Here is a 57,671-nt window from a genome sequence, read left to right as displayed (position 1 = left end):
CGACGGGCGACAGGCGACGAGCGACGACGAATCAGCGACGTGACCCGACGGGGTCCGCCGGGTACGGACAGCCCACGGCTGTCGTCCGAAGGGAACGGGACTCTGTAGTGGATGAGTTGAGAAAGTCCATCACCGAACTGGTGCGGCCGTACGTCCGAGCTGCCGACACGCGCACCCTGGACGATCCCGACGCGGAGCTGGCCGCGCTCGGCGTCGACTCCCTCGCCGTCGTCGAGCTGATCGTCCTGATCGAGAAGAAGTTCTCGGTCACGTTCGCGTCCGACATGCTCGACTGGTCCACTTTTCGTACCGTCACGTCCATCGCGGACACGGTCGTAGCCCTGCGCGGGCCCACCGGCACCGACGGGCCCGATCCGAGCGACCCCGATCGTCCCCACTCCCCGAATGGGTTCGCCTAGACATGCGCACAGTTCCGGCCACGGATCACGACCTCGCCCACAGCTACCTCGGCCACCCGTTCGGGCCGCCCTGGGAGTACGGCGGCACCATCGTGTCGACTCTCCTCCGCCAGGTCGCCACGCTCGGCGACGCCGCCTTCCTGACGACCGCCACGGCGGACGGCGAGACGACGACGCTCTCCTACCGCGACGCGGATCGCCTGAGCCGGCGGGTGGGCGCCTGGCTGCGCCGGGAGATGCGGGTGGGAGCGGGCGACGTCGTGGCGCTCGCGCCGGTCAACGACGCGCGGTCGGTCATCGGCATCCTCGGGTCCCTCCGCGCGGGCTGCGCGGTGCTGCTGCTCAGCCCCGCCGATCCGGTCGCCCGCCTGCGCCCGCAGGTCGAGTCCGCCGGGGCGAAGGTGGTCCTGCACCCCCCGGCGGTCTCCCTCGACCCGTCGCTGGCTCCGGTGGTCATTCCGGACCCCGACACCCTCGCGGATCCGGCGGGGGGCGAGTCGGACCCGCCGGTGGGACCGGGCACCGACGCGTTCCTCATCGGCACCTCCGGGTCGACGGCCGCCTCCAAGCTCGTGGTGCAGTCGCACTACAACGTCGTGGCGAACGCCGCCGCGCTGCGCACCCATCACGGGATCAGGCCGGGCGAGCGGATCCTGGGGTGCCTTCCGATCCACCATGTGAACGGACTCCACTTCACCGTGCTGGGTCCGCTCGCGGCGGGTGCCCACGTGCTGCTCGCGCACGCGTTCGACCCGTTCGGCTATCCCCGGCTGCTCGAACGGTTCCGGCCACGGATCGCGAGTGTGGTGCCGAGCCTTCTCGAAGCCCTCACCCACACGTGGCGGGCACCGCGGTTGCCGGGAGACTTCGGGTACTTCGTCTCGGCCGCCGCACCGTTGACCGCCCAGACCGCGCAGGAGGTGTCGCGGCGTCTCGGAGCGCGGGTCCTGCAGGGCTACGGGCTGACGGAGACCACGAACTTCTCCACCACGGTGCCCACGGACGTCTCGGCGGACACCTACCGCCGGCTGGTCCTGGAGGCGGACATCCCGTCCATCGGGGCGGCGATGCCCGGCAACGAGGTGGCCGTGCTGCTGGAGGACGGCAGGGTGGCCGAGCCGGGTCAGGTCGGTGAGCTCTGCATGCGCGGCCACAACGTGATGAGCCGGTACGCGGGTAACGAGGCCGCCACCGCTGAGGCCTTCCGGCAGGGCTGGTTCCATTCGCAGGACATGGGCTTCGCGGTGCGCGACCCGGACGACGACCGGCCCTACTTCGTCATCACGGGACGCGGCAAGAACATCGCCAAGGTACGTGGCGAGACGGTCTCCCTCGAGGAGATGGAGCGGGCGCTGCGGGCGCTGCCGGGCGTTCGCGACGCGGCGTGCGTCTGCCTGCCGCACCGGTTCCTGGGTGACGAGATCGTGGCAGCGGTGGTGTTCGCCCCCGGCGAGCGGCCGGATGTCGGTACCGCGCTGTGCGCCTCGTTCGCCACCACCGTCGTGCCGCGACGGGTCCTGTCGCTCGACGCCATTCCCCGGACCGCCACGGGGAAGATCCTCCGGCCGAGGCTGGCCGAACAGGTCGCGGCACACCTCGACGCACCGCTGCCGTAACGGTGTCGGACAGGACCGTCGCCTCGGCGCCCGCCGCTGCCGTAACGGCGTCGGGGGGCACCGTCGCCTCGGCGCCCGCCGCGGTGGCACCGCAGAGCTCGTGGGACCGGTGCCGCCATCGCCGCGGCGACGAGCGATGGATCGACGACGCCTGGCGGCGAGCGCATGTCCTGGTCATCGACGTGGCCGGGGGCGGCGACGTCCTGGTCCGGGACTCCGACCGGCCCGACGCCGACGGCGCGTCCGCCACGCTGCCGCTGATGGGCTCCGCCGAGGCGCCGCCGGGAGAACGGCTGTTCCTCGGCGCCTTCGGCGGCGCACCCGTCTTCGCCGTCGTCGCGCCCCTGCCCTCCGTCCCGGATACGGGCACGGGAAGCCTGCGCGAGATCGGGCACCGGCTCTCCGAGACGGAGGCGGCGCTGCTCACCGTGGCGACCGCCCTGGGAAACTGGCACGCCGCCGGCCCGTACTCCCCCGCCACCGGGGTGGCGACAAGGCCCGTCATGGGCGGCTGGGCCCGGGCCGACGACAGCGGCGCCCTGCTCCGGCCGCGGATCGACCCCGCGGTTCTCGTGCTGGTACACGACGGCGGGTCCGGGCCCGACGGGCGCTGCCTGTTGGCGCACCGGGCGCCGGGCACGATGGTGGCGGGGACCCGGCAGTTCTCCTGCGTCGCCGGATTCGTCGAGCCCGGGGAGTCGCCGGAGCAGGCGGCGGCCCGGGAGGTCGCCGAGGAGATCGGTGTCACGCTCACCGGCCTGCGGTACGCGGGCAGCCAGGCGTGGCCGTTTCCCGGCTGCCTGATGCTGGGCTTCCGCGCCCTGGCGGATCCCCGGGAGCCGATCCGGACCGACCCGACCGAGATCGCCGCCGCCGGCTGGTTCACCCGTCGGCAGATCGCCGAGGCCCTCGCCGGCGCCTCGGTGCAGACCGTCGCCGGCGGACTCCTCGCCCTGCCCCCACGGGCGTCGCTGGCCTGGTCACTGCTCGCCGACTGGGCGCGCGGCCCGGCTGGCTGGTCGGCTGGTCGTTCGGCACCGACCTGGCGACGCCCGGCGGCGGACGAAGGGCCGGCGTGACGGCGGGCTGCCGGACCGACGCCATCGGTCACCCCCGTGCCACCAGCCTCGGGGCCGCTCCGGCGAGGTGGCGCGTGGGTTACGATATTGCCGCAAGGCGCAGATGGGGACGAGTACCGCCGTACGCAGCCAAGAGCGACTCGGGGATGGTGGAAGCCCGGGGGTGTTGCACGGCGGGAAGATCACCCCGGAGCCGTCGGAGGAAAGGCCGCGAGGCCGAGTAGAACCGACCGCACCCGAAAAGAGAGGGCCGTACGCGGCCAAGGAGGGTGGTACCGCGGGGCCGCAGGCCTCGTCCCTCCGCCGGAGCTTCACCCCATGCATCCGTCGGAGGAGCCATGTACCGCAGCGTACCGACTCAGGTCGATTTGCCCGATCTCGAACACGAGGTCCTGCACTTCTGGCACGCCAACAGCGTCTTCGCGCGCAGCCTCGAACAGTCCGGCAGTCGCCCGGAGTGGGTGTTCTACGAGGGGCCGCCCACCGCCAACGGCATGCCGGGTGCCCACCACATCGAGGCACGGGTCTTCAAGGACGTCTTCCCGCGCTACAAGACCATGAAGGGCTTCCACGTCGCCCGCAAGGCTGGCTGGGACTGCCACGGCCTGCCCGTCGAGCTCGCCGTCGAGAAGGAACTGGGCTTCTCCGGCAAGCAGGACATCGAGAAGTTCGGCGTCGCGGAGTTCAACGCCCGCTGCCGAGAGTCGGTGACCCGGCACACCGACGCGTTCGCCCGCCTCACCGAGCGCATGGGCTACTGGGTGGACATGGACGACGCCTACCGGACGATGGACCCGGAGTACATCGAGTCCGTCTGGTGGTCGCTGAAGCAGATCTTCGACAAGGGCCTGCTGGTCGAGGACTTCCGGGTCGCGCCGTGGTGCCCCCGGGACGAGACCGGCCTCTCCGACCACGAGCTGGCCCAGGGGTACGAGACGGTCGTCGACCCGTCGGTGTACGTCCGCTTCCCGCTCGCCTCGGGGCCGCTGGCCGGGCGGGCGTCGCTGCTGGTCTGGACCACCACGCCCTGGACCCTGGTGTCGAACGTCGCGGTGGCCGTGCACCCCGACGTGACGTACGTGGTGGCGACCGACGGCAACGAGCAGTTGGTGGTCGCCGAGCCTCTGATGGCCCAGGTGCTCGGCGACGGCTGGGACCTCACCGGGGAGTCGTTCAAGGGCCAGGAGCTCGAGCGGTGGGGCTACCGCGCGCCGTTCGACCTGGTCGAGATCCCCGACGCGCACATCGTGATCCTCGCGTCGTACGTGACGACTGACAGCGGCTCGGGTCTGGTCCACCAGGCACCGGCCTTCGGCGCGGACGACCTCGTGAACTGCCGGTCGTACGGTCTGCCGATGGTGAACCCGGTGCAGCCCAACGGCCGGTTCGAGCCGGCGCTCCCCCTCGTCGGCGGCCTCTTCTTCAAGGAGGCGGACCGCCCGCTCATCGACGACCTGACCGCCCGGGGGCTGCTCTTCCGCCACGTCCCGTACGAGCACAGCTACCCGCACTGCTGGCGCTGCCACACCGCGCTGATCTACTACGCCCAGCCCTCCTGGTACGTCCGGACGACTGCGGTACGCGAGGCCCTGCTGCGCGAGAACGACCGCACCACCTGGCACCCCGCCACCGTGAAGTACGGCCGGTACGGCGACTGGCTCAACAACAACGTCGACTGGGCGCTGTCGCGGCGGCGCTACTGGGGCACCCCGCTGCCGATCTGGCGTTGCGAGAACGAGCACCTGACCTGCGTCGGCTCGCTGTCCGAGCTCAGTGAGCTGACCGGATCCGACGTGACCGGGCTCGACCCGCACCGGCCGTTCATCGACGACGTCACGTTCACCTGCCACTGCGGGACGACCGCCCGGCGGGTTCCCGAGGTGATCGACGCCTGGTACGACTCGGGTTCCATGCCGTTCGCGCAGTTCGGCTATCCGTACCAGAACGTCGAGCTCTTCGAGAAGCGGTACCCGGCACAGTTCATCTCCGAGGCCATCGATCAGACCCGTGGGTGGTTCTACACCCTGATGGCGATCGGCACGCTGGTGTTCGACCGGTCGCCGTACGAGAACGTGGTCTGCCTCGGCCACATCCTGGCCGAGGACGGCCGGAAGATGTCCAAGCACCTGGGCAACACCCTCGAACCGATCCCCCTGATGGACCAGCACGGCGCGGACGCGGTGCGCTGGTTCATGGCCGCCGTCGGTTCGCCCTGGTCGGCTCGACGGGTCGGGCACACCGCCCTCCAGGAGGTGGTCCGCAAGATCCTGCTGACCTACTGGAACACGGTGGCCTTCCAGGCGCTGTACGGGCGGACCGCCGGCTGGTCCCCGTCCGACGCCGACCCGGCCCCCGCGGACCGGCCGGTCCTGGACCGGTGGCTGCTCTCCGAGCTGAACACGCTGGTCCAGCAGGTGGACGCCGCGATGTCCACGTTCGACACCCACCAGGCGGGCCGGCTGCTGGCCGCGTTCATCGACGACCTCTCCAACTGGTACGTCCGGCGCAGCCGGCGGCGTTTCTGGCGGGGCGACCCGGCGGCGCTCGCCACCCTGCACGAGGTGCTCTCCACCGTCACGCTGCTCATGGCGCCGATCACGCCGTTCATCACCGAGCGGGTGTGGCAGGACATGGTCGTGCCGGTCGCCCCGGACGCGCCGCCGTCGGTGCACCTGGCCCCGTACCCGGTCGCGGACGAGTCCCTGATCGACCCGGCCCTGTCACGGCAGACGGCGATCGCGCGGCGGCTGGTCGAGCTGGGCCGAGCCGCCCGCGCCGACTCCGGGATGAAGGTCCGGCAGCCGCTGTCCCGGGCGCTGGCCTCGGCACAGGGCTTCGAGGAGCTGTCCGCGGAGCTGCTGGCGGAGATCACCGCCGAGCTGAACGTCGGGTCGGTCGCCGCCGTGGGCGGGGCCGGCGGGTCGCTGGTGGACACCACCGCGAAGGCCAACTTCCGCACCCTCGGCAGGCGGTTCGGGAAGACCGTGCAGCAGGTGGCCGCGGCGATCGCGGCGGCCGACGCCTCCGCGCTCAAGGATTCCCTGCGGGAGTCCGGATCCGCGACGGTCGTGGTGGGCGACGAGTCCGTCACCCTCGGCCCGGACGAGGTGGTCATCGTCGAGACGCCGCGCGAGGGCTGGGCGGTCGCCAGCGATGCCGGCGCCACCCTGGCGCTGGACCTGCACCTGACGCCCGAGCTACGGCGGGCCGGGGTGGCCCGCGACGCGATCCGGCAGATCCAGGAGGCACGCAAGGTCAGCGGCCTCGACGTGACCGACCGGATCTTGCTGCGGTACCGGGCGACCCGGGAGGAGACGGCCCTGGCCCTCGCCGAGCACCGCGACCTGGTCGCGGAGGAGGTGCTGGCCACCGACTGCGCCGACGGGGAACCGTCGTGGGCCGACCCCGAGCCGTTCACCGACGAGTCGCTCGGCCTGACGTTCTGGCTCCGCAAGGCCTGACGTTCCGGCGTCCCGGCCCACCACCTGGGTGGGCCGGGACGCGGCGGGCCGGGTCAACCGACGAAGAACTCGTGCACCGTACGGTGCCGGTAGGTCTGCCCGGGGTCCAGCCGGACCGACGGCACGTCCGGAAGGTTCGGGGCGTCCGGCCACGCGCCGGCCTCCAGGGCCAGCCCCGCGCGGGGCGCGAACAGCCCGTCGCCGCTGTACACGCCGAGCCCCGGCTGGTCGGTGACCACCCGCATCCGGCGACCGCTGCGCTCGTCGTGCAGCTCGGCGGCCCACCGTGGGTCGTCGAGGACGAAGAAGTTGTCCAACCGGGCAGCCCCGATGCGGCGCGGGGCGCGGAAGTCCAGACGGGTCCCGGCCAGCGGCAACAGCGGGCCGGCCAGCGGGAACAGCTCCTCGTCGAAGGGGACGACCCGCTCGGCGTTGAGCGCGAGCAGGTGGGTGTCCACCGTCCCCGCACCGGCCAGGTTCCAGAACGCGTGGTTGGTCAGACCGACGAGCGTCGGGGCGGTGGTCGACGCCCGGTACTCGAAGGTGAGCCGGCCCTCAGCGTGCAGGCGGTACGCCACCTCGGCGGTCAGCTCCCCCGGATATCCCTGGTCCCCGTCCGGGCTGACCAGCGTCAGGACCGCCGCCACCTGGTCCGGGCCCTCCTCGACGCGGGCCTGCCACACGCGGTGGTCGAAACCATTCGTACCGCCGTGCAGGTGGTGGCCGCCGGCGTTGCGGTCCAGCGAGTACCGGGTGCCGTCGAGGATGAAGGTCCCGTCCCGGACGCCACGGCAGTACCGCCCGACCGTGGACCCGACATAGGCGTTGAGCGCCCGGTCCTCGTACGCGGCCAGGTCCGGCAGCCGGCACACGATGTTGCTCCGGTCGCCGGCCCGGTCGGGCACCACCACCTCGACGAGGGTCGCGCCGTACGTCCAGACCGTCACGTCGATGTCGCCCGCCGAGAGCGTGATCTCGTCGACGGCGCGTCCGGCGTCGGGTCCGTCGGGGCCGGTCACGCCGACCTGCCGCCGTCGCACGCGCGTCGTGTGGGCCTCGGTCATCTTCAGACCTCCCGCAACGACGCGTACTCACGTAGCGCCGGGGCCACCCGCATGATCATCAGCTCCACGGTCTGCCAGTCGATCGGCGGCTTGACCGCCAGGAGGAAGTCCCGGACACCGAGGTCGACATACGGCTTGAGGTCCGCCACGCACTGCTCGGGCGTGCCGAAGCTCAGGTACTCGGCACGCACCTCGTCCGGCGCTCCGCGCAACAGCTCCGCCGATCGCGCGTCGACGCCGGACGCCCGCTCGACCAGCACCGCCCGGAACGTGATCGATCGACGGATGCCGGCCTCGTCGCGCCCCACATCCACGCAGTGCCCACGCAGGGCGGCGAGCTGACGACCGTAGTCCTCGGTGGTGGTCGCGAGGGTGTTCCAGATATCGGCATGCCGGGCCGCTGTCCGCAGCGTCCGCCGCACCCCGCTCCCGCCCACCACGAGGGGCACGTGGGCCTGCCGGGGCTTTGGCGCGAGCCGGGCCCGGTCCAGCCGGAAGTGCCGCCCCTCGAACGTCGTCTCGGGCTCCGTCCAGAGCCGCCGGAGGATCTCGCAGGTCTCCTCGAGCCGGTCCATCCGCTCCCCGGCGGCGGGGAACGGGATGCCGTACTGCTCGTAGGCCAGATCCGGTCCGCCCGCACCGAGGCCCACCTCGAGCCGCCCGTCGCAGACGTGGTCGATGGTGGCCATGGCGGCGGCGGTGACGGCGGGATGCCGCCACATCGCGCCGGTGACCAGCATGGCGCAGCGGATCCGCTCGGTCTGCGCGGCGAGGGCGGCCAGCAGCGTCATGCCCTCGAAGCAGGGCTGGTCGGGGCCGTACAGGTGCGGCCGCAGATGGTCGATCAGCGAGATCCAGTCGTAGCCCAGTTGCTCCGCCCGCCGCCAGAGATCACGGCAGATCTCGTAGCTGCCGTGTAACTGTCCGGAGTGGATCCCGAACCGGAGGGCGTCACCGTACAGCCTCGTCGGGGGCAGGGTGTGCGCGTGGCCGTCGTGGGCCGGGCTGACAGCGTCCATGGCGACGACCCTAGGGTCTCCACCGGCCCGACGCGCGCCCGCGTCGCCCACCTACGGAACCGGTCAACGACGGTGGAACGGTGGCCGGCCCAGCAGTTCGGCCAGGTCGGCGGCCAGCGGCGCGGCGAAGACGTGCTCGATCAGGGGGGACCAGGCCGGGGAACATCCCTCGGGCAGCGGCAGCACCAGGTGCGCCTGTTCCCGGATCTCCTCGTCGCCGGGCTCGGCCAACGCGGCCACCAGGTGACCGCGGCCGCGGGCCTGCGCGCACAGACGTACGGCGCGCCCGTGGCTGGGCCCCGGCGGCGCCAGCACGATCAGGGGGGCGTCGGCCTCGGTGGCGAACCGCTCGACGTGCCACCACTCCTCGAGATCCCGGCCCAGCGCCGGCACGCCGGCACCCTCGATGATCTTTGCCGCCGCGTACCGTGCCGTTCCCAGAGCCGGCCCCCCACCCAGCACCTGCACCGGAGCCGTCCGCAGGATCTGCTCCGCCAACCATCGGCACGGTTGCGCCTGCTGCCGCACCGTCCGCTCCACGAGGCCCGGCAGGGCGGCGAGCTCGCCGGACCCGAGCCCGCCGGGGGCCGATGAGGCGTCCGCACACCCCTCGGCCAGGAGCAGAAGGGTGAGAAGACTGGCCTGGTAGCTCCGGATCCCCGGGGACGGCGGGCGCTTCGGCAGCCCCGTGGTGACGCTGTGGTGTGCGCTGCGGCCTACGGGCGTGTCGGCGGATCCAACGATCGCGAGGGTACGGAAGCCGCCCGCCCGGGCCCGTTCCAGCCCGGCCGCCAGCGTGGCGCTGGTGCCCGAGGCCGAGACGCCCACCACCAGGGTCGCCGTGGCGGGCTCCGAGAGGTACAGGCCGACGCCGTAGTCGAGCAGCCGCTGCGTGCTGCGGAGCACACACGTGGTGTGCGGCAGCCGGGCGAAGGCGTACTCGGCCGCCTGGGCGGCGTACAGGGAGTCCCCGCTGCCCGACAGGACGACCCGGCGGGGGACCGGCTCGACGGAGCGCAGCCCGTCCAGCTGCGTGCCGAGCACGCCGGTCAGGGCGGCCAGGTCGGCGGCGAGGCCGTCGACCTCCGCACGCATCGCCGCCACCGTGTAGGAGCTCATGCGGTCTCCCGGGGCGGCAGCGAGTTCAGGATCTCCATGTACGACCGGACCTTCTGCTCGGACACATCCCCGGCCCAGCCGCCGACGGTGACGCAGCCACCGACGAAGACGCCGTCGGCGGCGCCGACCAGCCGAGCGGCGTTGTCGTGGTCCGTGTGACCGGCCAGGTAGATCGGAGCCGCCGGAGCCGCGCGCCGGACCTGCGAGATCAGCTCGAGGGTGCGGGATTCGTCCGGGTCGCCCAGGCAGACGGCGTCAGCGCCCGCGTTCATCGCCGAGCGGGCCACCTCGCCGGGCTGCTTGTCGCCGTTCGGCCAGCTGAAGTGCATGCTGGCGACATCGGCGATCACCTTGACGTCCCACGCGTCGATGGCCCGGCGGTACGCCATCACCGCGGCGGGATCGGGTCGCACCGTGCCCTGCCAACTCAACGTCTCACCGACGATGGCGCCCACCCGGACGAAACTCCCGCCGCAGACCTTCGCGGCGGCCAGCGACGCCCTGGTCGCGTTCCGCATGATCTGGACGCCGATCTGAAAGGCCGGGTCCGTCGCCGCCCGGACGGCCTCGGTGATCACCGCGACGGCGGCGAGCCGTGCGGGGTCGCAGTCGTCCTCGACACCGTAGACCCGGTCGGCGGTCTGCAGCAGGCAGCCGTGCGCTCCTCCCCGGTCGAGGGCACGCGCCGACTCGACCGCGCGGGCCAGCGTGTGGCGCAACGAGTTGGGCTCGTAGAACGGAGTGCCCGGCAGCGGGGCCAGATGCACGACCCCGTAACAGGTTCTGGTCGGCCCCGGCAGTCCCATGGCATCTCCCTCACAGCCCGGCCGGACCCTGTCGTCGGCCGTTCCACCAACGCGCTTCCCGTGCCCCCGCGAGGGTAGTCGGTGGCGGCCGGGGCCTGCAGGTGGCCGGTCGACCCGCGTGGGAGGCGGCACCACGAGATCCGGACCGGGCCGTCCGTTCCGGATAGGATCATGCCCATGACCGCAGAAACCGTTGACGTCCCGCTTTCGCCGACCGGTCTCCGGCTCACCGACCCACGGACCGGGCGGGCCCGCGCCGACCTGGCCGGCGCGGGCGAGTCAACGGTCACCGACACTGTCGAGGCGGCGCGGGAAGCCCAGCGGTCCTGGGCGGGGCTGCCGACGGGCGAGCGGAGTCGCCGTCTTCTGGCATTCGCCGACCGGATCGACGGCGCCCTGAGCGAGTACGTCGCCGCCGAACAGGCCGGCACCGGCAAGCCCGCCCACGAGGCCGAGGGCGAGATCCGCGACAGCGTCGACCTGTTGCGGTTCTACGCCGGCGCCGTGCGCGCCGCGCTGGCGCCCGCCGCCGGGCATCACCTCCCGAACCGGGAGAGCTGGGTCCGGTGGGAGCCGCTGGGCGTCGTCGGCGCGATCGTGCCGTGGAACTATCCGATCCTGATGGCCGCCTGGCGCATCGGGCCCGCGCTCGCCGCAGGGAACGCGGTGCTCCTCAAGCCGGCCGAGAGCACTCCCGACAGCGCGCTGCTGCTGGCCAGGGACGCCAGGGACTCACTCGGTCCGGGAGTGCTCAACGCACTGCCCGGCGACCGGGCGACGGGCCGGCTGCTGGTGGAGAGTCCCATCGACGCGATCGCGTTCACCGGCAGCGTCGCCGGCGGGCAGGACGTGGCCGCCCGGGCGGGGCTGCGCCGGGTCAGCCTGGAGCTCGGGGGCAACTGCCCGGCGATCGTGCTGCCGGACGCGCCCGAGCACACCTACGCCGACCTGACCGGCGCGGCCACCTACAACGCCGGGCAGAGCTGCGCCGCACCGGCTCGGGTGATCACGCTACGGTCGAACTACGCCGAGGTGGTGGACCGGCTCGCCGAGGCGATGAGCCGGCGGCAGGCGGGCCGTTCGTTCGGCCCGCTGAACAACGCCGACCAGATCCGCCGCTATCGGCAGATCCTCTCGGGCTCCGCCGCCGGGGTGAGCCACGCCGCCGGGCTGGCGCTCGGCGACGACTCCGACGAGGAGGGCTACTGGGCCGAAGGGCGGATCCTGGCCGACCTGGAGCCGGACGATCCGGCGGTCGCCAACGAGTTGTTCGGCCCCTGCCTGACCGTGCAGGCCGCCGAGGACATCGACGACGCCGTCCGGCTGGCCAACAGTGTCGACCAGGCGCTGGCGGGCAGCGTCTGGGGCGCCGGGACCGGCCAGTTGCTCTCCGTCGCCCGGGCGCTCGACGCCGGCGAGGTGTGGGTCAACTGCGTGCTGGAGCAGTGCCCCGAGCTGCCGCACGGCGGGCGAGGATCGTCAGGTCACGGCACCGACCTGAGCGTCCTCGCCCTCACCGAGTTCCAGCGACCGAAGACGGTGACGGTCAGACTGGTCTGAGCTCACGCTCCTGGTAGCGCCGCAGCCGGGGCATCGCCTCGGCAAAGGCCGGCCAGGGCTGGGACGTCGTCAGCCGCATGAACGCGCCGGAGAGGCAGAAGGTCAGGATGCCGGGGAAGAGAGACACGTTGGTCTCCCGCAGCAGTTCCCGAAAGCAGAGGTACGAGTCCTCGTGGTCGTCGAACGACGTGGTCAGGTTGATGGAGTAGCGCGCCGGCAGCACGGAGACGCCCGGCAACCGGATGCCGTTGTGGTAGGCGTCGCGGATCAGCGTCAGGGACCGTTCGCGGGACCTCCGCTCGACCCGGTAGTTGTCGTACGCGCGCTGCAGGCCGGGCAGGCGCAGGCCGTACGTCGACTCGAACTCCCGACAGTGCGCGGTGGTCAACTCCTCGTCACCGCTGACCAGCCACCGCTCCATCCGGGCCAGCACCTCGACCACGGTGTAGAAGAACGACGGCGGCCCGCCGAAGGTGGTCGACGCGTACTCGTAGTAGCGATCGATGAAGCGACTGTCCGCCATCAGCCAGCCGACCTTGAGGCCCGGGGCGGACCAGTTCTTCGACAGGCTGCTGACCCGGATGACGTTGGCTGCGGCGCGAGCCGGTGAGGTGGCCACCGGCTCCCCCAACCACTCGTGGCACTCGTCCAGCACGATCAGGGTGTTCGGCGAGGCGGACTTGATCAGCAGCTCCAGCTCGTCCTCGCAGACCAGGGCGCCGGTCGGGTTCGCGGCCGTCTGGAGCAGCACGATCGGCGTGTCCGGACGCAGCGCGTCGATCAGCGGTCGCAGCGACGTCCGACCGTCCGCGCTGGACGGCAGCGGCACCAGCGACACCGGCCCTCGCCTGGCCACCGACTCCACGAGGGGCGGATAGTTGGGGATGGCGCATAGCGACGCGGCGCCGCCCTGGCTCGCCTCGAGCAGGATGAAGTCGACCAGCGTGCTGATCGCCAGCGTCGCGCCCATGGTCAGGGCGACGTTGTCGGCCGTGTATCCCGCGCTGGGCAGCCGGGCCGACTCGTACGCCGCGACCGCTTCCCGGGCCGGCTCGCGCCCCCGGGAGTCGGAGTACCCGTACCAGTCCCGGTTCAGGGCGTAGGCGATGCAGTCCTTCAACGTGCTGGGCAGACCCCAGTGCTCCTCGTCCACCGACCCGCTGGAGAGGATGATCCCCGCCTGCGAGCGCAGGTCACCGTAGAGGTCGTCGCGGAAGTAGAAGTTGAACAGCTCCTTGACGAAACGTACGGTCGCCCGTGACGAGAGCACCGCGGCGGCGTCGACCTCACGTCTGCGCCGGGACTGTCGCCAGCGGTCCGCCAGGTCGGGACGGTGGCTCTCCACCCCGAGTTCACACTCGACCCGGCCCAGGTAGAGATCGCGGAGCTCGATCGGGTCCTGCGGGTTCACCGCTCGGGCGTACACCTCCAGCAGCCGCGCGTCGGGGCCCGGGTCCAGGGCCATCGGCACCCGCGACGGGTCGGGGCGCTGTGCCGCGAGCATCTCGACCTCGGCGGGCACGACCGACAGCCGAGGCTCTCCGATGTCGCCGAACAGCCCTTGGACATCCGTCATCCGGCCATCTCCCCCGATCGGTCCGTGATCCGCAGTCGCTTGAGATGCCGGTGCCGGGTCGAGCCGTGGAACGGCGCCGCGGATCGGCCGTGGAAGGCGTACGTGTTGTCCAGGACCGCGAGGAGCCCACGGCGCCACTGGAGCCCGCGCGCGGCGCCACCCCCGTACATCTCCGCGAGCAGTGCGGCGAGGGCGTCCCGGACAGCCACGGCGTCGAACTGGTCGGTGTCGGACACCCAGCGAAGGGTCTCGGCCTGGAAGTCGCGGAACGAGAAGACCGGCCGCCCGTCCACCCGTCGCCGGATCGGCGGCACGCCGGGGCGGTCGTACCGGACGTGCGCGAGGATCTCGCGGTCGGTCTGCCGGAGCCGCTCGTCGACCCCGGCGAACGGGACCAGAACGGTCTGCGCGGCGTTCTCGTCGTCCCCGGCGTGCAGACACATCAGGACGATGTATCGCGGCTGGCCATCAGCCGGCCGACCGCTGCCCTCGGTGTGCAGGCTCAGGGCGCTCGTGGCGAACGGTTGCCGCGTGGCGTCGGCGGTGTCACCCTCGGCGCTGATCAGGTGCAGGATCCGGCCGTCCTCGACGTTGGGCTGCACGGCCGGGTCGGTCTCCGGCATGATTTCGCCGAACCGGTGGCCGAGCTCCAGCAGTTGGGCGCTGGTCATCGGCTCACCGAGGTCGACGAGGCCGAGCCCGTGCTCGGTGAGCTGGCACCGCAGCACCGCCTCGACCTGGCCCACCGGCCACCCGGCCGGCACGGACTCCGGCACGAGCTCGGGCGGCGGCAGCGGTCGACCACCGAGGAGTTCGACCCGCTGCGGGATGTGCCGGTCATGGGGTCGCTCCAGAAAGCTCCCACGCAGGGTTGTCGGCCCTGGACTGTCAGACACCGGTGGCACCGAATGCGACGGGACCGTGCGAGCATCCCGCGGCGCGCAACTCGTCCCCGGCGCCGGCCTTGATACCGCAGATGCGGCAGACGATGTGCCCGTCGTCGGTCAGCAGGTCCTCGAACGGCCTCAGTTCCTGCCGGTTCGCGCTGTCGAGCGGCTGGTGGGCGACGCCCACCGAGAGCAGGACGTGGTCGGTGATCGCGCCGACCGCGTGCGGTTGCGCGCCGTCCACCATGTACACCAAACCGGGCGTGGTCTCCAGAATCTCGCCGGCGGCGGTGATGGTGCCGCGACCGCCCACCACGAAGAGAAGGTGATCGCCGGGGTGGGTGTGCGGAGCGAAGCCTTCGCCTGCGGGAACATGGATGAGGTCGGCGCCGAGGAACCCATTGGTGATCAACGACCGGCCGGTCGCCTCGCGCGTCTTGGCGATCTGGATCTCGCCGGGTCGCATGTCGACCTTGAGCAGTTGCTCGCTCTCCGTAGCCCCTGCGTCGAGGGCCCACTCGCAGAGCGCCACCGCGCGGTTCTCTCCGGCCCGGTCGGACACGCCGTCACCGAGCTGGAGGTGCGTGCCCGGGGTGGCCGCCAGAAGCCGGACCATCTGCATCAACAGCTCTCGACGCTCGCGCGGATCGAGGTCTTCGAGCTCGTGGCTCAAGGAATCCACCATAGAAACGACGGAGCGGTGTGTTTGCGTCATTGATACCCTCCGTAGTCGACGCGCCGAATATTGATCAGGCTACCGAAGCCCGAAACAGTTATGAAGTCACCGACTGTTGCAGCTCATTGACGTACTGTCATACATCGAGGTCAGGGTGCCCGTTCCGAATGCAGTTCCAGTAATGTCGGGCAGGCGCGGTGGCTGCGACAACGTCCAAGCGGGAGCTACCCGTCGCGGCTCGGCGCGTCCGACCCGGCGCGCGAGGCGATCGCGTTTGTCAGGAGCTCGTGAGGACGACGAGTTGCTGGGTCGCTCGGGTCATCGCGACATAGCGGTCGACCGCTCCCTCGATGCCCTCGCCGAATGCGTCCGGGTCGATGAGGACGACCAGGTCGAATTCGAGCCCCTTCGACAGTTCCGGGGTCAGCGACCGGACGCGGGACGTCGCCCGGAACGTGAGATCGCCGATGACGCAGGCTGTCCCGTCGGCGTGCGCGGCGAGCCAGGCATCAAGGACAGAGCCCAGATCAGAAACAGGTCCGTGTACGACGGGGACGCCGCCGCTGCGGATGGAGGTCGGCACGTTGGCGTCCGGGAGCACGGCCCGGATGACCGGCTCGGCTTCCGCCATGATCTCTTCCGGCGTCCGGTAGTTGATGGTCAGGGAGGCCAGGCTGATCCGGTCGAGCCCGATCCGGTCGAGCCGCTCCTGCCACGACTCCGTGAATCCGTGCCGGGCCTGGGCGCGGTCCCCGACGATGGTGAAGCTCCGGGACGGGCAGCGGAGCAACAGCATCTGCCACTCGGCGTCGGTCAGTTCCTGAGCCTCGTCCACGACGATGTGCGCGAACGGGCCGGCGAGCAGGTCCGGGTCGGCGCCGGGCAGTGCGGCCTCGTCGACCAGTGCATCCTGGAGATCCAGTTGGCGCAGGCTCGACAGCACACCTTCACCGTCGTCATAGGCATGGGCCTCGATCAGTTCGTCGACGACGGTGGCCATGCGCGCGCGTTCGACGGCGACAGTGGCGTCGTGCCGACGCTTACGCCCTGACGCCTCCGGATCGCCGAGCCGCTGCCGTGCCGCGTCGAGGAGCGGCAGGTCGGACACCGTCCACGCCTGGGCGTCGCCGCGTTGCAGTTTGCGGACCTCGTCGGGGCTGAGCCAGGGAGCGCACCTGCGCAGGTAGGCGGGCACCGACCACAGGTCACCGACGAGGTCGGCCGGGTCGAGCAGCGGCCAGGCGCGGTTGAAGGTCGTGCGCAGCTCCCTGTTCCGCAGCAGCGACCTGCGGACCAGGTCATCCGGCTCATCGCCGTGGTACTTGTCCGTCAGGATCGTGAGCAGCTCCTCCCAGACCTCGTCACGCGCCTCGTTGTGCGGGGCACCGGGCCCGGGTGCCTGGAACGCCTCGGCCCAGTCGTCGGCGCTCAGCCGGATGTCGGACTCGTCGGTCGTGACCGTCATCGGTTTGGCCGGCGGCTCCTCGTAGAACCTGACGGCCGCCTCGATCGCCTTCACCAGGTCCGCGGACGACTTCAGGAAGGCCACTGTCGGGTCGGTCTCGATGGTTGCCGCAGCGCCCTCGGGGACGAGGTCCCGCAGGGTGCAGGTCTGCACCTCCTCCTCGCCGAGGCTGGGGAGGACGTCGGCGACGTAGGCCAGGTAGGGCTGGTGCGGACCGACGAACAGCACGCCACCCTGGCGTTGCCCGAGGCGAGGGTCGGAGTAGAGGAGGTAGGCGGTGCGGTGCAGGGCGACGACGGTCTTACCCGTACCCGGACCACCGTCGACGACAAGAGCGCCACGGGAACCCGCGCGGATGATGGCATCCTGGTCGGCCTGGATCGTGCCGAGCACGTCCCGCATCCGGGCCGACCGGCTGCCGCCCAGGCTGGCGATGAAGGCGGACTGGTCGTCGAGCGCGGCGTGCCCCTCAAGCCCGTCCGAGGCGAACACCTCATCCCAGTAGTCGCCGATCCGGCCGCGGATCCAGCGATACCTGCGGCGGCTCGCCAGGCCCATCGGATTGGCGTGGGTCGCCCCGAAGAACGGTTCAGCCGCAGGGGAACGCCAGTCCAGCAACAGCCGACGACCCGCGCTGTCCGTGAGGCCACGTCGCCCGACGTACACGGGCTCGCGGTTGTCCGCGCCGACCATGCGTCCGAGGCACAGATCCACACCGAAGCGACCCAGCGCGCGCAGGCGAGCCGTCAGCCGGCGGACCTCCGTGTCCCGGTCCACCGCCTGCCGGCCTTTGCCACCGGGCGCCTTACGCGCGGCGTCGAGGCGGCCGGACAGGTCGGCGGACAACTGCTCAAGCCTCTCCGCGACGGACGCGAAGTGCTGCTCGTCGCCCGCGATCAGCGTCGGGTCGGCTTTCGACAGGAGGTGGTCGGGAAGGTCGAACAGGCTGGTGGTCAGGGGATTCACATCATCAGGTGCGGCGCGCATTTCGCAACTCCCATTTCCACAGGTCCTGGCCTCGGCCGACGATTCTGCGGCACGACCCGGGTCTTGCCGCAAGCCCCCCGGTGGGCTATACGTTGAGGTGGAGGGAGAGCATGTCTTTCCGTTGCCCTCGCCCTCTTCACACATACCCCACCCGGCGGTCAAGCTCTCCACCGATGACGGCGCCTGCCAGGCTCCCGCGAGAAGATCTTTGGGGTGACCAGTCCGTTGCGTATCGACCGGGTTCTCGGTGGTCGGCCCTTCGCCGAGATCGGTGAGCCTGCCCTTGCCGTCGCCGACGAGAGTCGTGGCCTGCTGGCAGTGGCGGGCACCTACGCGTTCGGTACTGCGCCGGTAGGTGTCTACGACGTCGGTGATCTGGGTTGCCGCGCTCTTCTCCGCTCGGGCTACCCCGTGCACTCGATGGCCTTCCACCCCACGTTTCCCCTCCTGGTGGTAGGCACAGGTCGCTACGACGGCGGCTATTTCTTCGAAGGCCAGTTGCTCCTGCTGGACCTGGAGACAAGTACCGGGGTGTCACTCATCGAAGACCCGCTCGGCCGTCAAGTGCTCGCCCTGGAATGGCTCACCGGCCAGGAACTACGTGTGCTGATGGCGCCGCCTGACGACTGGCAGGACAAAAAGGCATGGGCTGAGGGACACGTTGTGGTGATGCGCCGGCACGATTGGCGAGTGGGTACGTAGCCGGACACCGACGTTCACCCGGCAGCCACGCTTGGCACGACACTGACTGGCACCCTCAGGTGCTCAGCAATCGGGCTTCGTTCCTTTGTGTTGCGCCTTTGGATCAGGCTCACGGATGTGGACTCCGAGGTCCTGGCGCATCGCCGCGCCGAGCGCGGCGAACCGTTCCTGGCGGTCTCCCGGAGCCGGCTCGGCGGGCGGACCGGTGAGCCTCCCCAGCACCTGGTCCCCCTCGTCCCGCAACTCCCTGGTCAGTTCCCCGGCGATCCGGGTGACCTCACCGGGAGCGAGTAGTTCGACGGCGTGCCAGGCCCGGTCGAACGGGTCGCTGAGCGCCGTCAGGCGCGCGGACACCGGGCCGTCGAGGGGCAGGGCCTGCGCCCGCCGGCGGCGCACCGCCTCCAGGACCCGGTCCTGCTCGTGCAGGACCACCAACAGTTCGGTGTACGCGGCCCGCCGGTCGGCGAGCCAGCGGGCCGCGTCCTCTCGTTGCCACTGCCGGGCGCGTTCCTCGCGCTCCAGGGACCAGCTCCGGTCGTCGCGCCTGCGGGTGAGCACCTGCGTGACGATCGACGCGGCGAGGGTGCCGAGGACGCCGAGGACGGCCACCGCCATCGGCACCCACAGAGGGATCAGCAGGGACATCCGCACAGTGTCCCGGACCGGACCGGTCGACGATGCCCCTCCCCCACGGCCGGTCGGCCCCGCTCCGGTACGTCGACGCACCCCACGGAGCGCTGACGGAAACGCGACAGGACTGGCCCTCCCGTCCACCGTTGACGATCATTGGCAGGGTGCGCGCCGGAGCCTGTCGGCGCCCGGTCCGTGGCGACGAGGATGGGGCATGGTGGAGCAGAGTCACAGCCCGCCGGACGGCGTGGTGACGGCTGACCGCTCGGAGCGTGCCGTCGCGGCTGACCAGAAGGCCACGGCGGCGTCGCTGACCCCGCCGATGGGCAGGCGGAACCCGCACCTGCCCATCCGCGGCCGGGACCTGGTGTTGAAGGAGCTGAGCGGCGCGCTCGCCGGATCGGGTCCCCGGGTGCACGTCCTGCACGGGCTCAGCGGCAGCGGCAAGTCCGCGATCGCGCTGGAACTGGTGCAGCGCGCCCTCGCCGCCGGCGTCACCACCTGGTGGGCGAAGGCGGACGACGAGCCGAGCCTGGTCGAGCACATGCGCGCACTGCTGCGCCGGGTCGGCGTCAGCGACGTCGAGATGCTCAGCGGCCATCCCGCGGACCATCTCTGGTTGGCGTTGGCGAACGTCACGACCAGGTGGCTGCTCGTCATCGACAACGCCGACGATCCCGCGCTGCTGGCCGCCGGCACCGGGCCGCTAGCCGACGGGAGGGGCTGGGTGCGGCCCTACCAGGGCAGCAACGGCATGGTGCTGATCATGAGCCGGTCGTCGGATCCGAGCGGGTGGGGCCACTGGTGTGTGCGGCACAAGGTGGACATGCTCGACGAGGCGGACGCCGTCGCCGTCCTCCGCGACCACGTCGGCGTCGACGACGACGATCCGCAGGACGCGCGACGCCTGGTCGATCGCCTCGGTCGCCTGCCGCTGGCGCTGCGGCTCGCCGGGGCGTACCTCAGCCAGGCGCGCGACACGGCCTGGCCCGACCCGGCGGTGCCCTCGACGTTCCGCGGCTACCTCGACGCGGTCGACGCGGGCCGCGTCGCCCTGCGAGACCCGGACCTCGTCCGCCCGGGGCAGCAGTTCGTCGACCGCGCCTGGGACATGTCCCTTGACCTGCTCCGGCGGCGCGAGCCACCGTTGACCATCACGCTGCTGCGCCTGGCCGCCCACCTGGCCCCGGCGCCCATGCCCTGCCCCGACGTCCTCAACGCCACGTGCCTGAACCTGACCGGCCTCCCCGGGACGACGAACCAGCAGCTCGGCCGGGCTGCGGCAGCCCTGCGCGACCTGGGGCTGATCGACCTGCTGTCGTCCGACGGGCGGGCGTCGCTGGCACTGCACCCGCTGGTGCGCGACGCCGCCGAGCGGGAGCTGCCCGCCGAGCCGGGCGACCTGGCCGTCCTGACCACCCTGGTCCGCCGGTCCGCCACCGTCACCGGGGTCACGCCCGACGACATCTCCAGCTGGCCGGCGTGGCAGTCGGTCACCCCGCACGCCCTGCACATGATCACCATGCTGCTGCGGAATCCGGGGCAACCGGCGCAGGTCGTCGAGGACGCCTGCTACGCGGCCAACTTCGCCGCCCGCTCCATGCACGCCCGTGGCCTGTACCTGGCGGCGGACGCCGAGCTGCAGCGGATCCAGCGGCTGGCGACCCGGGATCTGGGCGAGCGGAACGGCGAGACGCTCCGCGCGCTGCACTACCAGGCCGTCGTGCACCACGCGCGGGGCCGGTACCGGGAGGCGCTGGACGCCTACGAGAAGGTCTACGCCGCGCGTCACGAGGTGTTCGGCCCCGACGACGTCGAGACGATCCGCAGCCGGCACTACCGGGCCCTGGTCTGGCACGAGCTGGGACGCCACGCGGAGGCCCAGGCCGAGTACGAGGCGGTGCTCGCCGACCGCATCCGGGTCCGCGGTCCGGATGACCGCCACACGCTGGCGACCCGGCACAACCTCGCCCGGCTGAAGCAGGACACCGGCCGGCTGGCCGCGGCGGAGGCCGACTACCGCGCCATCCTCGACGCCCAGCAGCGGACGATGGGCCCCGACTACCGGCACACCCTGGCGACCCGGCACAACCTGGCCCTGTGCCTGCACGCCCAGAACCGCCTCGCCGAGGCCCAGGCCGAGTACGACGAGGTCTACCACGTCGAACGTCGACTGCTCGGGGACGAGCACCCGGACACCCTCGCCATCCGGGCGAACCTGGCGGTGCTGGCGGAGGCGCGCGGGCACGTCGCCCAGGCGCGGCGGGAGCGGGACAGCGTGTTCGAGGCGCAGTGCCGGGTGCTCGGCGTCGACCACCCCGAGACCCGGGCCACCCGGCAGGGGCTGGTCCATCGTGGCACCCGGCCGGGGCCGCTCTGACGGCTACACCTGGGCCAGCGCCGGGGTGGGCAGGTCGTCGGCCGGGCGCGGGGTCGGGGTGGAGCGGTTGGGCAGCGAGAGCCGGATGACCTTCCACCAGGCCGAGGCGACCTGCTTCGGCAGGGGGCCGACGGTGTACGTCAGGCCGTACTTCGCGAACAGCGCCCGCACCTCGGGGGCGATCTCCTGGTACCGGTTGCTCGGCAGGTCCGGGAAGAGGTGGTGCTCGATCTGGAACGACAGGTTTCCGGTCATGATGTGCATCAGCCGGCTGCCGCTGATGTTGGCCGAGCCGAGCATCTGCCGCACGTACCACTCGCCCCGGGTCTCCCCCTGGATGGAGCGCCTCTCGAAGGTCTCCACCCCCTCGGGGAAGTGCCCGCACATGATCACCGAGTGGCTCCACAGGTTGCGGATCAGGTTCGCGGTGAAGGTGGCGGCCAGGGTGCTGAGGAACGACGGCCCGGACAGCAGCGGGTGGATGATGTAGTCCTTGAGGAACTGTCGGCGGATCTTGCGGCCGACCGCGCGGGCCCGGGCCCGGAACTCGGGGGCCTTGTGCCGGCCCTTGCGCAGGTTGCGACCCAGCTCCAGGTCGTACGCGGCGATGCCGTACTCGAAGAAGCAGGCGTTGATGAAGTTCCACAGCGGCTGGCCCAGGTGCATCGGGTACCACCGCTGGTCCTCGTCGACGCGCATGATGCCGTACCCGAGGTCGTTGTCCTTGCCGATCACATTGGTGTAGGTGTGGTGCAGCTCGTTGTGCGAGTGCTTCCACTGCTCGGCCGGGGAGACGTGGTCCCACTCCCAGGTGGTCGAGTGGATCTTCGGATCGCGCATCCAGTCCCACTGGCCGTGCAGGACGTTGTGGCCGATCTCCATGTTCTCCAGGATCTTGGCCACGGCGAGACCGGCGGTGCCGACCAGCCAGGCCGGCGGGAAGAGCGAGAACAGCAGCACGGCCCGGCTGCCCAGCTCCAACCGGCGCTGGGTGGAGATCACCTTGCGGATGTACGCGGCGTCGGACTCCCCCCGGCTGGCGATCACCCGGTCGCGGATGGCGTCAAGCTCCCTGCCGAGGGTCTCGATGTCCTCGGCGGTGAGGTGGGCGATCGGGTTGTGGGCCTTCTTCTGCATCACGGTCATGTCCGGCTCCTGTCAGAGGTCGATGTCGCAGGTACCGGCCGCCGCCGACACGCAGGTCTGGATGAGCACGCCGTCGCCGGGAACGGCGGTGGTGACGTCGCCGTTGCGCAGGTCGCGAACGGCGCCCTGGCGCAGCGGCACTACGCAGCCGAAGCAGATGCCCATCCGGCACCCGGACGGCATGAGCACCCCGGCCTCCTCGCCCACGTCGAGCAGGGCGGTGCCGCCGTCGGCGTCGGCGGTGACCCCGGCCCGGGTGAAGGTGACCGCGCCCCCGGCGCCCGGGGAGATCACCGTGGGCCGGAACCGCTCGGTGTGCAGCCGGTCGGCCACCCCGTTGGCGGCCCAGTGCGCCTCGACCGCGTCGAGCAGGCCGACCGGGCCGCACGCCCAGGTCTGCCGGTCGAGGTGGTCGGGCACCAGGTCGGCCAGCTCGGCCACGCCGAGCACGCCGTCGGTGTCGGTGTGCCGCTCCACGAGGCGGATCGCGCCCCGCCCGGCGAGGCCGCGCAGCTCGTCAGCGAACACCACGTCGGCCGGGGTCGGCGCGGAGTGCACCAGCACGACGTCGGCCGGGCCGGTCGCGCCGGAGCGGAGCATCCCCATCACCGGGGTGACGCCGCTGCCCGCGGTGACGAACAGGATCCGCTCCGGGGCGGTCGCGGGCTGCACGAAGTCGCCCTGGGCCTGGTCGAGCTGGACGAGCGTGCCGGGCCGCACCCGACGGACCAGGTGGTTGCTGACCCGGCCGTCCGGGATGGCCTTCACGGTGATCGAGATCAGCCCGTCGCGGTGGCCGGGGACCGAGGTGAGCGAGTACGCCCGCCACTGGCGGACCCCGTTGACGTCCACGCCGAGGCGGACGTACTGCCCGGGGGTGTGCCCGCGCCAGCCCCGCCCGGGCCGGATGGTCACCGTCGCCGCGTCCCGCGTCTCGGGGCGGACGTCGACGATCCGCCCGCGCAGGGCGGCCCCGGAACGCAGCGGGGCGACCATGTCGAGGTAGTCCTCGGGCAGCAGCGGCGTGGTGGCCGTCTCGGCGAGCCGGAACAGCCTGTCCCGGACTGTGAGCTTGCCGGGCGGGCGCGGGACGGTGGTGGTCATAAGACCAGGGTGACCGGCCCGATCGCATAACATCTTGGCCAAGGAAGGTGAAACAACCGCAGGGTCTTGTTCCGGGAGAACAATCTATGTCGGAAGGGTCCGGGACCAGCCGCCGCGCTGCCCACCTCGAACTGGACGAGCCGATGGCCGCCCGGCTGCGCGCCACGCTGCCCCTCGTCGCCGAGCGCACGGTGACCGCGATCACCGCCGAGGTGTCCGCCTACTCCGGCACCCTGACCGGCCAGATGCGGGCGAAGATCGAGAACGCGGTACGCATCGCGCTGGGCACGTTCCTCCAGCTCCTCGGGCGTCCCGAGGCGTCGGACCCGAGCACCCCGCTGACCCCGGCCCTGGAGGCCGCGTACGCGCTGGGCAGCGGCGAGGCCCGCTCCGGGCGCAGCATGGACGCGCTGCTCGCCGCGTACCGGGTGGGAGCGCGGGTGTCCTGGCGGGAGGTCTCCACCACCACCGTGCGCGGTGGGCTCGCCGCGGCGACGGTCGCCGAGTTCGCCGAGCTGATGTTCGCCTACATCGACGAGCTGTCCGCCGCCAGCGTGGCGGGGCACGCCGACGAGCTGGCCAGCGTCGGCCGGGCCCGGCGGCGGTACCTGGAGCGGCTGAGCCAGCAGCTGCTGGCCGGCGAGGCCGAGGACGTGCTGCGCCGCGGCGCCGAGCGGGCGGACTGGCCGGTGCCGCAGACCCTGACCGTCGTCCTGCTGCCCCGCAGCAGCCTGCGCACCGTGCTGACCGTGCTGAGCCCGCACACGCTGGAGAGCGGCGAGGACATGGCGGGGGTGGACCCGACCGAGGAGCTGGCCGTGCTGCTGGTGCCGGACGTGCACGGCGGCCGGCGGCGGCAGCTCGTCCGGGTGCTGCACGGGCACCGGGCGGTGCTGGGGCCCGCGCGGCCGTGGCACCGGGTGGTCGGGTCGTACGAGCGGGCCACCCGGGCGCTGTTGCTCGGGCTGCCCCGTGCCGCAGCCGACGCGCCGCTGGACACCGAGCAGCACCTCGCCGAGCTGCTGCTCAGCACCGACCCGGAGGCCCTGGACGATCTGCGCGCGCAGGTGCTGCGTCCGCTGGCGTCGCTGCCGCCGGCCACCGCCCACCGGCTCGCCGAGACGCTGCGCGCCTGGCTGCTGCACCAGGGTCGCCGCGACGACGTGGCGGCGGCCCTGTTCGTGCACCCGCAGACCGTGCGCTACCGGATGGCCAAGGTGCGGGAGATGTACGGCGACCGGCTGCACGACCCGGCGACCGTGCTGGACCTGACGCTGGCCCTGGCGATCCTCCCCGCTGGGGAGGGGGCCAACTGAGCCTGGCACAGCAGCCGGAGAGCCCTCAAACCGGTCCACTCCGTTCACAAAACACCCTTTAGCGCATTATCGGTCGCTACGCTGGATCCGTGCGGAGAGTACAGATTGTTGCCCTGCTGGGAGTGACGCTGCTGGCGGCCCACGGATGCACCGCTGCCGGCAGCGAACAGCGAAAGCGGCCCTCCGCCGCACCGGCGTCGACCGAGTCGCCCTTCGGCCCGCTGGTCGCGGGCATGCCGGCGTACCCGAAGCCGGGCAATGTCTACGCGGCCGTGGGGCCGGGCATGCTGGCCGAGCCGGTGCGGTCCGACCGGGCCCTGGTGTACGTGCCCAACACCAAGAGCAACGACGTGTCGGTGATCGACCCGGCCACGTACCGCGTGGTCGACACGTTCCCCGGCGGCCCCGAACCGCAGCACGTCGTGCCCGCCTACGACCTGCGGACGCTGTACGTGGCCTCCAGCAAGATTCCCGACGGTGGCCTGGTGCCCATCGACCCCCGCACCGGCAAGCCAGGGACGTTCCGAAAACTGGAGGACGTCTACAACCTCTACTTCACCCCGGACGGCCGGCAGGCCATCGTGGTCGCCGAGGCGTACCAGCGACTGGACCTGTACGACCTGGGCACCTGGCAGCGGACCCGTTCAGTGCGGTTCCCCTCGTGCGGCGGCATCAACCACATGGACTACTCCGCGAACGGCAAGATCATGCTGTTCAGCTGCGAGTTCGCCAACCGCATGCTCGTGCTGGACAGCATCACGCTCGACAAGCTACGTGAGTTCACGCTGACCGAGGCGCCCGACGGGATGCCACAGGACACCCGGCTCACCCCGGACGGACAGCACTTCCTGGTCGCCGACATGCACGCCCACGGCGTGTACGTCTTCGACGCCCAGGCCACCCGGCAAACCGCGTTCATTCCCACCGGCAAGGGCGCCCACGGCATCTACTTCAGCCGCGACGGAGAGCTCGCCTACGTCACCAACCGCGACGCCGGCAGCATCACCGTGCTCAACCTGGCCACCCTCAAACCCGTAACCACCTGGAAGATCCCCGGTGGAGGGAGCCCCGACATGGGCGGTCTCTCCGCCGACGGGGGCACCCTGTGGCTGTCCGGCCGCTTCCACAACGAGGTCTACGTGATCCGCACCAGCGACGGCAAGCTGCTCGCCCGGATACCGGTCGGCGCGGGCCCGCACGGGCTCACCATCTGGCCCCAGCCCGGCCGCTACTCCCTCGGCCACACCGCCAACATCCGCTGACGTTGGCTTCCACCGGAGCGCGCCCGGCTGCTGGTCGGAGTGGTCGCCCCGGCCCATGCCGCGGCCGTGAGGTCGCAGGCGGCGAGGCGCTGTCCGCGCTGCTGCTCGCCGCCACCGCCGGGCTGTCCAGCGCGCCGATCAGCGACGCCATCGAGCTGGACCGGCCGCGCCGGATGATGCGCGACCTGCTGGCCGGTGTCGGCGAGCCGTACCTGTAGTCCGGGTGGGCTGGGAGCGGCCGGCGACCGAGCTGCCGCCCGCGCCACGCCGCCATCTGGCCGACGTCGTGGAGGTCTACGGCTGAGCGGGGCGCCGCCGGGACGAGGCGGGGTGCTCTGGGCCGGCCGTCGTCGGCTCAGGCCGGCACCGGGGTACGGCGCGGGCCGGGTCGGTTGACGGCGTCGGGCACGTCCTCGCCGCGCAGCGCCAGCCGGACGCTCTCCGCTGCGGCGACCCCGGCCTTGACCTGCGCCTCGGCGGTCGACGCGCCGAGGTGCGGGGTGACCACCACCTGGTCGAGGGCGAACAACGGCGAGTCGACGCAGGGCTCGGTGGCGAACACGTCGATGCCGGCGCCCGCGACCCGGCCGGCGACGATCGACTCGGCCAGCGCCGCCTCGTCGACCAGGCCGCCCCGGGCGCAGTTGACGATCCGCACCCCCGGTTTGACCCGGGCCAGCTCCGCCCGGCCGATCAGCCCGACGGTCTCCGGGGTGCGCGGCAGGTGCAGGGAGATGAAGTCGCTGGTCGCCAGGAGCTGGTCGAGGCCGACCAGGGTGACGCCCACCCGGGCCGCCCGCTCGGGGGTGGCGTACGGGTCGTAGGCGACCAGCCGGGTGCCGAAGGAGGCCATCCGCTGGGCGAACAGCACCCCGACCCGACCCAGGCCGACCACCCCGACGGTCTTGCCGGCCACCTCCACGCCGGTGAACCGGGACCGCTGCCAGCGGCCCCGCTTGAGCTGGGCGTTGGCGGCGGCGGTGTGTCGGGCCACGGCGAGCAGCAGGGCGACCGCCTGCTCGGCGGCGGAGACCACGTTCGAGGTCGGGGCGTTGACCACCAGGACGCCGCGCGCGGTCGCGGCGGCCACGTCGACGTTGTCCACGCCCACACCGGCGCGGGCCACCACGCGCAGCCGAGTCGCCGCGTCGAGGGCCTCGGCGTCGATCCGGGTGGCGGAACGGATGACGACCGCGTCCGCGCCCGGCAGGGCGGCCAGCAGGGCCGTCCGGTCGGCGCCGGCCACCTGCCGGACGTCGTACTCCTCGGCCAGCAGGCGCAGCGCCGCCGTGGCCAGCTCCTCGGTGACCAGCACCCGCTGCCGGGGACGGCCGGCCCCGGTCGTCGTCGTCTGCTCGCTCATCTTCGCTCTCCTCGGGGGACGTGGCGGGGGATCTCCCCGGCGCGCCGTCGGCGCCGGTGGGCCGACGATGGACCGTCGGCGTTAGGCGGCGGTTACGCGGTCAGCGACAGCGGTTGGAGGTTGCGGGCGCCCCGGCGGCCGTCGACAACCGGACGCGGGGCGGAGGCCCGGCGGCCACGCAGCCGCCCGGCGAGGGCGAGGTCGAGAATCTGCCGGGTACGCCCGGTCGGGGCCACGTCGAGCCCGTCGCGCAGCCGCTGCACGCACAGGTCGTACCAGCTGCGGACCTGGCCGAGCTCGCCGAGCGTGCCGTGCACCACCAGGAGGTTCTGGTACGCCTCCTCCTGGAACGGGTCGACCGAGAGGATCCGGCGGCACCAGGTGACCACCGCCCGGGGGTCGTCGCGGAGCATGGCGTCGGCCCGCAGGTGGTGCAGGGACCGCAGCACCATGGCCCGGGCCCACTGGCGCTGCTCGTCGACCCATCCGGCAGTCTCCCCGTTGAGGAAGTCGCCCTGGTAGAGGCCGACCGCCCGGTGGTGGGCGGCCAGCGCCGCGCCGGTGTCGCCGGCCCGCTCGGCCTCCCGGGCGGCGTCCACCGCCGCCTCGAACTCCTCGGTGTCGACCCACATCCCGGTGCACCGCAACAGGTACCCGACGTCCTGGTAGACGATCTCCACCGGGGACCCGTCGGCGCAACCGCCGAGGATCTGCCGCAGCGCGTGCGCCGCCACCTTCAGCGAGGTCGACCGGTCCGTCTCGCAGCCCGGCCAGAGGATCTCGTAGAGCCGCTCGCGCGGCACCACGTGGTCCCGGTTCAACATCAGGAACTGGAAGAGATTGCGCGCCTTGCCGGCACGCCAGCGCTCGACCGGCGCGCCGTCCACGGTGACCGAGAAGTCACCCAGACAACGGACCGTCACGGCGGCGGAGGAGTTCGACAGCATGAGCGTCCTTTCCGGAACACCGGGGATCTCCGATGTCTCGACGCTAGAAATGCGGCCGAGCGCGGACAAGAGGATCGCTCAGAAGTGGGTAATGCCGATACGACCAAGGTGACAGTCGCCTACTACCTACCGCTCCCACCCGGTGTGACCACCGACGGACGACCGGCAGAGTGTCCACAACGGACGATCGCGGTGCGGACGACGACCGGAGGGAGTTGGCGACGATGACCACGACGGCGCGGACGGTGGTGCGACCGCCCCGGAGGTGGTGGCGGACGCTGGGGCTGTCCTTCGTGGAGGCTCGGCCGGTGGTGCAGGTGATCTTCCTGCTCCGGTTCGCCGGCGGCGCGGCCCTGGCGGTGCTGTCCGGGGGGTCCCCCGGCGGCGCGGTCGTCCGGGGCGCGGCGGCCTGGCTGCTGCTCACCTGGAGCGTGTACCTGATCAACGGCGTCGCGGACGTCACCGAGGACCGGGCGAACGGCTCCCGACGCCCCATCGCGCGAGGCCTGCTCGACCCCGGAGCCGCCCTGCGGACCGCGTACGCGCTGGCGACCGCCGGCCTGCTGCTGGCCGCGACGGTCGCTCCCACGCTGGTGCTGCTCGGGGCGGGGCAGCTCGCCCTCGGCTGGTGGTACTCGATGGGTCGGGCACCGCTGAAGCGGCGGGTGTCCGGCACCACCGGCTCGGTGGTGCTCGCGGGCCTGCTCACGTACCTCGCCGGCGCGAGCAGCGCCGAGGCCCGTCCGGTGCCGCACCTGTGGGTGTTCCCCGTGGCGATGGCGCTGTGGATGGCCGTCGGGGCGCTGGCCAAGGACCTCTCCGACGTGACCGGGGACCGGCTCGCCGGCCGGCGCACCCTGCCGATCGTGCGCGGCGAGACGTGGGCCCGGCGGTCCATCGCGGCCGTCGCGCTCACCGTCGCGCTCGCCTTCCTGATCTCGGCGCAGGACGCCTGGCCGCCCGTGCGGATCGCGTCCTGGCTCACCATGGCCGGCGCAGTGGTGCTGACCTGGTTGGCCTGCGGTTCGGGCAGCCGGGGCGGGCCGGCCCGCCGACGCCGCCCGTACCGGGTGTTCATGACCACGCAGTACCTGGCCCACCTGGCACTCCTCGGTCCGGTTGCGACCTGCGTCTGGGCTCAGGGACACTACGTGTGCGGGGGATGACTCGGACCATGGGGCGATGCTGGGCTGAGGGGTGCTGTGGGGGACACGCGCACGACGGCGGGCACAACGGGACGCGGCGTGCCACCAGCGCTCCGGGCCGAGATCCTCGACGCGTACGAACAACGACTACGGGCCACCGGTAACGCGATCCTCACCGATCCCGACGCCCGCCGGCAGGCGCTCCACCAGGCCAACGCGGTCATCGACGACGTCGGCCGGTACGCCCCCAGCGGCACTGCGGAGATGGGCCCGGTGGCGACGCCCTTCACGCTCACCGTCGGCCGGGACCGCGCGCAGCGGGGCATCCACCCGGTCCAGTCGCTGCGCGCGGCGACCCTGCTCTTCGAGGCCGCCCTGCCCCCGCTGATCCGCGAGTACGGCGGGACCGCCGCGCACGGCGACGCCACCGCCAACATCGCCACCGCCCTGCACCGGACGATCATGGCGCGCATCGAGACCGGCGCCCTGTCCTACGTGAGCTTCCTGCTGGAGCGGTTGTTCACCTCCCACCTGGCGGAGCGCCGCCGGATCGGCCGGGAGCTGCACGACCGGGTCGCCCACGCGATCGGCGTCGGGCTGCAACACCTGGACCTGCACCGCATCTACCGCGAGCGCAGGTCACCCCGGGCCGACGGCAAGCTCGACCAGGCCGGCCGGGCGATGCGGGAGGCACTGTCGCTCACCCGCGCCCTGTCGGAGGAACTGCGCCAGTCGGTGGGGCCGGCCGGGCTGGAGCACGTGCTGCGCGGTTACCTGGAGGCGAGCGTGCCGCCCACGGTCACGGTCGTCTGCACGGTCGCCGGCGACACCCGGGTGGTCCCGCCGGCCGTCACCGAGGAGATCTACGTCGTGCTGCGCGAGGCCGTCCGCAACGCCCTGCTGCACTCCGGCAGCGATCGGCTGGACGTGTCGGTGGAGGTCGGCGCGACGTCCCTGACGGCGACGGTCAGCGACCACGGCCGCGGGTTCGAGCCGGACCCGGCCGAACTGGCCGGCGGCGGGCTGCTGTCCATGCGGGAGCGGGTCGAGCTGGTCGGCGGGTCGCTGTCGATCCGGCCCGGCCCGACCGGGGGCACGACCGTCGCGATCTGCGTGCCGCTGTCCGGGGAGTCCCGGTGACCGACGCGGGCGCGGGGGCCGGGGAGCCGCAGACCCGGGTGGTGGTCGCCGACGACCACACCCTGTTCCGGGACGGCCTGCGCGAGCTGCTGGAGACCGACCCCGGCTGCGCCGTGGTCGGTGAGGCGGCGACCTCGGACGAGGCCCTCGCGCTCGTCGCCCACCTGCACCCGGACGTGCTGCTGCTCGACGTCGAGATGCCGGGTCCCGGGACCGCGGTGGTCATCGACCGGGTGCGTCGGGACTTCCCCCGGACCAGGGTGATCGTGCTGACCATGCACGAGAGCGCGGCCATCGTCCAGGACCTGCTGGCCCGGGGGGCGTACGCCTTCCTGGTGAAGAACATCGCCGGCGAGGAGCTGATCGCCGCGGTGCACTCGGTCGGCCGGGGCCGGAACAACGTGCTGCTGTCGGTCTCCCGGGAGACGATCGGCGACCTGGAGAGCCACCGGGATACCACCCCGGCGTTGGTGTCGCAACGCGAGCTGGACGTGCTTCGGCTGGTCGCGCAGGCGTACAGCAACGGGCAGATCGCCAGCCGGCTCGGCATCACCGAGGGCACCGTGAAGCGGCACCTGACCAACGCCTACGCCAAGCTCGACGCCGTGTCCCGGGTGGACGCCATCCGCAAGGCGGTGGCCGCCCGGCTGCTGTCCCCGGAGGAGACCGCCTGAGTCGCCGGCCCCGCCCCGAGTGGCCTCGGGCCGGGTGGCCGCCGGCCGTCGGCCACCCGGTCCGGGGCCACCCGGTCCAGGGCCACCCGGTCCAGGGCCACCCGGTCCAGGGCCACCCGGTCCGGCGCCGTCAGCGTCGGACCGTCCGGGCCTGCGCCACCGGCCCGCCCGGGGTTCCCGCCAGCACCAGCTCCCGCTCCCGCGTGTCCCGCCGGTCGGTGGTGACCCGCCCGGCGGCCCGGGCCACGCCGAGGACCCCGTCGACGAGCTCCGGCAGGCGGTGGGTGGGCAGGGCCTGCTTGCCGTCGCAGAGCGCCGCGGCCGGGTCGCAGTGGGTCTCGACGATGATTCCGTCCGCGCCGCAGGCCGCCGCCGCCAACGCGAGCGGCAGCACCCGGCTGGTCTCCCCCGCGGCGTGGCTCGGGTCGACGATGACGGGCAGGTGGCTGCGCTCCTTGAACACCGGGACGGCCGCGATGTCCAGGGTGAACCGGTAGCCCGTCTCGAAGGTGCGGATGCCGCGCTCGCAGAGGACGACGTCGGGGTTGCCGCCGTCGAGGATGTACTCGGCGGCCATCAGCGTCTCGTCGACGGTCGCGGCAAGTCCCCGCTTGAGCAGCACCGGCACCCGCAGCCGGCCCAGCTCCCGCAGCAACGCGTAGTTCTGCATGTTGCGCGCCCCCACCTGGAGCATGTCCACGGCGGGGAGCATCGCGTCGAGGTCCCGCACGTCGAGCACCTCGGAGACCACCGGAAGGCCGGTGGCGCGGCGGGCCTCGGCCAGCAGGGCCAGGCCGCGCCGGCCCAGCCCCTGGAACGCGTACGGGGAGCTGCGTGGCTTGAAGGCGCCGCCGCGCAGGGCGTGCGCCCCGCTGTCCCGTACCGCGTGCGCGACCTCGATGAGCTGGTCGCGGCTCTCCACCGAGCACGGGCCGGCGATGACGCTGAACCCGCCGGGACCGATCGTGGCACCGCCGAGGCGCACGCTGCTGGGCAGCCCGAGCCGGGACTGGGCGGAGGCGCACGGGTACTGCCCCGACACCCCGGCCACGTGCCGGACCTGGGGCAGGTGGGCGACCGCCTGGTCCACCCGGGCCAGGTCGCCGGTGAGGGAGAGCAGGGACGGGTTGTGCCGGCGCACGTCCGAGCCGACGCGGTCGGCCAGGTTGAGCACCTGGGACATCTCGCTCTCGGTGGCTGTTTCCCTGAGCACGACGATCACGGTCATGGTTCACCTCGCTGAGTCTTCGACGGGGGCCGCGCCGGCCGGCGCGGTCCGGGGCGGTGGCGGCGGACGGGCCGCCGACACCGGAGGAGGTCAGCCGCCGACCGGGACGGGGGCGGGGGGCAGGGACGCCGGGTCGGCGAGCCGGGCGCGCAGGGCCGCGTCGACGCGGTCGAGGAGCTCCGGGGCCAGGGCGGCGCGCTCGCAGGTCCAGTCCAGGCACAGCCCGGCGCCGTCGACGCGGGCGGTCAGGTCGGCGGCCACCCCGGGCAGCAGGTTCGCCCGCCGCACCGGCGTCCAGTCCTCGCCGCCGTCGTCGGCGGGCAGGAGGCGTACGGCGACCACCGGCCCGGAGTCCGCCGGCCCGCCGGTGAGCGGGCCCACGACGTCCCGGGCCACCGCCGGGGCACCGGCCGGGGCCGGCAGCCTGGCCGCCGGGGCGCCGGTGACCTCGGCGTACGCGCCGGCGGCCAGCTCGCCGAGCAGCTCGTCGGGGGTCGTGCCGGCGTGCCGGGCGGCGGCGGTGAGGGCACGCCACCCGTCGGGGACGGCGCCCTGCCGCCGGACGGGGTCGGGGGCGACGGGGACACCGACCGGGTCACCCACGGTGGACGGCGCGTCCCCGCCGAGGAGGAGGTCCCGGACGGTCACCTCGGGCGCCGGCCCGTCCAGGTCCTCGTAGCCGGCGGCGAGCAGCCGGGGCACCACCTCGTCGAGGCTGCGGTCGTCGGCGACCGCCGGGTGCACGGCCAGGTGGACCGCGACGACGTCGTCGGGCAGCAGGGTCAGCCGCAGCCGGTGCGGCGGCCCCTGACGCAGGTCGAACGGCTCGGCCAGCAGCTCGGCGCGGACCAGGTCGAGCCGGTCGGCGGCCTCGTCGTCGCCTGCCCCGGTCAGGTCGAGCACCGGCGGCGGGGCGGGCGCGAACTGCGCGACCCGCTGGGTGCCGTCGGTGGCGAGGACCAGCCGGAGGGCGTCCTGCCGTTGCAGCAGGCACTGCCACGCGGCGACGAACCGGTCGACGTCGAGCCAGTCGCGCCGCCACTCCACGTACCGCACTCCCGGCCCGCCGAGCAGGGCGGCCTGGGCCGCATCGAGGCCGAACGGCTCGTGGCGGCCCGCCTCGTCGTGCGCCACGACCGCCGGGGCCCGCCGGGCGCCGGCCCGGTCGACGAGGGCGGCCACGGTGGGGGTACGGAACAGCTCGGACATCTTCAGCCGAAGCTGCGCCTCGTCGCGCAGCCGCGCCAGCAGCCGCATCGCCCGCAGCGAGTCCCCGCCGAGTTCGAAGAAGTCGTCGTCGACGCCGATCTCGTCGAGGTCGAGCACCTCGGCCCAGATCCGGGCCACCCGCTCCTGCGCCGGGTCCTGCGGGGCGCGGTACGGGGTGTCCAGCTCGGGACGGGTGCGCGGCGGAGGCGGCAGCGCCGCCCGGTCGATCTTGCCGTTGGCCGTGGTGGGCAGGTCGTCGACGACGTAGGCGGCCGGCACCATGTACGTGGGCAGCAGCCTGCGCAGCGCGCCCCGGACCGCCGTCATCTCCGGCGGCCGGGCCCGGTCCGGCTCGATGTACGCGACCAGCCGACGCTCCCCGGGGGTGTCCTCGCGGGCCAGCACGGCGCACTGGCGCACCCCCGGCTGCTCGGCCAGGACGCTCTCGATCTCGCCGAGGTGCACCCGGTAGCCGCGGATCTTCACCTCGTTGTCGGTGCGGCCGACGATCTCGACGGTGCCGTCCGGCCAGTACCGGGCGACGTCGCCGCTGCGGTACAGCACCGGGTAGGGGTCGCCGGGCAGCTCGTTGGGCAGGAACTTCGTGCCGTTGGCCTCCGGCCGGTTGAGGTAGCCGCGCGACAGGCTCTCCCCCGAGATGTACAGCTCGCCGAGCACCCCCGGCGGCACCGGCTGGCGGTTGGCGTCCAGCACGTACGCCCGGACGTTGGCCACCGGGCGGCCGACCGGCGGCATCCGGTCGGGGCGGCCCTCGGGCGCCTCGGCGGCCAGGCCGGACAGGTCGCAGGTGCCGACCACGGTGGCCTCGGCCGAGCCGTAGACGTTGAGCACCCGGAACGGCAGCGCCGGGTCGGGCCAGGAGCGCACCCGCTCACCGGCGATGCGCATCCAGCGCAGCGTCGTGTCGGCGGGCCAGTCCAGCCGCCACAGCCGCTCGGCCATCGCGGTGAGCACCAGCGACTGGGTGATCCGCTGTTCGACCAGCCAGTCCCGCAGTTGCTCCGGCGACGCGGCGACGGACGGATCCGGGATGTGCACGGTGCCGCCGACGGACAGGATCGGGAAGCAGTCGACCTGGACGAGGCCGAAGCCGGGCGAACAGAGCCAGGTGCCGCGCTGCCCCGGCGCCAGGCCGCACTGCTCGCGCAGCACGTGCACCGTGTTGCGCAGCGGGCCGTGGCGCAGCTGCACCGCCTTCGGCCGGCCGGTGGAACCGGAGGTGTACGCGATGTGGCAGACCTCCTCGTCGGCCACCGGGCAGCCGGGGTCCACGGCGGGGGCGGACCGCCACTCGTCGCCCTCGACCAGCACCACCGGGCACGCCACGTCCCCGAGCCGGCCGCGCAGTCCGTCACGGGTCAGCACCGCCGCGGCCCGCGAGTCGTCGACCATGAACTCCAGCCGCTCCTGCGGGTACTCGGGGTCGAGCAGCACCGCCGTGGCGGCCAACCGGAACGTGGCGAGCTGGGCGAGGATGCTCTCGGGGCAGCGTTCCAGGCAGACCCCGACCCGGTCGCCCCGGCCGACGCCGAGGCCGGCGAGGTGCTGGGCGAGGCGGTTCGCCCCGGAGTCGAGGTCGCCGTAGCTGAGGGCGCGGTCGCCGTACACGACGGCCGGGCGCTCGGGAGCCTCGCGGGCGACCCGGGCGACCAGCTCGGGAAACTGCTCGGGCGGGAACTCCCGCGCGGTGTCGTTCCAGTCGTACAGGATGGCCGCCCGCTCGTCCGCGCCGAGCAGGGGCAGCTCGGCGACGCGCGCGTCGGCGTCCCCGGCGAGGGCGGTGAGCAGCCGGCCGAGGTGCCCGGCGAGACGCTCGACGGTGGCGGGGGCGAAGCGCGGATCGGCGACGAGGACGGTGCGTCCCTGGGCGGTGGTGGTGACGGTCAGCTCGGCGACGCCCGGGGCGGCCTGCTCGGGCGGCCCGTCGGTCACCACCGCGTGGCAGGGGCGTTGCCCGCCGGCCGGGTCGAGGCCGCGCACCTCGGCCAGCTCGGCGCCGGTGACCTCGCCGAGGTCGACGGCCGCGCCCAGGGCCCGGGCAGCGGCGTCGCGCAGCTCCGCGCCGGTCTGTCCACCGTCGACGGTGAGCTGGACGGCGAGCAGCCGCCCGGTCGCCGGGACCGCCCGGCCGACGAGCAGCCGGGGCTCGCCGCCGTAGCGGTACAGCAGCGCGCCGACCCCGGCGAGCAGGTCCCCGGCCGGATACGGCCCGCCCGGCACCTCGCGTACGACGGGCACGGCGTCCGGCGCCCCGGTGGTCCGGTCGGCGGGCAGGTTGACCGCTCTCGGCACGTCCTGCAGATGTCGCTCCCACGCAGCGGTGTCGGGCACGGCCGCCTCCTTCAGGTAGTCGACGAGATTCCTCTCGGATCGCCGGATGTCGTTGGCTGGTCGATGTCTCTCGGTCTCAGGCTGGTCGATGTCTCTCCGTCTCGGCCGGACGCTAGGCAGCCCGGGTTAGGCCCCGGTTACGGGCGACCGGGCGGTGCCCGGGGAAGGCCTGCAGCCGGACACGATCGGACGCGGAGGGGACGACGGGCGGTGGGTAACCGGGAGGCAACCGGCGGCCCGTATCATTTCCCCCTCAATCCCCAGGAGCCGGTCCGTGACGGATATGGCGGGCCGGTTCACGAAGGATCGGAGGCCGGCCCATGGCACCGCAGTTCCTCCGCGTCGTCGTCAACCGCGCCGGACGGTACGCACTGTGGCCGCACGCCCGCCCGACGCCGGCCGGCTGGACCGACACCCACTTCATCGGCAGCCGCACCCGCTGCCTCGCCCAGGTCGGCGAGCTCAGCCGGGGCCGCGGTGCACCCACCGCCGATGCCGTCGGACGCCCTCCGCCGCCGCCGGACGCCGCGGGACGGCCACCGACCAGCGCCGCGGCCCAGACGCTGACCGGCCTGCTGGCCTCGGTGACCGCCGACGCCCCGAACGCGTCGGCGATCGTCCACGAGGGACGCCGGACGAGCTTCCGCGACCTCGACCGCCGGTCCAGCGCCCTGGCCCGGCTGCTCGCCGAGCACGGCGTGCGGCCCCGCGACACGGTGGGGCTTCGGCTGCGCGCCGGGGTGGACGCGGTGGTCGGACGGCTCGCCGTGCTCAAGGCCGGAGCCGCGTACCTGCCGCTGCCGGCCGGGCACCCGGCGGGCAGGGCGCGTGTCGGGTTGCGCCTGGTGCTCAGCGAGCCCGAGTGGGCCGCGTCGGAACGCCGCCACGCCGCACCCGTGCTGGCCTGGCGGCACCGGGACCCCACCGGCCGGGCACTGGTCCGGGCGGTGCGAACGGACGACCCGGCGTACGTGGTGACCGGCGCGGTCCCCCTCGGCGGCCTGCTGCTGGCGCACCGGCACCTGGTGGTCGCCGGCCGGTCGGCCACGGCCGTCCCCTCCCCGGGCCCGCAAGCGGGGACCCCGCCTGCGGGCCCGGGACTCGTCGCGCCCGGGGCGGCCGAGGGCGCCCTGTGGGGTCCGCTGTTGCGCGGGGACGAGGTCGCTCTCGACCCGGTCACCGGGAACGCGCCCATGCCGCCGGCCCCGCCGCCGCTCGACGCGCTGACGCTCGACGCGCTCACGGCCGACGCGCTGACGGTGGACACCCCGCTCGTCGAGGCCCTCACGGTCGACGCGCTGACGGTCGGGCCGCTGCCGGTGGGCCGCTGGCAGGTGCTCGACGACGACCTGCGGCCCGCCCCGACGGGCCGGCTCCACGTCGGCGCCGCCTGGCTGGGTCAGGTGGCCGCCGACGACCCGGTCCGCTCGGCGCAGTGGCTGGTGCCCGACCCGTCCGATCCGAGCGGCGACACCACACTGCTGGCCACGGGCTGGCGGGCGGAACAGGCCCCGACCGGCCCCCGGCTGCTGCGCCCCCGGGACTGACCCCGGCCCGTCACCTTTCTGACCGTCCCCCGCCCACCGACCCGCCGACGGTCGGCCCAGCCACCGGGAGCCCACCCCGCCAGGGTGCCGGTCCCACCGGGAGCCGGCCGGGAACGGTCTCCCGGCCGGCTCGCGTCACCGCTGGCCGGGGCGGGCGCGGTCACCCCGGCGGGCGAGCCGTTGCGATCCGAACAACCGGTGGGCGAGGTGGGTCGCTCCGGCTGTCGGGATCAAGATCCTGGCGCGACGCGTACCACCCCGGTCAGGGTGCCCTGGTAGTAGACCCGGTTGAGGGCGGTGCCGGCGGTCTGTAGCGGGTTGACCAGAGCCGCGCCGAGAAGTGCCTGGTCGGTGACCGTGCCGGTGTGGGCGTCCACGGCGGCGAAGTAGAACGGGTCGAGGTCCGTCCGGAGCGGGCCCTGCTGTGCGACCGTGTAGAGCTTCCCGTCTCCGGTGGAGAGCCGGGGAAGGGCCGCCGAGCGGGTGTCGGTCTCCCAGCGGACGTCACAGCCGGAGCGGTCGGCACGTACGTCGACCCGGGTCAGGCCGCCGGTGAACGGCGCGTCCTGCGGCACGCTCGGCCCGGCATCCGGCGGGAGCGCCGGGTAGTCGTAGCCATAGGTGTTGGTGAGGAAGACGCTGCGTCCCGCCGCCACCGGCGTGTTCTCGGTGCCGCCGGCCGGCTGGCGCGCGAACAGCGACTGGACGCAGACCACCTGCGGGCCCGCCGCTGCGCCGTCGGCGCGGACGACCACCAGGTTCATCCGGGGCACGGCGTTGTCGGTGATGGCGACGTACTCGGTGCCGGAGGTGGGGCCGAAGAAGACCGGGGTGGCGCCGCTGCCCCAGCTCAGCTGCCCCGGCTTGCGGCCGGGGCCCCGGTCGTAGGCGTACCGCCAGCGGGGTGTGGGCGTTCCGGCGGTGTCGGCGTCGAACAGGTACAGGGAGTGGTCGCTGGTGATCGCGACACGGCCCGGGACGGTCGAGATGCTGTTGGCGATCCGCTCGCCGGCCGGGAGACGGTAGGTGTGCGTCGCCCCGCTGTCCGGGTCGTGCACCCCGACGGTGCCGCCGCCGGTGACGAACCAGACCCGGCCGTCGTAGCCCGGCAGCACGCCGACCACCGCGTCGTCGGCCTGGATGGCGGCGGCGAGCGGGGTGCGCTCGACGATCCGCAGGCTCCAGATGCCGAACAGTCCCCGGGTGTGCGCGATCCGGAGCAGGTCACGGTTCCCGTCGATGATCACGACCTGGTCGTCGCTGTCCAGGTAGGCGTAGACGCCGCCGAGCAGGCTGCCCTTGGCGATGGCGATGGCGAGCCGGGCCAGGGAGTTGCCGGTGGCAGGGTCGAGCACGTGCAGGGCGGGAGCCTGGCCGTAGGGTAAGGGTCGATGCGACTCCTGTCGATCGCAGTGCCGGCCGCCCGGGCTGCCCGCGTGCACGATCGTCGGTTCGGGCCGTGCCCGCCGCCGGACGGGATCACCGCCGACACCCCGGCCCCGAGCCGAGGGCTGGGGCCGGGGTCGGAGCGGGCCGTCAGGCCGGGGTGGCGGTGGGGTGGCGGGTTGCCGTGAGGAAGTTCGTCAGCATGGTCAGGCCGTGCTGGGTGCGGACGCTCTCCGGATGGAACTGCACCGACTCCACCGGCAGCCGGCGGTGCCGCAGCGCCATCACGTACCTGTCGTCGGCGGCGTGCGCGGTGGCGACCAGGTCGGTGCCGTCGAGGCTGGCCCCGTCCACGATGAGCGAGTGGTACCGGGTGGCGGTCAGCGGCCGGGGCAGGTCGGCGAAGACGCCCCGGCCGTCGTGACGGATCTCGCTGGTCTTGCCGTGCATCAGGTGCCGGGCCCGCAGCACCCGGGCGCCGAAGGCCAGCCCGATCGCCTGGTGGCCGAGGCAGACGCCGAAGATGGGCAGCCGCCCGGCGTACGCCTCGACCAGCTCGACGTGGCCGCTCTCGGCCGGATGCCCCGGGCCGGGGCCGAGCAGCAGGGCGTCCGCGCCGGTGCCCGGCACGTCGGCGACGCCGATCGCGTCGGAGCGCACCACCTCGGCCTCCATGCCGGCGCTGAGCAGGTACTGGCGGATGATGTGCACGAAACTGTCGTACGCGTCGACGAGCAGGACCTTCACAGCAGCTCCTCTCCGGTGACCGCCCAGTAGCCGGCGCTCAGCTTGGCCAGGGTCTCCCGCCACTCCCGCTCGGGCCGGGAGTCGGCGACCACGCCGGCGGACGCCCGCGTGTGGTAGCTCTCCCCGTCGTGCAGCACGGTACGGATGCACAGGGCGAGGTTGACGTGCCCGCCGGTGCCGATCAGCCCGATCGCCCCCGCGTACAGGCCCCGGCGGCTCGCCTCCATCGACTCGATGATCTCCATGGCCCGGATCTTCGGCGCCCCGGTCATGGTGCCGGCCGGGAACACCGCAGCGAGCACGTCGTAGGTGTCCAGCTCCGGCGACACCTCGCCGGAGACGGTGGAGACCAGGTGCAGCACGTGCGAGTACCGCTCGACGACCAGGGTCTCCGGGACGTCCAGGGTGTCCGGCCGGCAGATCCGCCCGATGTCGTTGCGGCACAGGTCCACCAGCATGACGTGCTCGGCGATCTCCTTGGGGTCGGTGGACAGCCGCTCGCCGACCGCCCGGTCCCGCGCCGGATCGCCGACGCGCGGGGCGGTGCCGGCGATCGGCCGCATCGTGGCCGTACCGTCCTCGACCCGCACGAACAGCTCCGGGCTGGCCCCGATGACGGTCTGCCCGGCCAGCGGGGCCAGGTACATGTACGGCGACGGGTTGCGTCGGCGCAGCCGCTCGTACACCCGGACGGGGTCGGCGTCGCTGCGGATGGTCAGCTCGTGGCCGATCTGCACCTGGTAGATGTCGCCGGCCGCGATGTGCCCCAGGCAGCGGTCGACCGTCCGGTGGTAGTCGGCCTCGGCGACGTCGTCGTCGACCACGAACGGCGGCATCGGGACCTCGGCCGCCGACGGGTCACCGGCCCCCGCCGGCGCGGCGTCCCCGCTCCGCTCCGGCGCGGCGGCGTCGAGGAGGGCCACCAGGGCGTCCGCCGGGTCGTCGGGCCACAGCGGGGACCGGTGCAGCAGCAGCTCGGCCGTCCCCGTCACCAGGTCGAAGCGGACCAGCCCCCGGTGCAGCACGAGGCAGGCGTGCGGCAGCCGGGGCCCCCGCTCGATCAGGTACGGCAGCCGCTCGAAGTGCCGCGCAGCGTCGTACCCGAGGAAGGCCAGGAAGCCGAAGGAGAAGTCGCCGGGATCGCCCGGGGCGTCGAACAGCTCGTGGACGACGCGCAGCACCTCCTCCAGCCTGTCGACCCCGGCGGCCCGGCGGCGGGCGGCTTCGGCCAGGGCGGGCCGGCCGGTCACGGTGACCTCGCGGCCGGTCACCGAGACCGACAGCAGCTCGCCGAAGCCGACGTACGCGTGGCGGGTGTCCCCGGCCGGGCCGGCCGGGGACTCCAGCAGGTAGACCTGCTCGGCGCCGAACCTCCGGCGCAGCGCGAGATACGCGGCGAAGGGGTCGGCGACCCGGACCCGGTGGCGCTCGGTGGCGACCGGAACGACGGTGTCCGGTCGGGCTGGTGCGAGTGTCATCGCTGCTCCTTGCCTGGACCGTGTCGGAAAGCGGATCAGCTGCGCAGCGAGTGCGCGGCGGCGGCGGCCCGGGCGGCGGCGACGTCGTCGTCGGAGCCGTCCCGGTTGTCCCTGATCCGGGCGGCCTTCCAGCTCACGAACGCCCCGGTGTTGGTGATCGGGTCGAGTTCGGTGGTGACCACCACCCGGGCCGGCACGCCGAAGCGCTCGGCGAGCCGGGCGGACAGCCCGTCGCGGTCCCGGGAGCCGTCACCGTCGGCGAGCAGCTCGACGTAGACGGTGAGGGTGTCGCCGCCGTCGGGGGCGGTGTCGATGACCACCTGGTAGCCGAGGCAGCGGGACAGCCCGCCGAGCACGGCCGACTCGATCTGCGCGGGCCGGTACCGGCCGGTGCCGATGGCGACCCGGTCGGCGACCCGGCCCAGCACCTCCACCACGTCGCCCGGCCCACCGCAGCCGCAGCTGTTCGGGGCGACGGTGACGAGGTCGCCGGTGCGGTAGCGGATCAGCGGCTTGATGCCGTCGACCAGCATGGTCAGGCACAGCTCGCCGGTGCCGTACCGGCCGACGCTGGTCTCCGAGTCCGGGTCGAGCACCTCCACCAGGTAGTTCGGGCCGGAGATGTGCAGCCGGTCGAGGTGGCAGCCGGTGCCGATCGCCAGGGCCTCCTGCGACCCGTACAGGGCCGGGCGGACGTCCGCGCCCCAGATCGAACGCACGTTCTCCCCGAACGCCGGGGTGCAGATCTCCCCCAGCACGGTGAACAGCTTGACGGGCAGGTCGGTTGCCGGGTCGAGCCCGTTCTGCAGGGCGGCCTTGGCCAGGTTCAGGCAGAGCGCCGGCGCGGCCACGAGCACCTCGACGTCGAGCTCCCGGATCAGCCGCAGCGCCTTGCGGAAGCCCACCCGGGGCGACTCCGGCCAGATCTTGACGTGGCAGGCGCCGAGCCGCTGGGCGACGTCGCCGAAGGTGTCGCCGAAGGCGTACAGCTCCGACGGGCCCATCAGCCCGATCACCGGGCGGCGGCCGTCGAAGTAGTGGTCGAACATTCGCCGCCACGCCCACTCCACGTGCACGTTGCTGGACATGATGTCCTTCGCGTCCCGGGGGCAGGGCGTGGACGCCCCGGTGGTGCCGGTGGTCTCGTAGTAGATCAGCGCGTCGGCGGGGGTGCCGCTGAGCACGCCGTGCATCTCCCGACGCAGGTCGTCCTTCGTGGTGAAGGGCAGCCGGTCCAGGGTGTCCGGGGTGACCGTGTCGAGGTCGACCCCGGCGAGGTGCCGGGCGTAGAACGGCGACCGGGCCGTCACGTGCCGCAGCACCGCGCGCAGCCGGTTGCCGCGCCAGGTGTCCCAGTCCCTCCCGCTCAGCAGTCCGGCCTGGTACCGCTCGCTGACGAGCGGGTAGTCGCGCCAGAAGTCTTCTCCGGTGGTCGCGTTGGTCATGACTGTCCGCTCCCGGTGTGTGCTCGGATGGTTCGCCAAGGTCGCCGACGACGCTAGGTCCGCCCGGTTGGCCGTCGGTTACGCGCGAGGCCGACCGGCGCGTAACCGGCCGCCCGTACGGTGACCGACCGACCGGCCGCCGCCCGAGCGCCGGCCCGGGTCGGGGCCACCGTGCCCCGGGCGGGCCGACCGGGCGTGCCGGCCGCAACCGTCGGGCGAGGAGGAGTCATGAAGACGCTGATGGGCCGACTGGCCTCGATGTCGGAGGAGGACCGGGCCAGGGTGCTGGCCAAGGTGCGCAGTGCCGCCAGCGGCGCGGCCGGGGCCGAGGAGCCCCGGCTGGCCCCCGGGTCCTGTCCGGACGGGCGGGGGCCGGCGTCGTTCGTGCAGGAGCAGCTCTGGTTCGTCAGCCAGCTCGCCCAGGGCGTCCCGGCGTACAACGTGTCGTTCGCCTTCCACCTCACCGGGCCGGTCGACGCCGACGCGCTGGGCGCCGCGGTCCGCGACGTGGTCCGCCGGCACGACGTGCTGCGCAGCCGGCTGGTGCTCGCCGACGGCCGGTTGACCCAGGAGGTGACCGACGCCGACCCGGAGCTGCCGGTGCACGACCTGGGCGACACGCCCGACCCGGAACGGGCGGCCGAGGAACGGATCGCCGAGCTGTCCCGCACCGTGTTCGACCTGGCCGCCCGTCCGCCGCTGCGGCTGGAGCTGCTGCGGATCTCCCCCACCCGGCACGCGCTGGCGTGGATCGCCCACCACACCCTGGTCGACGGCTGGTCGTTCGGCGCCCTGCTCACCGAGCTGGCCGCCGCGTACCGGGCCCGGTGCGCGGGGCGGGATCCCGAGCTGCCCGAGGCGCGGTTGCAGTTCCGCGACGTCGCCCGCTGGCAGCGGGAACGGCTGGCCGGGCCGACGCTGGACCGGCTGCTGGAGAGCTGGCGGAAGCGGCTCGCCGGCCCGGTCCCGGCGGAGCTGCCGACCGACCGGCCCCGGGGGGCCACGCAGACCTTCCGCGGCGGGATGCTCCGCTTCGACTTCGGCCCCGCCGCCGCGCAGGGCGTGGCGGCCGTCGCCGACCGGGTGCGGGTCACCCCGTTCGCCGTGCTGCTGGGCGCGTACGCGCTGGTGGTGGCGGCGTACGCCGGGTCGGACGCGGCCGTGGTCGGCGCGCCGCTGGCCGGGCGGGGACGGCCGGAGCTGGACGGCGTGGTCGGGCCGTTCTCCAACACCCTGCCGCTGCGCGTGGACCTGACCGGCGACCCGCCCCTGGCCGAGGTGCTGACCCGGGCCAACGACGCGATGCTCGACGCGGTGTCCGGTCAGGACGTGCCGTTCAGCAAGCTCGCCGAGGCCGTCCGGGGCGACCGGGACGCCAGCCGCAACCCGCTGTTCGACGTGCTGTTCAACCTGGGCAACCTGCCGCCGGGCAGCGACCGGGCCGACCTCGGCGGGCAGACCCGGCTGGAGGTGCGCGGCTGTCCGAACGGGACGGTCCGGCTGGACCTGGAGCTGACCGCCGAGCACACCGCCGAGGCGCTGACCGGGCGGCTGGAGTACAACGCGGACCTGTTCGACGAGGCCACCGCCGCCGCCCTGCTCGACGATGTCCGGCTGGCGGTGGGGCAGCTCGCCGCCGACCCGGCGGCCCGGCGTTCGGCCCTCGACCTGCCCGGCGCGCACCGCCGGCGGGTGGCCGCCTCGGCCCGGGCGGCCGGCGGTGCGGCACCGCTGCGCCCGGCCCGCGGCGCGTCCCGACGCGCCCGGTCCTGGAGCCGCTGAGCCGTGCCCGGCGGCGCGGCCGACCCGGCCCCGATCCCGACGGTAATGCCGCCGGGGTCGCCGGCCGGGGCGGCCCGAGCGCAGGCGGGCGGGGGCAGGAGGCCCGAGCGGGGGCGTGGCGGGGCGGCGGCCCGGGCGGGCGGCTCAGCGGGCGTCGTCGGCGCGGACCGGCGAGTCGTCGGCGAGGGCCTCCCGGTCCTCGTCGGGCAGCCAACAGTCGGCCAGGTCGTGGGCGCGCCACCGCTCCAGCGCGCCATAGTCGTGCAGCAGGTCGACGAAATCGTGCAGGACGGGCCGGCGGTCGCTGCCGCGCCACAGCAGCGACCACGGGTACACCGGGCGGGGCTCGACCAGGGGCAGGGTGACCAGGTCGTCGGCCTTCGGGTTGGCCACGTCGGCGGCGGAGAGGAAGGCCCGCCCCAGGGCCCGGCCGCGGCGCAGCAGCTCGTCGGCGCCGACGTTGTCGACCTGCTCGAAGGTGAGCGGGATGCCGAACCGGTCGGCGAAGAGCTGGAGGTACGTCCCCCACTCCACGGCGCTGCCCGGGCTGGGCACCCAGACGCCGTGCTCGACCAGGTCGGTGGGGCGCACCGCCGAGCGCCCGGCCAGCGGGTGGCCGGCGTCCACGACGGCCACCAGGGGCTCCAGCCGGATCAGCCGGTGCGCCAGGCCCACAGGGGCCGAAAACCCGGCGACCCGGCCGAAGACGGCGTCGATCTCGGCCCGGCGCAGCGCCGGCAGCGCCAGGGAGAGCCCGCGGCGGGCGCTGATCTCCAGGCGCAGCCGGGGATTGCCGGCCAGCACCGCCGCGACGAGCCGGGCCGGGCCGAGCCGGTCGTGCAGCACGTCGACCCGCAACGGGGTGGCCGGGCGCCGCACCGCGGCCACCGCCGCGTCCCCGGCGGCCAGCAGGTCCCGGGCGGGGCCCAGGAACCGCCGGCCGGCCTCGGTGAGCGCGCTGGTGCGGGTGGACCGTTCGAACAGCGGCCGGTCGAGGATCTCCTCCAGCCGCTGAATCCGCTTCGACAGCGCCTGCTGGGACATTCCGAGCCGCTCGCCGGCCCGCCCGAAATGCAGTTCCTCGGCGGTGGTCACGAAGGCTCGTACCAGCGCGAGGTCGAGATCCATGAGGCCATCCTCAGGCGACAACCAATCGTTGTCAAACGCACCGGGCGGTTGTTGGACCCGGGGGCTGAAAAGTTGTCGACTGAACATGCCGACGCATGCCGTTGGGTAAATGTGAAGACCCTCGCCGTCGGTTCCGTGCCGGAGCCGCCGGAGTAAATGACCAAGGATGTGGAAGGAGGCGGCAGGAATGGCTGCCACGATGCCGCAACAGGACCCGCCGAAGGCCGATCCGAGACGCTGGAAAGCGTTGTCGCTGCTCGCACTCGTCCAGTTCATCATTTTCCTGGACGCCACCATCGTCAATGTCGCACTCCCCTCGATCCAGCGCGATCTCGGCTTTTCCGAGGCCACGCTGACCTGGGTGGTGAACGCCTACCTGATCACCGCCGGCGGCCTGCTGCTGCTCGGCGGCCGGATCGCCGACATGGTCGGCCGCCGGAAGGTGTTCTGCATCGGCGCCGGCCTCTTCGCGGTGGCCTCCGCGACCGCCGGCCTGGCGCAGAACAGTGAGGTGCTGCTGGCCGGCCGGTCGTTGCAGGGCGTCGCCGAGGCGCTGTCCGCGCCGGCCGCGATGTCCATGGTGGCCCTGCTCTTCAAGGACCCGAAGGAGCGGGCCAAGGCGTTCGGCATCTGGGGTGGCCTGGCCGGGCTGGGCTCCGCCGCCGGCGTGCTGCTGTCCGGGGTGCTGACCGACCTGGCGAGCTGGCGGTGGGTGTTCCTGGTGAACATCCCGCTCGCCGTGATCCCGATGCTGCTCATGCCGAAGCTGGCCGACGAGAGCAGGGCTCCGGCGCAGGGCCGGCGGCGGCCGGACTGGCTGGGCGCGGTGCTCGTCACCGGCGGTCTGATCGCGATCCTCAACGCCGTGCTGAACGCCGCCCGGCACAGCTGGGACTCCGCGGCGGTGCTCACCCCGCTGCTGGCGGGCGTGGTCGCCCTGGCCCTGTTCGTGGTCGTGGAGTCGCGGACGGCCCAGCCGCTGGTGCCGCTGGGCTTCTTCGCCAACCGGGTGCGGGCCACCGCGAACGTCGCCACCGTCTTCGTGGCCAGCAGCTCGGCCGCGGTGTTCTTCCTGATCGTGCTCTACACCCAGAACATCCTGGGCTACTCGCCGCTGCGCAGCGGGCTGGCCTGGCTGCCGTTCTGCGTGGCGTTCATGCCCGGCCTGTTCCTCTCCACCAAGATGATCATGAAGGCGGGTCCCCGGGCAACCCTCGCCACCGGCCTGGCCGTCTCGGCGGTCGGGGTGGCCCTGTTCACCCGGATCGGGGTCGACAGCTCGTACCTGACCGACCTGCTGCCGGCCATGGTGGTGACCGCGCTGGGCTTCGGCATGACCAACCCGGCCATGCAGAACGCCGCCCTACACGAGGTCTCCGAGGCCGACGCCGGGCTGGGTTCCGGCATCGTCACCACGGTGTTGCAGATGGGCAGCGCCCTGGGGCTGACCGTCTTCGTCTCCCTGGCACTCAGCCACCAGCGGGGGCAGCAGGCCACCGGGGTGGCCGAGGACCTGGCCGTCGTCCGGGGCTACGACCACGCGTTCCTGATCGCCGCCGGGGCGCTGGCGGTGGGCGCGGTCGCCGCGCTGCTGATCCTGCGCGGCGTGCGGCCGGCCGCCCCGCAACAGGTCGACCCGGCCGCGGCCGGGGACGACGGTGCGGAGCAGGAGCACACCGACGGCCTCGCCGACGCCGACCACAGGCGGCGTCCGGTGAGGCAGGGCACGCGGGACTGACCCGCGGCCCGACGCGGTGGCCGGGACGGAGCGATCCGTCCCGGCCACCGTCGTGTCCGGGTCAGGGACCCCCGTCGGGAGCACGGAACGCGCAGAACTCACGGACGCACGGGGGCGCGGGGGTCACGGGGCGCGCAGGATGAACGCGACCGCCTCCCGGGCGGAGGAGGTGCTCCGCGCCGGCGACCCGACCAAATGGTCGAGGACCCGGGCCCAGGCCGGCACCACCAGCAGGTGACCGGCGTCCGGGACGACCTCCAGGCGCGCGTCGGGCAGCGCGTCGCGCCACCACCGACCGTGCTCCGGCCCGGCGAGGCCGTCGTCGGCGCCGTACAGCAGCAGGGTGGCCGCGCGTACCTGGTCGGGGGTGAAGCCCCAGGGGCGCAGCACGTACCCGGCGATGTCGTCGACCATCCCCCGCGCGCCCTGCGCGAACGCCTCGGCCAGCATGTCGCCGACCCGACGGGCGGCGCCGGGGGCGTCCAGCGCGGCCTGGTCGGCCGGGCCCGCCCCGAGCAGCATCCGGTACGCCTGCGGGTCCCACGGGTCGGCCGGGACCATGCCGGCCAGCCCGGCGTCGAGCTGGGCGCGGACCTGGTCGACCGGCTGGCCGCGCAGCGCCGCCATCATGTCCCGCTGCCCCGGGTCGACCCAGGGGACCTCCTCGTCGGGGGCGGGGGTGGCCAGCACCGCGAGCCGGCTCACCAGCTCCGGCCGGCGGGCGGCCAACGCGAGGGCGACCCGGCCTCCGCCCGACCAGCCCACCACGGGCACCGGGCCGAGGCCCCGCTGGTCGAGCACCTCGGCGAGGTCGTCGGCGGCGGCCGGCACGTCCGCCCAGCCGGTGGCCGGGTCGGAGCCGCCGTAGCCGGGCCGGTCGACGGCGAGCAGGGTGACCCCGGCGGCGCGGGTGGCGGCCGGGTCCGGGTCGAAGGCCCCGGCGCCCGGGGCGGAGTGGCAGAACACCACCACCCGGTTGCCGGGCGCCCCGAGCCGGTGCACCACCGCCCCGCGACCGCCCCTGAGCGTGATGATCTCCCCGGTGCTGGACATGCGGCCGAGTCTGGCAGCGACCGTTCGACCCCGAGCCGCAACGGCGGTCGGTCACCCGATCGGGTGACCGACCGCCGTTGCCGCGAGAGACCGACCGGCCACCGGGCGTCCGGTGGCCGGTCGGCGGTGCGGAGCGGTCGGCGGTGAGGAGCGGCGGCCGGCGTCGATCGACGGGGCCAGGAAGACCCGCCACGGCCGGGGACGCCGGCCGGCGGAGGCGTCAGCCGCGGGCCGATCCGACCAGGGCGGGGGCGGGCGACGGGGCCTCCGGGGCGGACGCCCCAAGCTCCTCCGGCAGCTCGCCGTCGGGGCGGGCCCGGCGGACCGCCCGCACGCCGGCCACGCCGGCCAGCAGCGCGGTCACGGTCAACAGGCCCAGGTACCAGCCGAGCCGGTCGTGCCCGGCCAGCCAGGTCGCGAGGGCCGGGGTGAGCCCGCCGGCCAGCGAGCTGGCCACCGCGTGCGGCAGGCCGATGCCGCTGGCCCGCAGGTGGGTGGGGAACATCGACGCCATGATCTTCGGCAGCACCGAGGTCAGGCAGGACATGAAGAACAGCCCCGTGGACAGGCAGAGCACCAGCCGGCCGGGGCCGCCGGACATCCCGTTCAGGACGAACGGGCCGGCCACCGCGAAGCCGAGCACGCTGACCACGAGCATGGGCAGCACCCCCACCCGGTCGGCGAGCAGGCCCAGCGGGATCAGCACCACGATGGACAGCGCGATGGAGGCGGTCACCGCGGCGTAGACGGCGTCAGCCGGCAGCCCGAACCGGCTCTGGGCCAGGGCCGGCGCGACGGTGGTCCAGGTGGTGGTCTGCACGGTCACCCCGACCACGAACAGCGCGGCGACGACGACGGCACCCCGGTGGTCGTGCCAGAGCCGGCGCAGGCTGGGCCGGGGGCCGCTGCGCCGGGCCCGGACGAACGCCTCGCTCTCACCGAGCTGGCGGCGCAGCACCAGCAGCACCGCCGACAGCGCCGCCCCCGCCAGGAACGGCACCCGCCACGCCCAGTCGGCCATGGCCTGCGATCCGACGGTCGCGCTGAGCGCCATGCCGAGCGCGGACGCGGCGAGGCCCCCGGCGGCCGAGCTGACCGCGAAGATGCTGCCGAACAGGCAGCGCCGGTTGCGCGGGGCCAGCTCCATCAGGTACGACACCGCGGCCGGCCACTCGCCCCCGGCCGACAGGCCCTGCGCGGCCCGGGCCAGGAACAGCAGCACCGGGGCGGCCATCCCGATGGACACGTACGTGGGCAGCAGCCCGATGACCAGGCTGCCGCCGCCCATCAGGCTGATCGACAGCAGCAGCGCGAGCCGGCGTCCCCGCCGGTCGGCCAGCGAGCCCATCAGGATGCCGCCGAGGGGGCGGAAGAGCATCCCCGTCGCGTACGCCACGAAGACCGCGAGCAGCGCGGTGAGCGGGTCGGCGGACGGGAAGAAGTGCTGGGCGAGCAGCGGGGCGTACAGGCCGAAGATCAGCCAGTCGAAGTATTCGATGAAGTTACCGGCGACGGTGGTGGCGACGGTGCGCGCCCGCCGGCGCGGTGTGGTGGCGGTGGGAACCGCGTGGGTGGTCATGTTCGTACCTCCGGTTGGGGTCGACTCAGTGCCGCCGCGACAGCGGGTCGCCGCGGCACGGGGTCCACGGGTCGCAGCGCCGAGGCATAGTGGGTCAGCTCGGCGTCGAGGGCTCGGGCGATCGAGCCGACCCGCCGGAACACGTGCCCCTCACCGGGGAAGCGCAGGTAGGTGTGGGGCGCCCGGGCCTCGGTCAGCGCGGCGACGAAACGTTCGGCCGGTGCCAGCGGACAGACGGGGTCCTCCTCTCCCTGGAGCAGCAGCAGCGGCCCGGCGAGCCGGGCGGCGCGGCGGGTGGGCGACCGGTCGGCGTACCCGGCCCGGGCCGCCGGCAGCGGCCCGATCAGGCCGTGCAGGTAGTGCGACTCCAGGTCGTGGGTCTCCCCCTCGGCCCAGGCCACCGGGTCCAGCACCGGGAAGTACGCGACCCCGCAGCGGAACGTGTCGACGCTGGTCAGCGCCGCGCAGGTGGTCCAGCCACCGGCCGAGCCGCCGCGCAGGGCGAGCCGGTCGGCGTCGACGGTCCCCTCGTCGGCCAGGGCCCGGGCGACGGCCGCGCAGTCGGCGACGTCGACGATCCCCCAGCCGCCGCGCAGCCGGTCCCGCCAGGCCCGGCCGAAGCCGGTGGAGCCGCCGTAGTCGACCAGCGCCACCGCGTACCCCCGGCTGGTGAACAGCAGCGTCTCGGGGTCGAGGGCGTCGGTGACCCGACCGGTCGGGCCGCCGTGGGCGACGACCAGCAGCGGCGGCGGAGGTCCCGCCCCGGCCGCGACGGTGGGGTTGCGGGGCCGGTAGACCACGGCGTGCACCTCCGCGCCGGGTACGGGGAAGCGGCGGTGCTCGGGCACCGGCAGCCACCCGGGGCCGGGGGTGCGGTAGCGGTCCCCGGTCAGCGCGTCGGCCCGGCCGGTGGCGGTGTCCACCCGCACCAGGGCGGGCTGCCGGTCGGGCGACGCGGCCATCCCGGTCACCGTCGTGCCGGCGGCGCTGACCGGCCCCCACACCGTGTACGGCAGGTCCAGCTCGTCGAGGGTGCCCCGGGCCGGGTCGAGCAGGGCGAGCCGGGTGCCGTGCCGGGGCGGTCCGGCGCCGCGCCCCGGGGCCTGACCGGGACGCTGGCCGCCGTACCAGCCGGTGACGGCCAGCGCGATCCGGCCGTCGGCCAGCGGCGCGGCCCAGGTCTGCCCCGGCCGCCAGAGTGCCCCGCCGATCTCCCGCTCGCCGCGCCACAGCGGCCGGCGGGCGCCGTCCAGGCCGATCGCGTACGGGTTCCACCAGCCCTCCGGGTCGGTGAGGGCCAGCAGGGTGCCCGCGTCGAGCCACTCGGCCTGGCAGACCGCCTCGGTGTCGCCGCCGGCCAGCACCCGGTGCTCGGAGAGCCGGCCGTCGACGACGGGGGCGACGCGCAGCCGGGCGGCGTCCCACGGCATGTCCGGGTGGTCCCAGCCGAGCCAGGCGGCGTGCCGGCCGTCCGGGGCGACCCGCAGGCCGGCGAGGAACCGGTGCCCGCCGCCGCCCAGCACCCGGGGTTCGGTGTCGCCGTCGCCGTCCAGTGGCACCGCGACGAGGTCGCGCAGCACGTCGGTGGTGCGGGGGCCGGTGCGCCGCTCCCGCACACACCACACCTCCCCGTCGACGAGGGTGCCCTCGGCGTACCGGTGCCGGCTGTCCCGCGGCGGGGTGAGCGGGCGGGGCGGCGGGGCGTCCGGGCCGACGGTCACCAGGTACAGCCGCTGGTCGGCGTCGCGGGACACGACGGCCGCGTCGGCGGAGACGACGGTGAACGGCCGGCCGCCGTACTCCTGGACCCGGCTGCGCACGCTCCACCCGGCGGGGACGGCGTCGACGGCGCCGCAGGCGGCGGTCCACCGGCACAGCACGGCCCGGCCACCCTCGTCGGGGCGCAGGTCGGTGAACCAGACGGCGTCACCGTGGGCGACCACCCACTGCTCCAGCAGCCAGCGGGGCTCCCCACCGGCCACCGCCGCGTCCTCGGGACGGAACGGCGACGGCCACGGCCCGTGACCGGGCGACTGGCCGACATCACCGCCACGCGACGGGCCGACATCACGCTCACGTGGTGGGCCGACGTCACGGCCAGACGGCGGGCCGACGTCACGGCCAGACGGCGGGCCGACGTCACGGCCGGGCGGCGGCGCGGTCATCGCGTCGCCCCGGCGAGCCGGGCGGCGACCAGCCGGACCGGGGCGAGCCCGGTGGCGGCCGGGTCGATCACCGGCCTTCCGTCGGCGCCGGCCCCGACGGCGATCCCCCGGCGGCGGATCGCCTCGGCGGCCTCGGCGGGCGAGTCGACGGCGAGGGCCACGGCGCAAAGGCCGGGGCCGAGCCGGTCGAGGTGGGCGGCGACCGGGTCGCCGGGCCCGGCGGGGGCGAGCAGCCGCAGCGTCCGCCCGTCGGGCAGCGTCCATTCGGCGGATCGCTCGCCGCGCCGGGGCGGGCCGCCGAACAGAACGCCGTACTCGGCTGCGGCGGCGTCGATGTCGGTGACGGCGATGTCCACGCCGGCCAGGCCGTGGACGCCGCCGCGGCGCAGCTCGGCCGGGTCGGGGGCCGCCTCGGGCCACGGGTCGAGGTACTCGATGAGCGACGGCAGCCGGCCGGTGCGGAACTCCTCGCCGTGCGCGCCGACCCGCCACCGGCGACGCCGGCCGTCGGGGCGCACCGACTCGCCGCCGATCGGCGGGCTGACCGGGATGCCCCGCCCGGCCAGGGCGGCGCAGGTCGACGGCAGATCCTCGGCGGCGAGGACGGCGGACACCCAACCGCCGCCGGCATCGATCACGTCGGTCATCCGGCGGCTCGCCGGCCGGCCGGCCGCCTCGGCGCGGTCGACGACGGTGATCAGTTCGAGGTAGCTGTCGGCGAACCGCAGGACGGCATTGGTCGTACCCCAGCCGGGGTGCCGGCTGCCGGGGCGCGACGGGCGGTCGAAGCAGGCGGTGAACGCGGCCCGGGCCGCGTCCAGGTCGGGTACGGCGAGCATGACGTGGTCGACACCGGTGATGGGCATGGGGACGCTCCAGGCGGGTCCGCCCGGCCGGCGGGCCGGGGAGGGTCGGGTGCGGGTCGGGGCGGGCGGGCCGGTCGGCGCGCCCGCCCCGCGCGGGTCATTCCAGGAACTCGGCGAGGTCGTCGGCCTCGCCCAGCTCGGCGAGCAGCCGCGCCGCGGCGGCCACCCGCTCGCCCTGCTCCGGGTCGTCGAGCAGGACGGCGGCCACCTCGGCCACGGTCGGACCGGTGAACACGGCCCGCAGGGGCAGTTCGCCGCCGGTCAGCTCGCGGACCCGGGAGACCAGCTGGGTGGCGATGACCGAGTTGCCGCCGAGCTGGAAGAAGTGGTCGTGCCGGCCGACCCGGTCGACGCCGAGCAGCTCGGCCCACACCTCGGCGAGGAGCTGCTCCAGCGGCGCCTCGGGGGCGACGAAGTCCCGTTCGTCGTCGCGGCCGACGGTCGCCTCGGTCAGCGCCCTGCGGTCCACCTTGCCATTGCCGGTCAGCGGCAGCCGGTCCAGCACCGTCAGGGCGCCCGGCACCATGTACCGGGGCAGCCGCGCGCCGACGTGGGCCAGCACGTCCGCCGGGTCCGGCGTCGCGCCGGGCGTCGGGGTCACGTACGCGACCAGCCGCAGCGTCTGCGGGGTGGCCCCGGTGGCCACGGCCACCGCCCGGTCCACCGCCGGGTGGTCGGCCAGGGCCGCCTCGACCTCGCCCAGCTCGATCCGGTGGCCCTGGATCTTCACCTGGAAGTCGGTGCGGCCGAGGATCTCGATGGTCCCGTCGGGCAGGTACCGGCCGAGGTCACCGGAGGCGTACATCCGCTCCCCCGTCTCCGGGTTGCGGACGAACTGGGCGTCGGTGCGCTCCGGGTCGCGCCAGTAGCCGCGGGCCAGGCCGACGCCGCTCTCGATGTGGATCTCCCCCGGCACCCACACGGGACGGTGCTCGCGGCGGGCGTCGAGCACGTGGTAGCGCTGGTTGCCCATGGGCCGCCCGTACGGGATGCTCGGCCAGGCCGGGTCGACCTCGCCGATCGGGTTGATCACCGACCAGACGCAGCTCTCGGTGGGCCCGCCGGAGCCGATCACCCGGATGCCCGGGGCGACGGCCCGCAGCCGGTCCGGCAGGGTCAGCGGGATCCAGTCCCCGGCCAGCACGGTCAGCGCCAGCGGGGCGAGGGTCTCCCCGGTGCCCTCGACGTGGCTGACCAGGATCTCCAGCAGCGCCGGCACCGAGTTCCAGAAGGTGACCCCGTGCCGGCGGACCAGCTCCGCCCACTGCTGCGGGTCGGGGTTCGGCGTCGGCGTCGGCACGACGACCGTCCCGCCGGCAGCGATGATGCCGAACACGTCGTACACGGACAGGTCGAAGTACAGCCCGGAGACGGCCAGGCAGCGGTCGTCGGGGCCGACGCCGAAGCGGCGGTTGACGTCGCAGATGGTGTTCGCGGCGCCCCGGTGGTCGACCATCACCCCCTTCGGCCGGCCCGTGGAGCCGGAGGTGTAGATGACGTAGGCCAGGTCGGTGACCGCCTGGACCGGCTCCAGCGGGCCCGGGTCGACGTCGTCGAAGTCGGCGTCGACGCGCAGCCGGCGCACCCCGTCGGGCCACTCGATCCCGGGGTCGACGCCCGCCTGGGTGAGCACGGTGGTCACCTCGCCGTCGCGCAGCAGGTGGTGCAGCCGCTCGGCGGGCACCTGTGGGTCGATCGGCAGGTACGCCGCCCCGGACGCGAGCACGCCGTGCGCGGCGACGATCTGCTCCCAGCCCTTCTCCATCACCACGGCGACGAGCTGGTCGGGCCGGGCCCCGTCGGCGCGCAACCGCCGGCCGACCTGGTTGACCCGCCGGTCCAACTCCCGGTACGTGAGCACGGTGTCCCCGCAGATCACCGCTGGGGCGTCGGGACGCGCCGCGGCGTGCGCGGCGACCGGGGTCTGCAGCAGCAGCTCCGGTACCGGCGCGTCGGTGCGGTTGACCTCCCGCCGGACCTCGAGCTGATGCTCGGGCACCAGGGCGAACCGAACACTTCGCCAGCTCTCCGGCTCGGCGACCAGCCGGTCCAGCAGCTGGCAGTACGCGTCGAACATGTCCGGGAGCATCCCCTCGGGGAACATCTCGTCGATGGTGTCCCAGCTGAAGTGCAGCGCCCCGGCCACCTCGGAGACCTGGAAGTCCAGGGTCACCTGCGGGGTCTGGGTGCTGGTGTGGCTGGCCTCGCCGAGGGCCGTGGTGAAGTGCCGGGGCGGCTGCCCGAGCAGGCTGGTCACCACGACCGGGAACGCGGCGCGCACCTCGCCCCGCTGCCGCCGGGCCAGCTCCCGCATCACCCGCACCCCGCCGAAGTAGCGGTGCTCCAGGTCCTCGAAGAGCTGCTGCTGGATGGAGCGGGCCCGCTCGGCGAACGTGCCGTCGACCTTCTCCACCGCCAGCAGCGAGGTGGTGGTGAAGTCGCCGATCAGCTTGTCGACGTCGGGGTGCAGCGGCAGCCGGTTGAACAGCGGGAAGTTGATGGTGAACCGGTCGGTGCCGCTCCACGCCCGCAGCACCTCGGCGAAGGCGGCCACCACCACGCCCGACGGGGTGGCCCCGGCGGCGTGCGCCCGTTCCTTCAACGCCGTCCACGCGGCCGGGTCGAGCCGGTGCTCGCGGCGGGTGAACCGCACGTCGGTGACGTCGGCCGCGCCGGCGGCGCGGGGCAGCTCCGGGGCCGGCGGCAGGCCGTTGTCGATCCGGTCCAGCCAGTACCGCTTCGACCGCTGGTACACCTCGGACCGCTCCAGCGCCACGTCGGCGGCGAGCACGTAGTCACGGAACGACAGCCGCGGCGCGGGCAGCTCGGCCGCCGGGTCCTCGTAGTAGGTGATCAGGTCGGGCACGAGGATCTGGAAGTAGCTCCAGGCGTCGATGATGAGCAGGTCCAGGCTGAGGTGGATCAGCCCGCGGCCGTCGGGCAGCAGGGTGAGCCGGACGTCCCACAGCGGGAACGTGTCGGCCGGGGCGACGTGGTGGGACAGGTGGTCGCGCAGCTCCGCCACCGCCCGGTCGGCCTCCGCCGGCGTACGGTCGCGCAGGTCCAGCACCGGGATCTCGTGCTGCGGCGGGTCGGCGAGCACCCGCTGGGTGCCGTCGGGGCGGATCACCGCGCGGAGCATGTCGTGCCGGTCCAGCACCCGCGCCCAGGCGGCCCGGAACCGGTCCACGTCGAGGTCGCCGCTGCGCCACTCCCAGTACCCGTGGCAGCCGACGCTGCCCAGCTCGACCGCGTCGCTGCGGCCGATCCAGTACGCCTGTTGGGTGTCGGTGAGCGGGAACGGCTCGTACCGGTCCTCGGGGTGGTGGGCGATCGGTGGCAGGTCGCCGAACGGGTCCTCGTCGACCTGCGCGGCCTCGATCAGCGCCGCCACCCGGGCCACCGAGGCGACCTGGTCGGGGGCCAGCTCGATCTCGTACCGGCTGGCGGCCAGGGCGAGTACCGCCTGCCGGAGCCGCTCCGGAACGCCCGGGCCGGTCAGGTCGTCCTCGACGCCGATCCGCTCCACCCCGAGGACCTCCGCGCACAGGTCGGCGAGGTCACGTTCGAGGGGGGTACGCGGGGCGACGTACGGGGCGTCGCTGACCGGGGCGGGCGGGGCGGGCAGGGCAGCCCGGTCCAGCTTGCCGTTGGGCAGGCACGGCAGCCCGGCGAGTCGCACGATGGCGCCCGGCAGCAGGTGCGACGGGAGCCGGTTGGCCAGCGCCTCGCGCAGCGCCCGGCTGGAGAACGCGGCCTCGTCGGCGGGGACGACGTACGCGACGAGCTTCGGTCGCCCGTCCCGGCCGGGGCGGGCCAGCACGGCAGCCTCGCGGACCGTGCCGTCGGCGGTCAACGCGGCCTCCACCTCGGTGAGCACCACCCGGCGCCCGCCGACGCGGACCACGCTGTCGGCCCGGCCGAGGATCTCCACGGTGCCGTCGGGCCGGTACCGGGCCAGGTCGCCGGTGCGGTAGAGCACCGGACCCGGCTCCTCGGGCAGCGGGTTGCGCACGAACGCCTCGGCGTCGCACTCGGGGCGGGCGAGGTAGCCGGCGGCGAGGCCGGCGCCGGCCACGTACAGCTCGCCGGCCACGCCGACGGGCACCGGCTCGCGGTGCCGGTCGAGCACGTACACCCGCATGTTGGCGACGGGCCGGCCGACGCTGGGCAGCCGGGCCGCGCGCTCGTCCTCAGGCACGGCACGCGAGGTGCAGCGCACCCCGGAACCCCGGTCGTAGCAGCTCGTCGCCGCGCCGATCTCGGTGGCGCCGTAGCAGGCGACGACCTCGAACGGCAGGGCCGGGTTCGGCCAGTGACGCATCGGCTCGCCGATCGCGACCAGCACCCGCAGCGCGGACCGGTCCGGCCAGAACAGCCCGGCGAGGCGCTCGGCCAGCCGGTTGAGCACCAGGGCGTGGGTGA

The 57,671-nt window shown here is 73.8% G+C and carries 40 protein-coding genes and 1 pseudogene (1 of these 41 running past the window's edge); 16 read left to right on the top strand and 25 right to left on the bottom strand.

Translation table 11 applies throughout. The annotated features are described in order from the left end of the window. Nucleotides 1-107: 107 nt before the first annotated feature. The 4 genes from OG617_RS26870 (at nt 108) to ileS (ending at nt 6,575) form a co-directional block, all read left to right on the top strand. Nucleotides 108-419: a phosphopantetheine-binding protein gene (locus OG617_RS26870; protein ID WP_405095727.1), complete on the top strand. Its 312-nt coding sequence runs from the start codon at nt 108-110 to the stop codon at nt 417-419. Between the two features lie 2 nt (nt 420-421). Further along, nucleotides 422-2,035 (top strand): class I adenylate-forming enzyme family protein, encoded by a 1,614-nt coding sequence (locus OG617_RS26865; protein WP_405095726.1) that lies wholly within the window; start codon nt 422-424, stop codon nt 2,033-2,035. 83 nt (nt 2,036-2,118) lie between these two features. After that, the gene (gene nudC, locus OG617_RS26860; protein WP_405095725.1) at nt 2,119-3,114 is read left to right on the top strand and encodes an NAD(+) diphosphatase; all 996 of its coding nucleotides are present in this window, start codon (nt 2,119-2,121) and stop codon (nt 3,112-3,114) included. A 338-nt stretch (nt 3,115-3,452) separates the two neighbouring features. Further along, nucleotides 3,453-6,575: an isoleucine--tRNA ligase gene (gene ileS, locus OG617_RS26855; protein WP_405095724.1), complete on the top strand. Its 3,123-nt coding sequence runs from the start codon at nt 3,453-3,455 to the stop codon at nt 6,573-6,575. A 53-nt stretch (nt 6,576-6,628) separates the two neighbouring features. Here the strand turns inward: ileS and OG617_RS26850 are convergent, their stop codons facing one another. From OG617_RS26850 to OG617_RS26835, 4 genes are all read right to left on the bottom strand, one after another. Beyond that, nucleotides 6,629-7,639, bottom strand: coding sequence for an aldose epimerase family protein (locus OG617_RS26850; RefSeq protein WP_405095723.1), 1,011 nt, complete (start codon nt 7,637-7,639; stop codon nt 6,629-6,631). A 2-nt stretch (nt 7,640-7,641) separates the two neighbouring features. Beyond that, nucleotides 7,642-8,658 carry an LLM class flavin-dependent oxidoreductase gene (locus OG617_RS26845; RefSeq protein ID WP_405095722.1) on the bottom strand — a complete coding sequence of 339 codons (1,017 nt, stop codon included), beginning with the start codon at nt 8,656-8,658 and terminating at the stop codon, nt 7,642-7,644. Nucleotides 8,659-8,721: 63 nt separating this feature from the next. After that, nucleotides 8,722-9,777 carry an SIS domain-containing protein gene (locus OG617_RS26840; RefSeq protein ID WP_405095721.1) on the bottom strand — a complete coding sequence of 352 codons (1,056 nt, stop codon included), beginning with the start codon at nt 9,775-9,777 and terminating at the stop codon, nt 8,722-8,724. Continuing rightward, entirely contained in the window at nt 9,774-10,583 is an 810-nt protein-coding gene (locus OG617_RS26835) for a BtpA/SgcQ family protein (protein WP_405095720.1), read from the bottom strand. Before OG617_RS26835 ends, OG617_RS26840 begins: the two co-directional genes overlap by 4 nt. Nucleotides 10,584-10,760: 177 nt before the next feature. On the opposite strand from OG617_RS26835, the gene OG617_RS26830 reads away from it, so the two are divergent. Further along, the gene (locus OG617_RS26830) at nt 10,761-12,143 is read left to right on the top strand and encodes an aldehyde dehydrogenase family protein (protein ID WP_405095719.1); all 1,383 of its coding nucleotides are present in this window, start codon (nt 10,761-10,763) and stop codon (nt 12,141-12,143) included. Here OG617_RS26830 and OG617_RS26825 read toward each other — a convergent pair. The 4 genes from OG617_RS26825 to helR form a co-directional block, all read right to left on the bottom strand. Next, entirely contained in the window at nt 12,130-13,719 is a 1,590-nt protein-coding gene (locus OG617_RS26825; protein WP_405095718.1) for a pyridoxal phosphate-dependent aminotransferase, read from the bottom strand. The two genes, OG617_RS26830 and OG617_RS26825, sit on opposite strands and share 14 nt — an antisense overlap. Beyond that, entirely contained in the window at nt 13,716-14,615 is a 900-nt protein-coding gene (locus tag OG617_RS26820; RefSeq protein WP_405095717.1) for a TauD/TfdA family dioxygenase, read from the bottom strand. The genes OG617_RS26825 and OG617_RS26820 overlap by 4 nt, the downstream gene beginning before the upstream one ends. After that, nucleotides 14,608-15,279 (bottom strand): cupin domain-containing protein, encoded by a 672-nt coding sequence (locus OG617_RS26815; protein WP_405095716.1) that lies wholly within the window; start codon nt 15,277-15,279, stop codon nt 14,608-14,610. The genes OG617_RS26820 and OG617_RS26815 overlap by 8 nt, the downstream gene beginning before the upstream one ends. Before the next feature lie 280 nt (nt 15,280-15,559). Beyond that, nucleotides 15,560-17,734 (bottom strand): RNA polymerase recycling motor ATPase HelR, encoded by a 2,175-nt coding sequence (gene helR, locus OG617_RS26810; RefSeq protein ID WP_405095715.1) that lies wholly within the window; start codon nt 17,732-17,734, stop codon nt 15,560-15,562. Nucleotides 17,735-17,947: 213 nt separating this feature from the next. On the opposite strand from helR, the gene OG617_RS26805 reads away from it, so the two are divergent. After that, on the top strand, nt 17,948-18,436 hold the full coding sequence (locus OG617_RS26805; protein WP_405095714.1) for a hypothetical protein: 489 nt from the start codon (nt 17,948-17,950) through the stop codon (nt 18,434-18,436). Nucleotides 18,437-18,499: 63 nt separating this feature from the next. Here the strand turns inward: OG617_RS26805 and OG617_RS26800 are convergent, their stop codons facing one another. Beyond that, a complete protein-coding gene (locus OG617_RS26800) occupies nt 18,500-19,081 on the bottom strand; it encodes a hypothetical protein (RefSeq protein ID WP_405095713.1) in 582 nt (193 codons plus the stop codon). Nucleotides 19,082-19,280: 199 nt separating this feature from the next. On the opposite strand from OG617_RS26800, the gene OG617_RS26795 reads away from it, so the two are divergent. Then, nucleotides 19,281-21,446 (top strand): tetratricopeptide repeat protein, encoded by a 2,166-nt coding sequence (locus OG617_RS26795; RefSeq protein ID WP_405095712.1) that lies wholly within the window; start codon nt 19,281-19,283, stop codon nt 21,444-21,446. 3 nt (nt 21,447-21,449) lie between these two features. Here OG617_RS26795 and OG617_RS26790 read toward each other — a convergent pair whose 3' ends face one another. Both OG617_RS26790 and OG617_RS26785 read right to left on the bottom strand, forming a co-directional pair. After that, a complete protein-coding gene (locus OG617_RS26790; protein WP_405095711.1) occupies nt 21,450-22,592 on the bottom strand; it encodes a fatty acid desaturase family protein in 1,143 nt (380 codons plus the stop codon). A 12-nt stretch (nt 22,593-22,604) separates the two neighbouring features. Beyond that, nucleotides 22,605-23,696 carry a ferredoxin reductase gene (locus OG617_RS26785; protein ID WP_405095710.1) on the bottom strand — a complete coding sequence of 364 codons (1,092 nt, stop codon included), beginning with the start codon at nt 23,694-23,696 and terminating at the stop codon, nt 22,605-22,607. Nucleotides 23,697-23,782: 86 nt separating this feature from the next. Between OG617_RS26785 and OG617_RS26780 the strand changes: the two genes are divergently transcribed. From OG617_RS26780 to OG617_RS26770, 3 genes are all read left to right on the top strand, one after another. Next, complete coding sequence (locus tag OG617_RS26780) at nt 23,783-25,012, top strand: PucR family transcriptional regulator (RefSeq protein ID WP_405095709.1); 1,230 nt, start codon at nt 23,783-23,785, stop codon at nt 25,010-25,012. An 89-nt stretch (nt 25,013-25,101) separates the two neighbouring features. Then, a complete protein-coding gene (locus OG617_RS26775; RefSeq protein ID WP_405095708.1) occupies nt 25,102-26,274 on the top strand; it encodes a beta-propeller fold lactonase family protein in 1,173 nt (390 codons plus the stop codon). 2 nt (nt 26,275-26,276) lie between these two features. Beyond that, complete coding sequence (locus OG617_RS26770; protein WP_405095707.1) at nt 26,277-26,492, top strand: hypothetical protein; 216 nt, start codon at nt 26,277-26,279, stop codon at nt 26,490-26,492. Nucleotides 26,493-26,665: 173 nt separating this feature from the next. Here OG617_RS26770 and OG617_RS26765 read toward each other — a convergent pair. Together OG617_RS26765 and OG617_RS26760 are read right to left on the bottom strand one after the other, a co-directional pair. After that, nucleotides 26,666-27,637, bottom strand: a pseudogene (locus OG617_RS26765) (hydroxyacid dehydrogenase); the annotation flags it as partial. Nucleotides 27,638-27,729: 92 nt separating this feature from the next. Beyond that, nucleotides 27,730-28,584, bottom strand: a complete 855-nt coding sequence (locus tag OG617_RS26760; protein WP_405095706.1) for a BTAD domain-containing putative transcriptional regulator — start codon at nt 28,582-28,584, stop codon at nt 27,730-27,732. Between the two features lie 224 nt (nt 28,585-28,808). Between OG617_RS26760 and OG617_RS26755 the strand changes: the two genes are divergently transcribed. From OG617_RS26755 to OG617_RS26745, 3 genes are all read left to right on the top strand, one after another. Then, nucleotides 28,809-29,750: a UbiA family prenyltransferase gene (locus tag OG617_RS26755; RefSeq protein WP_405095704.1), complete on the top strand. Its 942-nt coding sequence runs from the start codon at nt 28,809-28,811 to the stop codon at nt 29,748-29,750. Nucleotides 29,751-29,828: 78 nt separating this feature from the next. Beyond that, complete coding sequence (locus tag OG617_RS26750) at nt 29,829-30,869, top strand: sensor histidine kinase (protein ID WP_405095703.1); 1,041 nt, start codon at nt 29,829-29,831, stop codon at nt 30,867-30,869. Continuing rightward, complete coding sequence (locus tag OG617_RS26745) at nt 30,866-31,543, top strand: response regulator (RefSeq protein ID WP_405095702.1); 678 nt, start codon at nt 30,866-30,868, stop codon at nt 31,541-31,543. The genes OG617_RS26750 and OG617_RS26745 overlap by 4 nt, the downstream gene beginning before the upstream one ends. 130 nt (nt 31,544-31,673) lie before the next feature. On the opposite strand, the gene aroF is transcribed toward OG617_RS26745, so the two are convergent. After that, nucleotides 31,674-32,771, bottom strand: a complete 1,098-nt coding sequence (gene aroF / locus OG617_RS26740; RefSeq protein ID WP_405095701.1) for a 3-deoxy-7-phosphoheptulonate synthase — start codon at nt 32,769-32,771, stop codon at nt 31,674-31,676. 90 nt (nt 32,772-32,861) lie between these two features. Then, complete coding sequence (locus OG617_RS26735) at nt 32,862-36,332, bottom strand: non-ribosomal peptide synthetase (protein WP_405095700.1); 3,471 nt, start codon at nt 36,330-36,332, stop codon at nt 32,862-32,864. Between the two features lie 320 nt (nt 36,333-36,652). On the opposite strand from OG617_RS26735, the gene OG617_RS26730 reads away from it, so the two are divergent. Next, nucleotides 36,653-37,879, top strand: a complete 1,227-nt coding sequence (locus tag OG617_RS26730) for an AMP-binding protein (protein ID WP_405095699.1) — start codon at nt 36,653-36,655, stop codon at nt 37,877-37,879. Between the two features lie 230 nt (nt 37,880-38,109). Here the strand turns inward: OG617_RS26730 and OG617_RS26725 are convergent, their stop codons facing one another. From OG617_RS26725 to OG617_RS26710, 4 genes are all read right to left on the bottom strand, one after another. Further along, the gene (locus OG617_RS26725; protein WP_405095698.1) at nt 38,110-39,234 is read right to left on the bottom strand and encodes a hypothetical protein; all 1,125 of its coding nucleotides are present in this window, start codon (nt 39,232-39,234) and stop codon (nt 38,110-38,112) included. A gap of 181 nt (nt 39,235-39,415) precedes the next feature. Beyond that, nucleotides 39,416-40,012 (bottom strand): anthranilate synthase component II, encoded by a 597-nt coding sequence (locus OG617_RS26720; protein WP_405095697.1) that lies wholly within the window; start codon nt 40,010-40,012, stop codon nt 39,416-39,418. Further along, nucleotides 40,009-41,490, bottom strand: a complete 1,482-nt coding sequence (locus OG617_RS26715) for an anthranilate synthase component I family protein (protein ID WP_405095696.1) — start codon at nt 41,488-41,490, stop codon at nt 40,009-40,011. The genes OG617_RS26720 and OG617_RS26715 overlap by 4 nt, the downstream gene beginning before the upstream one ends. Nucleotides 41,491-41,525: 35 nt before the next feature. Then, nucleotides 41,526-42,935 carry a phenylacetate--CoA ligase family protein gene (locus tag OG617_RS26710; protein WP_405095695.1) on the bottom strand — a complete coding sequence of 470 codons (1,410 nt, stop codon included), beginning with the start codon at nt 42,933-42,935 and terminating at the stop codon, nt 41,526-41,528. A gap of 228 nt (nt 42,936-43,163) precedes the next feature. Between OG617_RS26710 and OG617_RS26705 the strand changes: the two genes are divergently transcribed. Next, nucleotides 43,164-44,717: a condensation domain-containing protein gene (locus OG617_RS26705; protein ID WP_405095694.1), complete on the top strand. Its 1,554-nt coding sequence runs from the start codon at nt 43,164-43,166 to the stop codon at nt 44,715-44,717. Between the two features lie 144 nt (nt 44,718-44,861). On the opposite strand, the gene OG617_RS26700 is transcribed toward OG617_RS26705, so the two are convergent. Next, entirely contained in the window at nt 44,862-45,845 is a 984-nt protein-coding gene (locus OG617_RS26700; RefSeq protein ID WP_405095693.1) for a LysR family transcriptional regulator, read from the bottom strand. Nucleotides 45,846-46,032: 187 nt separating this feature from the next. Between OG617_RS26700 and OG617_RS26695 the strand changes: the two genes are divergently transcribed. Continuing rightward, nucleotides 46,033-47,583 (top strand): MFS transporter, encoded by a 1,551-nt coding sequence (locus OG617_RS26695; protein WP_405095692.1) that lies wholly within the window; start codon nt 46,033-46,035, stop codon nt 47,581-47,583. A gap of 123 nt (nt 47,584-47,706) precedes the next feature. On the opposite strand, the gene OG617_RS26690 is transcribed toward OG617_RS26695, so the two are convergent. From OG617_RS26690 to OG617_RS26670, 5 genes are all read right to left on the bottom strand, one after another. Next, nucleotides 47,707-48,636, bottom strand: coding sequence for an alpha/beta fold hydrolase (locus OG617_RS26690; RefSeq protein ID WP_405095691.1), 930 nt, complete (start codon nt 48,634-48,636; stop codon nt 47,707-47,709). Between the two features lie 220 nt (nt 48,637-48,856). Next, complete coding sequence (locus OG617_RS26685; RefSeq protein WP_405095690.1) at nt 48,857-50,215, bottom strand: MFS transporter; 1,359 nt, start codon at nt 50,213-50,215, stop codon at nt 48,857-48,859. Then, entirely contained in the window at nt 50,212-52,197 is a 1,986-nt protein-coding gene (locus tag OG617_RS26680; RefSeq protein ID WP_405095689.1) for an alpha/beta hydrolase family protein, read from the bottom strand. Before OG617_RS26680 ends, OG617_RS26685 begins: the two co-directional genes overlap by 4 nt. Before the next feature lie 179 nt (nt 52,198-52,376). Then, nucleotides 52,377-53,246 carry a VOC family protein gene (locus OG617_RS26675; RefSeq protein WP_405095688.1) on the bottom strand — a complete coding sequence of 290 codons (870 nt, stop codon included), beginning with the start codon at nt 53,244-53,246 and terminating at the stop codon, nt 52,377-52,379. Between the two features lie 97 nt (nt 53,247-53,343). Further along, a protein-coding gene (locus tag OG617_RS26670; protein WP_405095687.1) for an amino acid adenylation domain-containing protein crosses the window boundary here: on the bottom strand, nt 53,344-57,671 show its 3' portion. Its footprint extends 1,495 nt past the window's final position; the window shows 4,328 of its 5,823 coding nt (coding positions 1,496-5,823); its start codon lies beyond the right edge, outside the window; its stop codon occupies nt 53,344-53,346.

It is taken from the genome of Micromonospora sp. NBC_01412, from assembly GCF_045040215.1.
GTDB lineage: Bacteria > Actinomycetota > Actinomycetes > Mycobacteriales > Micromonosporaceae > Micromonospora > Micromonospora rubida.
The sequence above is the reverse complement of the archived record's forward strand: the minus strand, read 5'-3'. Positions and strand labels throughout refer to the sequence as shown.

Coding starts and splice junctions, on each gene's coding strand:
- OG617_RS26865 (WP_405095726.1), top strand. CDS start 422: ATGCGCACAGTTCCGGCCACGGATCACGACCTCGCCCACAGCTACCTC.
- ileS (WP_405095724.1), top strand. CDS start 3,453: ATGTACCGCAGCGTACCGACTCAGGTCGATTTGCCCGATCTCGAACAC.
- OG617_RS26850 (WP_405095723.1), bottom strand. CDS start 7,639: ATGACCGAGGCCCACACGACGCGCGTGCGACGGCGGCAGGTCGGCGTG.
- OG617_RS26845 (WP_405095722.1), bottom strand. CDS start 8,658: ATGGACGCTGTCAGCCCGGCCCACGACGGCCACGCGCACACCCTGCCC.
- OG617_RS26840 (WP_405095721.1), bottom strand. CDS start 9,777: ATGAGCTCCTACACGGTGGCGGCGATGCGTGCGGAGGTCGACGGCCTC.
- OG617_RS26835 (WP_405095720.1), bottom strand. CDS start 10,583: ATGGGACTGCCGGGGCCGACCAGAACCTGTTACGGGGTCGTGCATCTG.
- OG617_RS26830 (WP_405095719.1), top strand. CDS start 10,761: ATGACCGCAGAAACCGTTGACGTCCCGCTTTCGCCGACCGGTCTCCGG.
- OG617_RS26825 (WP_405095718.1), bottom strand. CDS start 13,719: ATGACGGATGTCCAAGGGCTGTTCGGCGACATCGGAGAGCCTCGGCTG.
- helR (WP_405095715.1), bottom strand. CDS start 17,734: ATGCGCGCCGCACCTGATGATGTGAATCCCCTGACCACCAGCCTGTTC.
- OG617_RS26800 (WP_405095713.1), bottom strand. CDS start 19,081: ATGTCCCTGCTGATCCCTCTGTGGGTGCCGATGGCGGTGGCCGTCCTC.
- OG617_RS26795 (WP_405095712.1), top strand. CDS start 19,281: ATGGTGGAGCAGAGTCACAGCCCGCCGGACGGCGTGGTGACGGCTGAC.
- OG617_RS26790 (WP_405095711.1), bottom strand. CDS start 22,592: ATGACCGTGATGCAGAAGAAGGCCCACAACCCGATCGCCCACCTCACC.
- OG617_RS26785 (WP_405095710.1), bottom strand. CDS start 23,696: ATGACCACCACCGTCCCGCGCCCGCCCGGCAAGCTCACAGTCCGGGAC.
- OG617_RS26780 (WP_405095709.1), top strand. CDS start 23,783: ATGTCGGAAGGGTCCGGGACCAGCCGCCGCGCTGCCCACCTCGAACTG.
- OG617_RS26760 (WP_405095706.1), bottom strand. CDS start 28,584: ATGCTGTCGAACTCCTCCGCCGCCGTGACGGTCCGTTGTCTGGGTGAC.
- OG617_RS26755 (WP_405095704.1), top strand. CDS start 28,809: ATGACCACGACGGCGCGGACGGTGGTGCGACCGCCCCGGAGGTGGTGG.
- aroF (WP_405095701.1), bottom strand. CDS start 32,771: ATGACCGTGATCGTCGTGCTCAGGGAAACAGCCACCGAGAGCGAGATG.
- OG617_RS26730 (WP_405095699.1), top strand. CDS start 36,653: ATGGCACCGCAGTTCCTCCGCGTCGTCGTCAACCGCGCCGGACGGTAC.
- OG617_RS26715 (WP_405095696.1), bottom strand. CDS start 41,490: ATGACACTCGCACCAGCCCGACCGGACACCGTCGTTCCGGTCGCCACC.
- OG617_RS26710 (WP_405095695.1), bottom strand. CDS start 42,935: ATGACCAACGCGACCACCGGAGAAGACTTCTGGCGCGACTACCCGCTC.
- OG617_RS26705 (WP_405095694.1), top strand. CDS start 43,164: ATGAAGACGCTGATGGGCCGACTGGCCTCGATGTCGGAGGAGGACCGG.
- OG617_RS26700 (WP_405095693.1), bottom strand. CDS start 45,845: ATGGATCTCGACCTCGCGCTGGTACGAGCCTTCGTGACCACCGCCGAG.
- OG617_RS26695 (WP_405095692.1), top strand. CDS start 46,033: ATGGCTGCCACGATGCCGCAACAGGACCCGCCGAAGGCCGATCCGAGA.
- OG617_RS26690 (WP_405095691.1), bottom strand. CDS start 48,636: ATGTCCAGCACCGGGGAGATCATCACGCTCAGGGGCGGTCGCGGGGCG.
- OG617_RS26685 (WP_405095690.1), bottom strand. CDS start 50,215: ATGACCACCCACGCGGTTCCCACCGCCACCACACCGCGCCGGCGGGCG.
- OG617_RS26675 (WP_405095688.1), bottom strand. CDS start 53,246: ATGCCCATCACCGGTGTCGACCACGTCATGCTCGCCGTACCCGACCTG.